This is a genomic window from Pedobacter sp. D749, assembly GCF_019317285.1.
Lineage (GTDB): Bacteria > Bacteroidota > Bacteroidia > Sphingobacteriales > Sphingobacteriaceae > Pedobacter.
The window spans coordinates 3517950-3575620 of the sequence record NZ_CP079218.1; the positions used below are offsets into that span (position 1 = coordinate 3517950).

Sequence of the window (57671 nt, forward strand, 5' to 3'; positions counted from 1 at the left end):
AGTAATTTACCTGATCTCGGTAATTTAATGGTATACCGCCCCTGATCATCTGTGGATATTCCACGAACTGTTCCGGATACCTTAACGTTTACCCCAGGTAAACCGCCTACAGTATCCTTCACTACCCCCTTAACAGTTACTTCACTTTGTGCAGAAGCAGAAAAACAAAAGCCCATGAACATCATTATGCCCACAAGCGTTCGGAATACACTCCCACGGAAAAATAAACAGCCCGAATTTTGAGCCTTCTTTTTGTAGATTTTTCTCATTGTTTGATTTTAGTTTGATTAGTTTGTTGATTAGTTTATTCATGAGCCTACCAATCATCATATGGTCATTTCCTTATGATGGCAGATATGTTTACTTTGCAAAACTCAGTTGAAAGCTTTTCTAGTCAGTGAAGAGCTTAATGATATTTAGGCAAAATCATCTATTATAGAGATAACTATAAATAGGTGTTATTCGAATGTTTAGGATAGTTTGGTTTTCTTCATATCGTCATTATTATATTTGGTTATAACAAATTAACTATTAAAATCCCTACCCGAGTGAGGGGCAATATGGTAAATTATAGGGGCCAAATTAATACAAAAGGGCTATCACATGCCTTATCAGGCGAATATCACCAAATTAAAACGTCAGAGTGACGCTTAATTTTTTCGCAAAAGAATAAAATTACAACTGACGAATGAGGTTTTGAAGGATACAGAAATTGATTTGATCTGTTGCTAAAACCGGTTCCGCAAAATCAGTAGCTACAGGTCTTTCAGATGTTACCTTTAAATTTAGCAAACTTGTAATTAAAGAAACTACACATATACCAGTTCTTCGATATTACAAAATGTGATCCATCGATCATCAAATTTAGGATATACTTAACAAACCATTTTGTAATGGGCTTGTTGTTTCTATCTTTGTATCCGGTTTTGGCGTTGCCACTTTCGGGACTTGGGGCGAATTTTAAAAAGCACATTTTTTTTATAAAATTCCCCGTTTCGAAAAAATGCCTTTAAACATTCTAAAATAAAAAGCTAACATGTCTGACGAGAAAATAATCTTTTCAATGGCAGGAGTAAATAAAATTTACCCTCCACAAAAACAGGTTTTAAAAAATATTTACCTTTCTTTCTTTTACGGAGCCAAAATCGGAGTTATCGGTTTAAATGGTTCTGGTAAGTCATCTCTTTTAAAAATTATTGCCGGCTTAGATAAATCTTACCAGGGCGAGGTCGTTTTCTCACCTGGTTATTCGGTGGGTTATTTAGCGCAGGAGCCGATCTTAGACCCCGAAAAAACCGTTCGCGAGGTGGTTGAAGAAGGCGTTGCCGAAGTTACTGCCATTTTAAAAGAATACGAAGAAGTGAATGAGGCCTTTGGTTTGGAAGAAAACTATTCTGATCCGGATAAAATGGATAAGTTAATGGCCAGACAGGGTGAACTTCAGGATAAAATCGATTCCCTAGGTGCCTGGGAAATTGATTCGAAATTAGAAAGGGCCATGGATGCCTTACGTTGTCCTGATCCGGATACTAAAATTGGTGTATTATCAGGTGGGGAGCGCCGCCGGGTGGCCATGTGCCGTTTATTGCTTCAACATCCTGACGTATTATTATTGGATGAGCCAACCAACCACTTGGATGCTGAAAGTATCGATTGGTTAGAACAATTCTTACAAAATTACGAAGGAACCGTTATTGCTGTTACCCACGATAGGTACTTCCTGGATAACGTTGCCGGATGGATTTTAGAGTTAGACCGCGGCGAAGGCATTCCCTGGAAAGGAAATTACAGCAGCTGGTTAGATCAGAAAGCAAAACGTTTATCGCAGGAAGAGAAAACAGAAAGCAAACGCCAGAAAACATTAGAACGTGAGTTGGAATGGGTACGCATGGCTCCAAAAGCACGTCATGCAAAATCTAAAGCCCGTTTAGCCAACTATGATAAATTAGCTTCAGAAGATGGCAAAGAAAGAGAAGATAAATTAGAGCTGTTCATTCCTGCAGGCCCGCGTTTGGGGAATGTAGTGATTGAAGCCACAAACGTTACCAAAGCTTATGGCGACAAAATATTGTTCGATAATTTAAACTTCTCCCTTCCTCCAGCAGGTATTGTAGGGATTATTGGCCCCAATGGTGCAGGTAAAACCACTTTATTCCGTTTAATTACCGGACAGGAAGAAGCAGACGCCGGTACTTTCCGCGTAGGCGAAACGGTTGAACTGGGTTATGTAGATCAGATGCATAATGATTTAGATGCAGATAAAACGGTATACGAAAACATTACCGATGGATTAGACAATATACAATTGGGCACTAAAGCCGTAAACGGACGTGCTTATGTTTCAAAGTTCAACTTTAATGGTGGCGATCAACAGAAAAAAGTTGGTATTCTATCAGGTGGTGAGCGTAACCGTGTACACCTGGCCATTACCTTGAAAAAAGGAGCCAATGTTTTGCTACTGGATGAGCCAACCAACGATATCGATGTAAATACATTACGTGCACTGGAAGAAGCTTTAGAAAACTTTGGTGGTTGTGCCGTGGTGATCAGTCACGACAGGTGGTTCCTGGATAGGATCTGTACACACATCCTTGCTTTCGAAGGTAACTCTGAAGTTTATTTCTTTGAAGGTAACTACTCAGATTACGAAGAAAATCGCAAGAAACGCCTGGGTGATGTTACCCCAAAACGCATCAGATATAAAAAATTAGATTAATATTAAGTCCCGATTTTATCGGGACTTTTTTGTTTGAGATGATTGCGTTAATAAAAAATTATTAATTGTTTTTACTGGAAATATTCTTAGAGATTGAAAATAAATTAGCATAGATATAACTTAATCGCATTTGAAGTTTCAATTATTTAAATGTGTTACTGTTCTAAAAGAAGTCAAGTTTTTAAAACTTGACTTCTTTTATGCATACCATTATATAGATGGCTGAAAAGGATTTGGCCTTTGGTTTTCTTTTGCTTTGCGTTTGCCCCTGAAAAAGAAATACAGATTAATGAACAGCATAATACCAAGATAAATGGCAAAACCACCTATTTTAGAACTTAGCGCTTCAACCAAACTGCGGTAATCGTTTGCACTAATGGTAATTTTCATAATCAACAATGCAAAACCAACATTGAGCAGGTAAAAGCCTGTTTCGAAAAGTTTGTTCGTTGCGTTGGCAATCTCTTCCCTTCCCTTAAAAATGTCCAGCATATATATTTTACTGTTTTTGAACAGCGTTTTTGAAACATAAAAAGTCAAAAAAAGTGCAATTGGTAAATAAACTGCATAGCCGATTAAAATTTTTGTCGTTTCCATAATGAAAAGTTTAAGTTGTTATTTTATTAATTTATGAATGGTTTTGGTAAGCAAATAGATATTTAAATAATGAAGAATAGATAGGATACAAACAATGGTGGCCACTTTTACCGCCATCACTTCTACAAGCTGCCGCGATGAAAAGATCGTTTCCCACCCTACCAATGTCATGGCGCAATAGCCAATATTGACCAGGTAATAAGAGACCAACAGTGACTTATTAATCTGTTGACAGAGATCCAGGTGATCGGGAATGAGTTCGGCTACGAAGATATTTCCATTGCGGTAACATACCTTCCCTACCACTACGATGATGAATACGATAACCGTTATAAAGATGGCATATCCGAGTATATTGTAATCCATAACCAAAAATTTAACTTACTTAACTTTCAGTAAAAAATGAAAATATAGATTAAAAAAATAAGCCTCTTTTAAGGCATTTGTAAATCTTTTTTATCTCATTTTCTCTTTCACGATGTAAAAGTAAACTAAATTTATTAAACTTTCAAATATTACTGAAAATTAATTATTACCACATATCATTACGAACGGCAATGAAGGATTTTATTAGTTTCCGATTTATTAAAGATTCTTCACTGCATTTAAAATGACAGCAAAGGAAAGGTAGTTTTTATTTATGCAGTTGCTCCATCAAGCTATCGTCATTTCGAGCGGAGTGTAACGGAGTCGAGAACCACGATTGCTCAGCGAAGCTAAATCTATCCATGCAGATCTCTCCGTTTCGCTGCGCTTCAGTCGAGATGACGACGTTTCTATTTGAATCTAAATATATAGTCACAGAAAACATGGAATACCCCACGCGGTTATCACCCTGAGGGTTTAATTTACTATTAAATAATATGAATAACAGATTTTTTAGCGGGTTATAGGCTCCGAGGAATCGTCATTCCCAACTTGATTGGGAACCACGGAGTGCTCATGAATACCTTTGAAACAAGGGAAACTTATGAATAATCGTAATGCAAGCGCTTTAAGATTCCCGCCTGCGCGAGAATGACGACCGTACTGATAGATTCTGCCAATGGTAGCGGAGTCGAAGGGGATTTATAGATTTAGTGTCTATTTTTCAAAGCTTTTTTGATCACCATATCAGTTACCCCTTCCATTATTTTATAACCGGCAAGGTTAGGATGAACCCCATCAACCGTTAATTCGGCACGCTGCCCTTTTCTTTCATCTACCAATGGTGTCCAATAATCCAAAATGGTATAATTTCTCTCTTTGGCATAGGTCTCAATTTTTTCGTTTAAATCAACAATGATATCGGCTGCCTTAATCTGCTTATTCCATGGATATTCATAAACAGGCAAATATTTACAAAGTATTACCTTAATACGGTGTAACCTCGCCAGTTCTGCCATCGATTTAATATTATCCATAATCTTATCTATCGTCACATGGCCTGTATTGCCTGCAATGTCATTACTACCTGCCAAAATAATCACTGCTTTTGGCTTAAGGTTAATCACATCCTGCCGAAAACGGATCAGCAGCTGCGGCGATATCTGTCCGCTTATTCCCCTATCCACATAAGTATTCCGGCTAAAATATTCAGGATCTTTCTGTTTCCAGAATTCGAATATCGAACTTCCTAAAAAAACAACCCTTTTTTCTTTTTTGGTTGGTGGCGGTAAAAGCTCATTTTCTTTCTGATACTTCGTTAACGCGGCCCAATCGTCGGCAAAATTTTCTTTCTTGGGTTTATTGTTTAACGAATCTACTTTCTGATCCTGCGCGAATAGAGCACTGCCAGAAATCAATAAAATAAAAAGCAGGATTTTATTCATAAGGTAAATTGCATAATATAATGAAACACTAAAACTAAATAATCTGGATTTAACTATTTATTCTTCAGCATTAATGTTACTGTTAAATCTGCCTTTTTTACCCCCGAACTGGCTAAGGTTATAACTTAATGTTGCCTGTATAAAACGGCTGATAAACCTTGTTCTGTTCTCAGAAATAGAATTGTTGGTAATGCTTGTGCTGAATAGTGCACCCTGATTAAACAAATCGTTCGCCTGGACAGAGAAAAGTAAATTATTCCCTTTCAGGAAAGAAGTATTCAATCCCATATTTACCAATAAAGGATTTCCGGCATATAAACTATATCCAAAATTTAAACTTTTTGAAGCCGATGCATTTACCCTAAAGCGTTTATTTGGGATCCAGCTTGCACTTCCACTCAAGGCCACAACCTGCACATTTTTGATGTTCTGGTTCATTACCGAATAGGTATTGGAACTGAAACTATAAGATGCACTCGTATTGAAAGCATATTTTTTCTGGTTGAGGTTAAATTTAAAACCATTAGAAACATTGATGCCACTACTGCGGTTCAGTACATTATCGGTGTAAAAAACATTGTGGCTGTAGGCAATATTCCCGTTTATGGATAGGGAAAGTTTATTATCCAGCATCCTTTTGTTTATGGAGTAATTAGTGCCGATATTATAAATGCCATTCACATTCTCATAAGTGGTTTGTTGTTTCAAGCTGTTTAGCGTATCCCGAAGAAAAACCGTATTGCTCACCACACTATTGATAGCAAAGCTACCTGATAAACCTGCCATAATGCTCAAGCCCGATTTAAGCCCAAATTTATTATAGCTAAAATCAGCCGTATGACTCGTTGTTGCTTTAAGATCCGGGTTACCGATAATCAGGTTCTGCACATCATTATTATTCCTTATAGGTTGCAGTTTATTAAAATCAGGTGAGCTGGTATAGCCATTGTAACCAAAACTCAGGTTTCCGTTATCTTTAATCTGATAGCTTAAATTGGCCGAAGGAGAAAAATTTAACTGATAGTTTTTAAGTTCCTGCCCTGTATTCTGGTACTTTCCAATAATGATACTCGGCGAAAAATTCAGCCCAAAATTATAGCTGATCCTGTTGCTGTTGGTATTGTAACCGATGCTGAAGTTCTGGTTAATAAAATTGGATACGTAATCCTGTCCCAAGGAATCGACCACAAATCGATTTCCTAAAGGATTGGTCACCGTAGTAGTTTGCAGATTGCGGCTTCTGCTTACTGAAAAGCGGTAGGAAAAGTTGATAAAACTATATCCACTGGTATCATTTGCCCTTTTTAAGGAGTTTGAAAACTGGATATTTCCGCCGAAGTTCGAATTTGCAGTATTGTTATCCACCAAACGGTTCAATAATGAATCTTTAACCAGTACATTGGTCGTTTCGTTGTAATAACGGATGATATCATTAATGGTACTGTTGCTATTTCCGGCACTGCTGCCAAAATTGAAACCCATAGAAAGCGAACGCTTGTTATTAGCCAAACGCCGCGACCAGTTGATGCTTCCGTTAAGATCTGGATTGCTATTGCGGGAACCTGAATTGGAAATAAGGTCCTGCTTGATATAACCTGTTTTATTAGAGGTAGAAAAAGCATCGTTCCTGGTATCGGCCAAAGAGCCAGCCAGGGAAGCATTGAAATAATTCTTTTTTGTAGCACCATTTAAACCCAGGTTAATGTTATTGGTCAGCGATTTGGAATTATTGGCACTTTCCCTTAAGTCGTTGATGGTTCCCTGCGGATTAAATGTCTCAAGGTAATTACTCTGAATAGATTTACTGGTTCCGTTACTGAAATCATAACTGCCATTAACACTAAATTCTTTCGATATTTTATCTCTGATATTACCTTTTAAGGCTCCATTATTCAATTTGGCAAACTCATTATTGGTAATGCCGTAGCGACCGCCAAAACCAATCTGTTTTGTTTTTTTCCAGATACTGCCGTTGGTTCCCAGGTTATGCGCATTATTGGTAGCAGAATTCACACTCATTCCCCCAAAAACGCCCTTATCCATACCAGGCTTGGTAACCAGGTTCAGCATTTTTTGAGGAGTACCGGTTTTAATCCCGGTAAAATTCGCTTCATCACCATAATCATCAATCACCTGTAGCTTGGCAATGATATCTGCCGGTAACTGCCTGATGTAATCTTCTACATTGCTGGTAAAAAAATCTTCGCCGTTAACCCGCAGCTTGGTCATTTTTTTCCCCATCGCCGTAACAGCGCCTTTATCATCAACCTCGATGCCCTGTAACTGCTTTAAAAGATCTTCAACCTTATCGTTTTCCCTAATGGTATAGGCTCCTGCATTGTATTCTATAGTATCTTTTTTAATTTTGATAGGGTCTACTTTTACTTTAACCTCCACATCATCAAGGCGGATACTTTCCATTTTGAGCATAATCGGATCCAGATCAGCTTTTTTTTTGGAAGATTCGATTTCGTAGAGTGATGTATAAGGTTTGTAGCCTAATGCAGTAACGGAAAGATAGAACTTATTTCGGGTTACTTTTGCAAATGTAAAGTTTCCCTTCGCATCAGAATTTGAGCGAAGGGTATCCTGATCAGTAATCAATCGGATATTTACGCCTTCGATAGGCTTCTTTAAAGAATCGATTACATTACCACTTATTTTAAACTGAGACTGAGAGAGAGCGTTAAAGGAAAATGTGATCAGTATAAAAAATAATAAAAAGCATAAATTATTGCTTTTTCTCATCCCTCGGACCTCTTTTATAAATTACAAGACCATTTAAAAAATTGCGCAGAATCTGATCGCCGCAAGGTTTAAAATTCTCGTGGTCTTCGTTTCTGAAAATATCACCCAGCTCTGCCTTTGTCACTTTAAAACCCACCAAATCGCAGATGGTAATAATATCTTCTGTTTTAAGTGATAAGGCTACTCTAAGTTTTTTTAATATATCGTTATTGCTCATTGCTAATGATAATGTTTTAATGTTGCAAAATGCTTAAAATTTTTGATCTAGCTATCCAGACTTACGGCTGCTGACTTATCTTCTAACTTGCTATCTCTAATTTAAGTTTCTTTCCTTTAATTTTTTCGCCGTTTAGTTTTTTTAACAATTGGGTTATTTTACTTCGTTTTACAGCTACATAACTGGTTGTATCTTTAACTTCTATTAGTCCTAAATCTTCTTTTACCAGATCTCCTTTTTGTAAAAACAGGCCCACAATGTCAATTTTATTAATTTTATCTTTCTTACCATGAGCCAGGTATAAGGTAACCCAATCGCTCTCTTGTGGTAAAACATACCGGTCTTCTAAAACTTCCTCCTCAATATCATCAGGCAGGTATTTGTAGTTTTCTTCACTCGTTAAAATGGCGTAGGCTGTTCCTTTTGCATGCATGCGCGCCGTGCGACCATTGCGGTGAATATAGGCATCTTCGGTATAGGGCAATTGATAGTGTACAATATGTTCCACTTCCGGGATATCGAGGCCACGTGCTGCCAGATCTGTTGTAATTAAAATCCGATGGCTACCATTTCTAAATTTAAGTAGTGCCTTTTCTCGATCAAATTGCTCCATTCCGCCATGAAAAACATCATGCCCTAAACCATTTTCGAACAGTAAGTCACTTATCCGGTCTACCGTTTCCCTGTGGTTACAGAATACCAATGTATTTTTGCTGCCTATTTTACTCAGTAATCTGAATAGGTAATCTAACTTATCGGCTGCAGGTACTGTTATTTTTTTGAGCTTTAGATCTGGTTTTGCTTCTATATTTTTTGAATAATCAACTTCAACAGGTGCATTTAACTTTACAAAAGCCGGAATTTCTTCCATTTTAGTCGCAGAAGTAAGTATACGCTGTTTTAAAGAAAGCAGCGAGCCAATGATATAAGACATATCATTTTCAAAGCCAAACTCCAGTGCTTTATCAAATTCATCTAAAACTAAGGTCTCTATAAAAGATTCGTCAAAGTTCTGATGCTCCAAATGGTAAGCGATCCTGCCAGGTGTTCCAATCAGGACAGCTGGTGGGTGTGCGAGGTTATTTTTTTCGATCCTTACCGCATGCCCTCCGTAACAGCAATTTACCTTAAACGAAGTGCCCATTTGTTTAAAAACCTGCTCAATTTGAAGTGCAAGTTCTCTTGAAGGAACAAGAACCAAAGCCTGTACGCCTTTAACTCCCGTTTTTAAATTGGAAAGCAAGGGCAATAAAAAGGCCAACGTTTTCCCCGAACCCGTTGGCGCTATTAATATTACATCTTTACCAGTCTTAGCTGCTTTTACAGAAGACTCCTGCATCTCATTAAGTGCAGAAATGTTTAATTTTTTTAAGGCATTTTCCATCATTCCGCCATAAAGGTAATCATTTCTCTTCAGGGCGAAAAAGGTAGCCTTAGTTAGGATTTTAAAAATCTGCTCCGCAGCTTCCTAAGGGTAGAGAAGTTGAGTCTTTTATCAAGCAACATTAACATGCTACCGCGTTTAGACATAGAAGATATTACCTTTTCATTAACGGCATCAACCGAAGATAAGATTTTGTCTGCCAGTTCATCTACAAATTTATTCGCTCTGCTATTTTGTAATAACTGGAGCTCTTGAATTAATTCTGCTCTCATAATTAAGAATTTTAATGAATGTATAAATATTAACGGACCGAATAATAATTTGTTTCAACAAATTAGAAGTTCATCCAAACTATTATGACTAACTTGTTGATAACTAACTTTTTGTTAGCAAATAAACAATCCTGGCTTAACATATATTTAATTTTTAGCGCTTATTTTTATAAAAACCTGATTACCATTCGTTAACCTCAAAAAATACAATGTATGACGTGGAAAAAATTTAGTGGTGAAATTATTCAATCTTCAATCCTGGAAGAAGTAGAAAATGCGATTATCAGAGAAAGTGAAAATGGCTTTAAACTTAAAGTCTGCATCGGTACCGATTCGCAGGTAAAAGGTGCAGTAACTGATTTTGCAACTGTGATTGTGCTCTTAAGAGAACATCATGGCGGTTTTATGTACATCCATCAGGAAAAGAGTACGCAGCAGGTAAGCATCAAAGAAAGAATGTTAATGGAAGTACAGAAATCTATCGAAACCGCTTATTCTATTTGCGATTTACTTGACATTTATGATGTGGCTTTAGAAGTACATGCAGATATCAATACCAGTCCGTTATTTAAATCCAACAAAGCGCTAAATGATGCCATGGGGTATATTTTAAGCATGGGCTTTATTTTTAAAGCTAAACCGGAAGCATTTGCAAGCTCCACCTGCGCAGATAAGATGGTGCATTAGGATGGAAGATGTGGGATGGAAGAGGGATGATGGTTTAGTCTGGGAGTCCGGGGTCGGAGGTCCGAGGCCTAAGCCATCCTTTCGAATAATCGTCATTTCGAGCGATTGCAATGCAGTCGAGAAATCTTTGAATTAGGTTGATAATCGATGCGCCTGACAGATCGTTTTTAGGGCAGTTCTTTTTTATTTCACACAGAGAAATCCCGTCATTGCGAGGTACGAAGCAATCCTAATGCTTTCGCTAATTTTAATGTTTATTAATATACCCATAGTAATAAGATTGCTTCGCACCTTATAATGAGGAATAAAACTTACTCTTTATCTTTGTGGCCTTCGTGGTAAAAAAGATGAAAATGTAAAATAGATCTAGCACATCCAACTCTGAGATCTCTGCGCCTTCACTCTGCGAACTTTGCGGTTAAACCTAAAATATCCCCAACAAAACCGCATCTTTGTTGTTATCCTTTAAACAAATACTTGAAAACATATAGATTAGAATTTACGCAGAAACTTCCAATAGATTTAGATACTGCATGGGACTTTTTCTCTTCCCCCTTAAACCTGGCAGAGATTACTCCAAAAGACATGACTTTTGATGTTACCTCGCCAAATATGGCCAACACTAAAATGTATCCGGGTTTAATTATTACCTACAAGGTTTCTCCTTTATTTGGAATTAAATTGAGCTGGGTCACCGAAATTACACATGTAAAGGATAAAGAATATTTTATAGACGAACAGCGTTTCGGCCCATTTGCTTTCTGGCACCATCAACACCATTTCGAAAAAATAGAGGGAGGTGTTTTAATGCACGATACGTTACACTATAGCATAGGTTGGGGACCGATTGGCAGCATCGCAAATGCGGTAATTGTGAATAATAAAATTAATGAGATTTTTAAGTTCCGTTATCAGAAAGTTGAAGAACTCTTTGGTAAGTTTTAACTTAAAGCTTTTACCATTTCTTGGTAGAAATGGTTTCAGTTTTCTTCTTGGCCTTTTCGACCCTATTGGTCGCTAAATACTTTTTAAAGTCATCGCCAAATTTTTCTATTTTGTTATAGGCGCTATTTAAAATATCTTTCCATGCACCAGCGCTAAGTTTACCTGGTGTACGCTCTAAAGGCACTCCAATTTTAGTTGCGGCAACAAAATTTCCATAACGGTCGCGCTGGTATGCGATATATAGCAGATCAGTTATCCAGAACCGGTATTTTCCATTACGTGCCTCAAAAACAAAATTAAAACTTACTTCTCCGCTTGGATGGCCCGCCACTAAAATTGTTTTATCGATCACCATAGTTCCTTTCGCCAGCACAGAAGAATCGGTAACAGTTTCTTGTGTCATCGATTTTTTATACGCCACATTAACAAAAGATTTAGCCCTTTGCAGTAAAGTATCTTTGTTTACCAATTGCGAATCTACCACCTTATAATAGATAAATTTACCGTTATCATCTTTAGAAAACTGTTTCTGTTGTGCGGATAATTGAATGGAAAGAAAAGCAAGAGTAATAAAAAGAAGGTGTTTCATCTGAAATCGGTTAATAGAAAAATCTAAATATTTAAAGGTAAGAAAAAGCCGTTCCGATTTTACATCAGAACGGCCTTATATTCACATTTTATTTCTTAAAAGGCGTAAACCGCTGCCAAAGAGAACTGACCAGCATTTGGAACTACTGCACCACCTTCTTTAAAGAATGGCTTATCTCCGCTATGATCTAATCTAACCTCAGGAATAAAGGTTAAACCGCCAGATTTAATATTTGCAGTAAAAGTTACTGAAGTATATTTTGTACCCTGAATACCACCTGCATCTTTGTACTTGAAATATTCACCTCTTAAACCTAGCGTTACCGCATCTGCAACAGCGAACTGAGGATAAAGAGCCGCACCTGCATAACCACCACCATCATTATCGATATCATAATTAGCCGCATTTAAGCCTAATTTGAACTTTTCAGTAATCTGATATGAAGTCGTTAAATCTTCAATCGTGCCATAGCCACCAGCACCTGCGCCAGACAATACGTTAATATAAGCTGTCCAGCCTTCTACTGGCGCAACCATTAACTGACCGCCAACTGCAGATACACCACGTGTTGCAGAATAAAGATTCCAATCGTTAAATACACCAGCCATCAAACTCACTTTATCAGAGAATTTATAAGTGGCTTTAATACCCGCATTCTGGAATGGGCCATTGGTAAACAGGTACGATGTAGAGTAGTTGAAGTTACCAACCGGCGAAATTACCTCATATCCGATAAAAGTACCCATATAACCAGCAGTCATGCTAAACTGATCTGTAAAATCATAGTTTACATACAAGTTCTGAATGTGAAATGATGAACCACCTGCATCCGCATCAGGAATTGATTGCGTTTGTCCTCTCGGGCCAAAAGAAAGCTCTCCAACAAATGAAGCTTTACCTGTTTTTTTCTTCAGGGCAATATCAATCATACCTAATGATACCGAGTTGTGATCACTGGCAAATGATGTTTTAATATTATCACCACGTTTGGCAAAGTCATATTTAAAATACGTATCTACCGATCCTGAAATTTCAAGTGGTGATGTTGTGGTCTCTTGCGCCAGGGCACACGTAGTGCTGGCCATTGCAAAAATAGCGGTTAAAAGTTTCTTCATGTTTGAGCTTGATTTGAGTTTAGATATATAAAATCCTTAAGAAATTGGTTCTGTTAATGGACTGTTTTTTTCGATATAGATCGCTCTCTCCTCTACTAATAAAGTACCTTGAGAGTATTTCTCATCATGTTGAGAAGCATCCAGACCTAGTTCTTCTTCTTCTTCAGAAACCCTGATTGGATTGATCAGATTTACCAGTTTGAAAATTACAAATGATACAACAAAACTGAATATGATTACAATCACCGCACCTTTTAATTGTGTGATAAAGAAAGTCGGATTGCCATAAAATAAGCCATCAGCACCCGCAGCATTTACCGTTTTTGTAGCAAAAACACCAGTTAACAACATCCCAACGATACCACCTACACCGTGGCAAGGAAAAACATCCAATGTATCATCTAAACTGGTTTTTTGTTTCCATGAAACCACAAGATTGGAGATCACTGCGGCAATAGCACCAATAAATATACTTGATGAGATGCTTACAAAACCTGCACCTGGTGTAATGGCTACTAAACCAACTACCGCACCGATACAAAAACCCAATACTGAAGGTTTTTTACCTCTTGCTACATCGAAGAACATCCACGATAAACCAGCAGCACCAGCAGCGGTATTTGTAGTTAAAAATGCAGAAACAGCTAAACTACCTGCGCTTAATGCAGAACCGGCGTTAAAACCGAACCAACCGAACCATAATAAACCTGTACCAATTAATACATAAGGGATATTAGCTGGCGGAACTTCTTTATGCTCTAAGTGAGATTTTCTACGTTTTAAAACCAATGCACCAGCTAAAGCGGCCATACCTGCAGAAATGTGCACTACAGTACCACCAGCAAAATCAAGCACGCCCATTTTAAACAAGAAACCTTGTGGATGCCATGTCCAGTGTGCTAACGGTGAGTAAACAAATATGGCGAATAAAACAATAAACAAAATATAAGAAGTAAAACGGATACGCTCAGCAACCGCCCCAACAACCAAACCTGGTGTAATGATGGCAAACATTAATTGAAATACAGCGAACAAAGAAAGCGGAATAGTTAAGTCTGCTCCTCCCTGAAGATGTGGTGCACCGGAATTTACACCTTTAAAGAATAGGAATGTGGAAGGGTTTCCAATAAAACCGCCAATGGTATCACCAAAAGCTAAACTAAAACCTACAACTGTCCATAAAACCGTGATTACTCCTGCCGCTACCACACTTTTAATCATGGTAGACAATACATTTTTACGGTGAACCATTCCACCATAAAAGAATGCAAGGCCTGGAGTCATTAAAAACACTAGTGCAGCTGCTATTAGTATAAATGCAATGTCTGGTCCACTATACTTACCTTCATCAAAATTAGGAAGAAGTGGAATAAATAGAGCGAAAATTGCGACAATCATCAATATCGCAAAAGGCGCGAACTGTTTAAAGGAGAATTTACCCATAGTTTTTTAACTTAATTTGTTTGAAACGTTTAAATAATTTAAATATGCTTGATTTATTTTTATAAAAATACAACATATTGCATTTTTTACACCATTTAATCTAAATATTTTAATAAAAACGATTAATTTTTGCAAAACAAGCCAAAATCAAACCGTAAAAATAAAAATAACAAAAAATACAGGTTATTTTAATACAAGTTTTTGATAAAAACAAAATCACATATTAACTACTATTTACACTATTTTAGCTAAAATTTTAAAAAAACAGATCAAAAAAAATGATAAAAACACAAAAACCCATGAAAATTCATGGGTTTTTAAAAAAAATAATAGAATAATTTAAATTTCTAAGAAAAATAAGCAGAACCCTGCACAACTCCTCTTTTTTCAATCTCTTTATCCATATAGGTCTGAATTGCCGATTTATTAAGTCCCCAGTTAGGCGCAATCAACAAATCCCAATCTGAAATACCAAAAAGCCGCTGAATCACAATATCCGGACGCAATAAAGGAATTAACTCACAAAGTAAATCAGTATATTCTTCGAGGGAAAACAATTTAAAAGGATCTTTTTTATATTTAGCGCCCATTATCGAGCCCTCCACCACATGGAGGTGGTGAAATTTCACAAACTTAATTTGCGGGAAACGGTTAATTTCGTGGATATAACCATGCATCTGCTCTCTGGTTTCCCATGGAAAGCCAAAAATGGTATGCACACAGAGATCGAGCTTACTATCTTTTAAAAGTTCTACTGCAGCAACAAATTCACCATGACTGCAACCTCTGTTAATCTGATCAAGGGTTTCATCATAAATGGATTCCATCCCCATCTCTAAATCTACATCAAAACGATCGGTATAACTTTCCAGTAGCGCAACCTTTTCCGCATCAATACAATCAGGACGTGTACCTACCGCAAAACCAACAATATCTTCTGTATTAACCGATAGCGCTTCGTCGTACATCATTTTTAAATAATGTACCGGCGCATAAGTATTGGTATTGGGCTGAAAGTACACAATATACTTATCAGCCTTATAAGATGTTTTTGCCCTCAACATGCCCTCTTCGAGCTGATCTTTAATATTTGGATTTTTACGCGATGGTTCGGGTGTAAAAGAATCTACATTACAATACGTACATCCACCAAAACCTTTGCTCCCATCCCGGTTTGGACAGGTAAATCCACCATCTACAATTACTTTAAATACACGTTGCCCCTTATACTTTTCGCGCAAATGCGTTCCGTAATTTTTATATCCCTTTATACCTGAATCTACGAGTGTTCCCATTTGCTGCAAAAATACGGAATTAGTTTTATAATGATGATTTAGAGAAAGAAGATGTGAAAGGGATGAATAACGAATTTATTTTACACCAAGCTTTTTCCGCCTTCTGTCCTTAATTTCAAACCATAAGACCAAACCATAGGAAACTGACAATATGATAAAATAAATATACAATGGAATTAACCAGCCAAAATTGTTAAAATAGCTGACACACAAAAGCGAATTATATTTTGAATTAATTTTTTCACCATTTACAGTAATGCCATAAACTCTCACACAATCTTTATGGTCTGGAAATTCCCTGCCTTTGATAGATGATGATGGGGTGTTTATAAATAAACGCTTAAAGTCATTCTTTACAATGGTGGTTTCTATTCTATTGCCTTTTGTAAATATCCCTCTGTATATCATTCCCTCTCCCAGAAATGAACCTTTATTACTAATTAGAAAAGTACATTTATAACCACTCAACCTAAAATAATAATATTCAGTATTACCACTGAATCTTATATTTCCGCTCCCCGTAACACCTACCTGTAAAGAGCTTATTGTACCGGTAATTTTTTTATTCAAAAAATCTCTTGAAATAGGGATATAGGTAAGTAAATAAACACCAATAATTGCAAAAAGAACAAAAAACCATCTTACTACACCACCAATTAAACTTCTGGGAATAAAAACAAAAGCAATCGCCTGATGAAGTGGAGGCTTGATTAAATTTTCGATTTTATCTACGAAATCATCAATTTTATATAAGATTTTTTTCAAATTATAATATGTTAGTTAGTTTTAAATACATACTTAGTTTCTTTCTGATTTTTACAAAAAGTTAGGGTATTCCATTTCATCATATGTTCTTAATTCTGTTCGGAATATTTATGTTATTAGAGTTTCATATGTTTTATAAATGCGTGTAACTTCTTTAAGTACAACAAAATATCTTCATTTGAATATTCTGGCCCGCTCATAAGTGTTTTAAAATCAAATTCAGAGCCCTATGCGATGACATATTCTAATTCCGGGAGGATTTTTTATCTCTTTTCAAGAGAAAAGCTATCTCTGAATCGTTCAACATCCTCTTCATTAAAAATTGATGCATCTATATCCTCAATATAATGCAATGAATAAAGCAATAAGGGTATTGTTTCTGTTTTCATATTTTTACCAACCTATTTTTTACATATAGTCATATCAACACCTTGTTCTGAAAGCTGTTTACTATGATTCCTTTTCTCCTTTTACTATAGAAGCCTACCTCCAAAGCTGTTTAAAAAATTTATGTATTTAGGGAAACCATAGCCAAACAACAAAAACAAGTATTATCAAAAACAAAACCCTAAATACTCCTTTGCTGTGAACAGTGTAAAAAAAGCTGTAGAGGAGCGTGGATAAAATGGAAATATAGAATAGAAAATTTATTAAATTAAGACTATAAAAATTAAATAGCAAAACATCAACTATTGATTTAGAGGTATTGATATTAAAAACAGGATAATAATAATACCCCGTATGTTGTCCATCATTCCATAAAGGTGGAGCTGAATATAAACGATTATTGGAAGTATAAAAATTTATCTTTTGCCCATTATTTAATACCAGCACTTTCTTGTCAAAAAACCTTTTTTTATATCTCTGATAGTAAATATTACTATCATTACGAAGACTCAGAGTTAAATATGTTTTTGATCCGTCCTTTGATAAATCCATCTTTTGTATGGTACCACTGACATTATGCAGGTTACTGAACATGTAAACAGAACTAAAAATAATTCGAATTAACAATAAAGAAAAAACCAATAAACTTATTAATAATGGCTTGTTACTAAACCACATTTTTTTGATCGCATTCATATATCGTATTTAAATTTTTATCGCAAATACGCCTAATTTTTCTTTTGCCATTGCCTCTGGATTAATGGAATTCGCAAGTATAAGTATACAGGCAATGAGAACGACATGAAAACGCCAACTATCTATCCTAAAATTTGTTCGCTTATATTTATAGTATAGTAACTATTTACCACCTTCGAAACGTTGCTTAAATTCTTCTTTAGGCATAATGTAAGTTAAATAAGTAAGAACATTGTGCTTGTACTGTTCAGCTGTGGGCTCAAGATATTTGTACCCATTTATAGAGCCTGCATTATCTGAGGAATATCTTACAGGCTCATTGACCCCTTTAAAATTAAAAACAGGTATTGGCTTTTCTTTTGTACCATATGATGGATTATTCAGGTCATCCTTATTTACCCATGCATTTATCTGAGTTCCGTACATAACAGATGCTAATGGAGAATATAACTGATCATTAACATCATAAACACTTACTATAAAATACTTTTTAAGAAGGGAATCCCTAAATCTAACAGAAATAATATTACCACTTACACCTTTAAAACCAATAGCGCTAGCTCCTTGTCGATAGTGATCAAATCCTACATAATCTTTTGACAGATAATATGGATCGTCTTTAGGTATTGATAATTTGACTGTAGCTATTGCATCAAAAAAATTCTTATAATACTTTTCGCCATCATTTTTACGTACCGTGATTTTATTGTACAGAAATACAAATAAGGGGAATAAGACAAATACACCGACTATCCACCCTAAAGCTTGCTTACTCATTTGCTTTTTCAAAGCGCTTTTTAAACTCATCTTTTGGCATAATGTAGGTTAAATAAGTTAGAACATTGTGCTTGTACTGTTCAGTTGTGGGCTCAAGATATTTGTACCCATTTATAGAGCCTGCATTATTTGAGTAATATCTTATAGGTTCATCTACCCCTTTAAAATTAAAAACAGGAATTGGTTTTTCTTTTGTACCATATAATGTATTATTGAGATCATCCTGGTTGAGGTATGCAAAAAGTTTCTTTTTTCTTAAATTTGTTCTCATGTTAGCGTATTTTTGATAATCGACATCTAACAAGTAAATAATAAAGAATTTTTTAAAGCCGACATCATAAAAAGTAACAGTCTGTATATCTCCCATTAAGCCTTTGAAACCAATGGGACTTGCTCCTTTTCTATAACTATCATAATTAGCTTCTACATTAGGCAAATTATCATTCTCATTACTTGGTACACTAAGTACAAATGGTTTAATCTTTGAAAAATAATCATTAAAATACTTTTTCCCATCATTTTTACGCACCGTGATTTTATTATATAGAAATACAAATAAGGGGAATAATACGAAAACGCCAACTATCCACACTAAAGCTTGCTTACTCATTTGCTTTTTCAAAGCGCTTTTTAAACTCATCTTTTGGCATAATGTAGGTTAAGTACTGTTCAACATTATATTTGAATTGATTTTCAGTAATATCAACATTCCATCATCTGTTCACTAGCTGTTAAATATTTAACTTTATCTGGCGCACACCAACCATTCCCTGTTTCTTCATTTAAATATGTTCATCCATAGGTGTAGTTTTATGTTTAACCTTCTCATGCGCTCCGTTACCTTCTGTCTTGCTTTTAGCAGACTTCCAAATCAATTATCTAATACCACCATGATTTTCGATACAAAATTAAAATTCGCGGACACCTATTAGAGTAATATGAACATGCTCTAATACATCTAATTTAATATTTATGGTTTCTTGTTGTATTGCTTCTGCTTTAGTGATTCTATTATCTGAGTCTAATTTATAACTTGTATTCTGTTTATAATAGTAAGAAGTTAAATCCTCGTCAAATCCTAAACGATCATATTGTTTATTTATATCATCAATTAACTCAACCATAAAATAAGTGGTTACAAAAAAATCAGAATCGCTACTCCCTTCGATTGCTTCATAAAATACCTCCACAGGTATCGTTATATCTTTATTAAATGCCGATTTAATCTCCTCCTCTCTTAGAAAAATATCTTTTTCCAATTCATTATTATAAATAGGAGGAAATAATGCTCTATAAAAAGAAGAATCAATTATCTGTTGCTCTAAACTAAAGTTTTCGCCATACAACGAATCGCCATCTTTAATCATGTCATCTAAGTCTGGGTTATTTAACGCTTTATTGCTTAATATTTCTCTTAGAATTAACCACTTCTCTTGTATTTCTTCTTTGTTTTCAATAATCTTGATACTCCCATTATTATCTAACCTCAAGTATAGATGGCTTGCAACCTTATGGAAATCATATATATATAACTGTATGATTACAGGCAATGAATAAAAATCATCATCGGCAATTTTTATAACACCATAAATAACTTCATAACTTGTCTCATTTGGTGTTAATAAGTATTCCGCTCTTAACCGGACAGTAAAACTAGACTGAATTGGATGTTCAGAAATCAGTTTGTCAGCAATATTATCAACGAACTTTAAATCATGAACAGCTTTATATTCATATATTTTTTTTGATAAATAATTTTTATAGTAGTTTGTAGGCATTATATTATTTACTTTTATTTATATTTTTTCCGCTTTTTTATCAAAATATCTGGATCTTATTATTATTAACCCTCCTACGCTGAGTCCAATAAAATATATCCACAAAGGAATTAACCAACCAAAATTATTAAAATAACTGACACACAAAAGCGAATTATATTTTGAATTAATTTTTTCACCATTTACAGTAATGCCATAAACTCTCACACAATCTTTATGGTCTGGGAATTCCCTGCCTTTTATAGATGATGATGGGGCATTTATAAATAGACGTTTAATATCATTCTCTACAATGGTTGTTTCTATTCTGTTGCCTTTTGTAAATATCCCGCTGTATATCATTCCCTCTCCCAAAAATGAACCTTTATTACTAATTAGAAAAGTACATTTATAACCATCCAACCTAAAATAATAATATTCAGCATTACCACTAAATCTTATATTTCCGCTCCCGGTAACACCTACCTGTAAAGAGCTTATTGTACCGGTAATTTTTTTATTCAAAAAATCTCTTGAAATAGGGATATAGGTAAGTAAATAAACACCAATAATTGCAAAAAGTAAAATAAACCATCTTATTGCAAAGTCGAATCCACTTTTAGGAACAAAAATGAAAATAAGCAGCCTATGCATTGGTGGTTTTACTTTATGTTCTATTTTATCTATAAAATCATCAAATTTAAGTAATAGCTTATTCATATATTTTATTTATTAACAGCAACTGCATTAATACCTAAAGCTTTAACATTTTCATCATTAAAACCTTTTTCCCAACCATCTATCCATTGATTGGCATTATGTGCATTTACATTACTTAAAATTCCTAAAGCTGTCATACCAGCCCAATTCAGACCAAAATTACCAATAGTAGATGCAACTTTACCAACCTTTTTAGGAAAAGTTGACTTATTAAGTTCTCCATTTCTAGCTACCGAAGCGGCATTCGCTCTTTCAGCCTCTAAAGCTGCTCTTTTATTTTCGGCACTAATGCGTACTTCTTCTTTTCTGAGTGCTGCATCTCTGACTGCTGATTGTCTTGCCTGGCGAGTTATATCGCCTTTAACATCACGACCTCTTATTCCTTCTTCTCTGGCCTGTGCTTCATATAGTTTCCGATAGTCCTTTACTGCCTGAGTTTTATCTTGATTGATTTGTGTGTTTTTTACCCTCACATCTTCATCAATTGCCTGACCTCTTTCTCCAAAAACTGGATTATTCCTAGCTACTGAAGCGGCCTGGTCAGCACTTTGTTGTTGCTCGGCATTAATAGTTGAATTTACCCTGTACAAGTCATTATAAGATTTGGCAGCGCCTGCATCATCATCCAATGGATATCCGGTTATATCTTTTGTTTTACTTGCAAGGTCGTCAGGACTTTTTTCGCCAGTTAATGATTCTGAAATTGGTTGTACAACATATTCATTTGTCGCATAATTTACCAAAACAGTTATCGCCGTAAAACTTAGCCCCATCTTCAAACTATAAGTTGCAAATACTTTCTGTAGTCCTACAGCTCCCGATCTCAATAAAAATGCATCAAGAGAAGTTTGTAGCAATACTACTCCGGAATGGGCCAATGCAGCAGAGTAACTATACGTTGGGGTTATTTTCCCTCCCATTATTGGGCAAGAAATAAATGATGTATTTGTTATTGCATTTTTTCCATCGATTAATACTTTGGGATGAAAATTTTGCCATTTACTAAACCATGTAAATACCGTACAAATACCATATCCAATAATTATTCCTAATAAAACAACACCTAAAAATCCTCCAGTAAATGTCGCCACTGCAGCAATGGTTGCAGCTAATAATGCCGCGATCAATATTCCATATTTACATGAAAATGGAAAAAATCTAGAATCAGTATTTAAAAATAAAGAGCCTTTATTTTTAACAGTTTTATTACTTACCGAAACTAAAGTTGAAGGAACTACTCCATTAGAACAATAAGCATAAACTTTTTCATTCAAATAATACTCCTTTGCCATTTTCTAATTAATTTTTGTAATAGTACAACTTTGATTTATTTCTACATTATCATTAACCTTCTCAAAAACACGACTCTGTGCTTCACAAAGAATCTGACTAGATTCGTCTATTAAATATTCGGAAGAATAATCATTAATATAAGTCGTTAAATTTTTTTGACCAGAACCCCAACTTAAAATAACATCTCTTATTTTCCCCTTATTAAGTCTTGAATTATCAACACTTCTTGTTAAAATATACTTTATTAAGCTTGGGTCTTTTTCATAAGGACTCCAAAAACTACTTTGGATTAGCGGTATTTGAAGAGCTTTGTCTTTTTCAATTAGAACATTTGAATATTGTTCAATTCTTGTTATAGAATCTTCATTTGAGGAAGTTTGTTTTGTTGTATTTTGAAAAAAAAATGTCGAGTACAACTGATCTTTATTTAGAGATTCTTCTATCGGGAAGTTGGAAGAGAACTCTTTATCTCCCTCTTCGAAAAATTGAGTTCTATAACTATCTGCAATGGGTAAAATCTCTGGGTCATTTAATATTTTACGCTTTAAATCGAGCCACTTAGCTTTTAATTCATCGCGATTTAATACATCTATTATTTTACCTTTATTATCTACCTTCAGGATTAGATGGTCTTTTATACCAGCTAGCTTCTCTAAAATTTTAACATTTTCTCCTAAATAATCCATCCCTTTAAATAGTCTCTTATAAGTAAATTCCCATTCAAAAATATAGGTCAATTCTTCTTTTGCTATGACCTTAACTTCGAATAAAAATTCATTCTCACATTCATTAATGCTCATTGCATTTACTTTCATATTATTAAAAGTTTCTGCCTTAAAAGGATAGCTCTTATTTGCATCCACTAAATATTCAATTTCATTTCCAGTTGAACCTAATAGCCATTTAAACATAATTTTTTAATTTATTTTAACTTCACCACCCTCACTAATTACTGCACCGCCACCACCATTTGTATCTATTTTAGTCTTCCCCTTAACACTAACTGTATCAGCCTCAATTTTCACTGTTGCTGTTTCAGTTTCAGATAATGTACCAATATTAACCGCTGTGCCTGGCATTTCACATGCATTGGCATTGATGGCATCAGTACCCTGAATATTAATCACCTTACCAACAATATCAATAGTCCCATTACTATTCAGCGTAATGCTACTTCCATCCTTGCCGCCTGTACTTAATGTTATTTTGTTGTCAGCCTGCTCAGTAATAAATCCTGGACCATTTTCAATCCTCACGAAATTGTTCTTGTTAGTTCCTAGCTCAAGATGATGCCCTAAATCATCAAAGGTAAGTGCACTTCCCTTTCTTGAAGTCATGCCCTTAATGTTGCTATTCTTGAATCCACTGCTATCGCCACTTTTGCCATGGTATACGCTGCCCATTACTACAGGCCTGGCCACGTTGCCCTCTTCAAAAGCAACGACCACCTGATCGCCCTTTTCAGGGATGACATGGAAACCGCGGTTTTTACCTGTATCGCCGCTACCTGCATTCGGACTTACCACCCTTAACCACTCGGTCGCATCGTTGGTTTGGCATTCCCATTTAAACTTTACTTTAATTCTACCTTGCCCTTGTGGGTCGTCGTTATCCAGCACATCGGCCAATTGCATATCCGGATTTGGTTTTTCGTAGTTCCTTACCCTTAACCGCTCGGTAGTAGCCACTACACCTTCAAAGGTATTGTGGTATTTGCCGGTTCCATCTATATCATGTTTGATTTTGGTGATCAGGAATTTACCCAGACTTTCTGTAGAGAAGCTAAGTTCTTTACGCAGGCTCATCATAATTTCGGCAAGGGTACCAATGCCAAGTTCGGCATTGTCACCACTGGCATTAACTTTAAGCAATTCGCTGATGTGGGCCTTTTCTTCGTTTTCTACATGGCTTTTAATGTCGCTACTATTGTCAACCCTGATTAATGAAGGCTGGTTAAAGGTTTTGCTGTACATCGAATTGGAGGCGTTAATGGCATGCGCCAAATCTGGATTTCCGTCTGCTTTCCCTGTACTCTCGCTCTGCAGCATTTCATCCTGTTTAGGGTTATAAGCAAAACGTTTATATTTTATCGGCGAAACTTCCATGGCGTATTGCAAGTTTTGCACATCGCGGCCATAAAATAAGGCCACTTCTTTTTGCTCATCGGGTTTACCAAAGTTGAGTTGTTTACCATCGTAAAAAAACCATTCGTGGTACTCGCCAGATAAACGGTTGAGAAAATCGAAATCGCTTTCGCGGTACTGGATCAGATAATCGATGGGCGATTTTCTTGAGGCATTGGCTACTATAGTCAGGTCATTTGCCGGGGTATCTTTGGTAGCCAGTTTTACTATGGTATCTAAATCTTTATCCAAATAGGATCCTAAATCGGGTCCACGGTCTATCAATACAGTCGGACTATAGCCACTTACAATTAAAACACCGTGATAGCCGTGGCTTTGTGCCAATTCAACCCGGGTAACCAGGCCGGCAAAGTGCTGCATTTTTTCTGGCGTGTAGCCAAAAGAAGCGGTTAAGGTTTTACCTACAAAATCTCGACTGTCGTCTAAACTGACCAATCCGGGTGCACCCATTTGATCGTGATTAAACCGCAGCTCGAAATAATGGTGATCATTAAAAGCTTGCTGTAGGGAAAAGGAGGCAAAATGAAGAATGGCTTTGTCTTCTATATTGATTTCGGAGATTAATTTATTTTCCATAGTAGTTATTTTAATATTGCATTAACATTCCCAAAGGTATATTTCTGAGGTCCGGGGGTCCAGAAAATAATCCTGATACAAACATTTATAACCATCCCATAAGGTAAAGTGGCCTGTTGCATCACTAAATTTGGTTTTAAAACATATAATGCCGGTTTTGTTGCTAATCTTATCTGTAAAATCGCGTATCTCTGACTGCGCAAAAAATTTGCCTGATTTTAAAATAAGTGAGTGGTTACTTTTATTGTATTTATGGTTCAGATAATCGAAAAATTCGGACACACGGAAGCAATAGCGTTTTTGATCGGCGCCTGCAATAGTTTCGAATTTCTTGGTAAACGCATACCGTTTAGGAATTACATGTACCTTTACTTTTTCCTGGGCCTGAAATGCTTGTTTTGTGGTATATTTCCAGCTTGGGGTATTTAGGGTAAAAATATTATTATCAACACCCAAATAATTAAATGCCCTGCTCATTCTAACCACACAGGTATTGGTAATGTAGGCTGCATTAACAGCACCACCAATAGTTGCTTTAACCAGGTCGCTACTTGTTGTAGGGTAATTGGTTCTTAAATCGTTAAAAGCTGGCAAAGAAAGTGGCATATTATTTTCTGGTCAAAAGTGAATCAAGGTATTTGTTGCCAATGAATGATGCATTTTCCAATGCGTAGAGAAACACATCTTTATCTCCTGATGAAACAGGTGATTTAGATTTGTCAAGAAAAACTATCAAGGTATCGTTTGGGTGTTTAACGTATTTCATATCGTTCATGGCCATATATTTTAGGCTATCTCCGGCTTTTAGCCTGCCTTTAAAAGATTTCAATATTTTAGCGCTAAAAATCTTTTCCGAATTGTAAACAGAATCGACGGTGGTTACATTTACCAAAACGATGTGCAAGGCTTGCTGTTTAAGATTCTGTATTAATGATTTTGGTGGATCCTGATATTTTTCTTCTGCCAACGGCAGATTTTTATCTACTATTGACGATGAATCTTTAGTAGCAACGGTAGATGAAAGATTTTTGCTTTTATTTTGCTTACATGCCGCAAAAGCAATACATAAAAATGTTAATAGTATGATACAGGCATATTTTCTGCTATATGCCGATTCAACTTTACCTGTTCCAGAAAGTCTGTTTTGCATGAAGAGGTTATTTAAAAATTTCTAATGGTTAAGAAGGTGTTTTGGTTTTATTTCCCTTCTTCTTGTGAGCGTAGTATAAAATCAGGCTGGGCATTAGCTTGTTAGCTATTGCCCAACCTATACAAATACTATGCTTTTGGCCAATCGTTTTCGTGTTCTGCATTGCCCAGTTTTAATTTACGGGCAGATACTACGAAACTTAAAGTCATCGGGGTATTGTCGTTTACCGCAATACCTTCGTTATACTGGATGATGTAACCATCTTCGAAAGACAATTCTTTCATTTTTGAATCCTCTTCGCCTTTTTTAAAAACCAGTGTTCCGGAAAGTGGCTTGTATTGGTTGTTAACCATTGATTCGATTACTGAAGTATCTTCAGTTGATTCGATTTCGATGTGGATGGTACCACCATAAACACCTGATGATGGACGGCCTTTTGCGTCAACATCTCTATTTAATGAAAAGTTGCACTGTAGTACATCAAATTCTTTTGATCCTAAGTTTAAACGGGTTTTGAATGCCATTGTTGTAAAGTTTTAATGTTTTTGAAAAATGAATGAATTGCGGTTGCGGTTCAGGGGGCTTGGCGCATGGCGGTTGGCGTTTAAATGCCTTAAACCCTAAACCTTACACCTTCTACCTAACTAAGCATTGGGCTTGGCGTGTGAAAGTTGGCGTTTTAAACCCTACACCTTCAACCTTTCTACCCTCAACCTTAGACTAAGCTTTTGGCCAATCGTTAACGTGCTCGGCGCTTCCTAATTTAAGCTTGCGGGCAGAAATCTGGAACTTAAGTGTCATCGGGTGATCGCCAACAATGTTGATTCCTTCGGAATATTTAACAATGTAACCGTCTTCGAAGTTAACTTCTTTCATTTTGGCATCTTCCTCGGATTTTTTGATCAGAAGGGTTCCTGTAATAGGTTTGTACTGGTTGTTTACCATCGCCTCAATTATTGAGGTGTCTTCGGTTGATTCGATCTCAATGTCGATGGTACCGCCGTAAACTCCGGAAGAAGGTCTTCCTTTAGCATCTACATCACGGTTTAACGCATAGGCACAGTGAAGCACATCGTACTCCTTGCCTGAAAAGTTTAATCTAGCTTTGAAAGCCATAAGTTTAAAATTTAAAAGGTTAAAAATTTGGTTAAGGTTGCTGCAGCTACCGCTTTTCCTAAACCAAATATCAGGCCAACAAATGCACTATACCGTTGATTAACAACCAATAACTCTTAAATAAAAGGACGAAAATCGCACTAAAATCAGCTTAAAACCATGCTGGAACTAACATTTTAGGTTTTTAATAAATGTGGAAAAATTATCTGCCATGAAGTTACAGGCATACAATTAGGTAAGAAATAAGTATAAAAATACATACAAAATTTAGGCGGCAGGTGTTAACTAAATCCCATAGCCGCGAACATGCTTCGATTTTTTCTAAGCCTTTGAAAATTTAGTTCATTCATCTTTTTAGAAAAGCAAAGCCTCTGGCTCTTTTTTATGTCAGTCCCGCCACATGCTCATACGCCTGCAGGCTTTAGGCGCATGGCCGGTATCCGCTGTGTCGGGTTTGAAATTGAGTTTAATGCACAGCTTTAAGTTAGCTAAACCCGGTAGCAGCGAACACGAAGCCGATTTTTTCTATCGGGTGAGTAAAGCGGATAACGGGACTTTTGGAACCAATTGAAACAGAACCCTGATTTTCAAAGTGTAAAAATGAATCTGGATCTTGAGCGGTAAGATATCAATTTTGAAACCTATAAGCCGGTTGACAGCCATTATCCTTTAATGTAAAGAGGCTGTATCATAAATTTTATTCAATCGAATTGTTATGTTGAGCCCAGCCTGTACTGAGCGACGAAGTATCGAAACGCCTTGTAAAACATTTAAAACAGGTCCTTCGACAAGCTACCATTGACAGACTCCAATAGAAAAATCGTCATTCCCGCGCAGGCGGGAATCTTAAAGCGTATTGCATTACGATTCCCAATCAAGTTGGGAATGACGATTCCACGCAATATATTAATTCATTAAAATCCACTGTCATTCATATTGATTTTTATACAATAAATTACCCCTCAGGATGACAATTCTATATTGATGAGACAACTACTCTTCTTGCTCTTTTTTATTAATCAAAAAGTATACAGGCACCCCCAGCAAAACAATTATTAGCCCTGGCCAGGTATATTGTTGTTTATAAATTAAAAGCAAAATGCAAAATGCTGCACCGATTAATAAATAAATAATTGGCGTAACCGGATATAACCAGGTTTTGTAAGGTCTTTCTAAACCAGGTTGTTTTATTCTTAAATAAATCACACCGAAAACAGTAATCATATAAAAGAGCACAATAACAAAGGAGATCATATCTAAAAGATTACCATATTGCCCACTCAAACATAAGGCAGATGCCCAAATGCCTTGCATCCAAAGTGATCTTTCAGGAACGCCGTTTTTATTGTTTTTAAGCGCTGCTTTAAAAAACATTCCGTCCTTTGCCATGGTTTGAAACACCCTTGCCCCTGCCAATACAATTCCATTAACACAACCGAAAGTAGAAATCATTACCAGCAAAGCAATGATGATTGTGCCAGCCCCACTACCAAAAATTTGCTCTGAGGCTGCAACAGCAACCCGATCATTTAAGGCAAAAGCAATACTTTCCCGGTTTAGGGTATTGAGATAAATAAAATTAACCAATAAATAAAGGATCATTACCGCTGAGGTACCTAAAACCATAGAACGCACAACATTCCTTTTAGGGTTTTCGATTTCACCTGAAACAAAAGTTACGTTTTCCCAGGCAACGCTCGAAAATACAGAGCCTACCATTGCAGCTGCAATTCCGCCCATTATAGTCATTCCGGAGATAGATTCCCATCCCGATTTCAGGAAATTGCTGCTAGGATCTGTTTTAAGATTATTGAAAGCGCTCCAGCCAAAGCTCATGTTTCCTGTCCAAAAACTGTTTTTCACCAAAAGAAAGCCCAAAATAATCAAGCCAATTAAAGCGACAATTTTAGAGCCTGTAAAAATATTCTGCAAAATTTTGCCTCCCTCAACACCTTTTGTATTGATATAAGTTAAAAGCAGAATTACTCCGATAGCCAAAATCTGAATCCAGGTAATTTTATAACCACCGCTTTGGAAAATTGGAGCAGCATCGTTTAATGCAGGGATGAGGTAAGCCGTAAATTTACCAAAAGCAACAGCAACAGCCGCTATAGTTCCGGTTTGAATTACAGTAAACAAGCCCCAGCCATAAAGAAACCCCATCATTTTACCAAAAATTTCTTTCAGATAGGTGTATTGCCCACCCGCCTTTGGAAACATGGAAGAAAGTTCTCCATAAGAAATTGCAGCTGCAACGGTCATTACGCCCGTGATGATCCACACTACAATTAGCCAATAACCAGAGCCTAAATTCCTCATGATATCGGCACTAACAATAAAGATACCGCTTCCTATCATTGAACCCATTACCAACATGGTGGCATCAAAAAGGCTTAATTTTCTTTTAGAAGGCTCACCTTCTTTTTCAATTTTCATTTTTTAGTCTGGTTTAGTTTGTCGCTAATTTATTTAAAAAAAAGAAATTGTAGGATATTATTTTATGATGACAAAATTTTATTCACAGGTGCTGTAAAATTTTAACCACAAAAATATTTTGTTATCTTGCTAGAGTGTTGCTAGCGAAGAGTTTGGAGCAGAGCGTTTAGCGCGAGGCGTTTGAAGACAATTAACCGATTTAAACAATTAACCAGTTAACCCGGTTACAAAATGACCAGGTATCAATAACCAATCAGCAATGACCATTGAACTAATGACTAATGAACCATTGAACTAAATAAACAACTAACCAAACATAAAAACCAATTATTAACTATGGAATTTTTACAAAACAATTTAATTTACTGTATCCCGGCGCTGGGCCTTGTTGGGATTATAGTTATGATGATTAAAAGCGCCTGGGTAAACAAGCAGGATGCAGGTGATCAAAACATGCAGGAACTTGCTGGCTACATAGCTGATGGCGCTATGGCCTTTTTAAAAGCCGAATGGAGGGTATTGAGCATTTTCGCTGTTTTTACCGCTGCACTCCTGGCCTATTCAGGAACCATTACTGAAATAAATGGTATTCCGATGCATTCGAGCTGGATTATCTCCATTTCTTTCCTAATTGGAGCAGTATTTTCTGCAACTGCAGGTTATATCGGTATGAAATCGGCCACTAAAGCCAATGTACGAACCACGCAGGCCGCCAGAACGAGTTTAAAACAAGCCTTAAAAGTATCTTTTACCGGAGGTACGGTAATGGGTTTGGGTGTTGCCGGACTGGCCGTTTTAGGTTTAGGTGGCTTGTTTATTATATTCCTTAAGCATTTCAACGTTGTTTCGGTTAACAGTACTGAAATGAAAACTGCAATAGAAGTTTTAACCGGTTTCTCTTTGGGTGCCGAATCTATAGCCTTATTTGCCCGTGTTGGCGGTGGTATCTATACCAAAGCTGCTGATGTTGGTGCAGATTTAGTGGGAAAAGTGGAGGCGGGGATTCCTGAAGATGATGTGCGCAACCCTGCTACCATTGCCGATAACGTCGGTGATAACGTGGGTGATGTTGCGGGTATGGGTGCCGATTTATTCGGCTCGTACGTAGCCACTATTCTGGCTACGATGGTTTTAGGGCAGGAGATTGATGTAAAAGATAATTTTGGAGGAATGTCTCCTATCCTTCTACCTATGGTAATCTGTGGAATGGGCATTATATTTTCGATTATCGGAACCTGGTTCGTCACCATTAAAGATGATAAATCAAATGTTCAGAATGCGTTGAACCTGGGTAACTGGTCGTCCATTGTGATTACAGCCGTAGCTTCGTTCTTTATTGTGAAATGGATGCTGCCTGAAACGCTTAAACTTCGTGGATATGAATTCTCGAGCATCAATGTATTTTATGCCATTATGGTGGGTTTGGTAGTGGGTACGATTATGAGTATCGTAACCGAATATTTCACCGCAATGGGCAAAGGACCTGTAAATTCGATTATTCAACAATCGTCAACCGGGCATGCTACCAATATTATTGCAGGTTTAGCAGTTGGGATGAAATCTACCGTAATCCCTATTCTCGTATTGGCAGGTGGAATTATGGCTTCCTATCATTTCGCCGGTTTGTATGGTGTTGCTATTGCCGCAGCCGGAATGATGGCAACCACAGCCATGCAGCTGGCAATAGATGCTTTCGGACCGATTGCGGATAATGCCGGAGGCATTGCCGAAATGAGCCAGTTACCTCCAGAAGTGCGTGAACGTACCGATAATTTAGACGCCGTGGGTAACACTACCGCCGCAACAGGTAAAGGTTTTGCCATTGCATCAGCTGCTTTAACCTCTCTGGCTTTATTTGCTGCCTTTGTTGGCATTGCAGGCATTTCTGCAATTGATATCTATAAAGCACCTGTTCTGGCTGGTTTATTTGTTGGCGGAATGATCCCTTTTATTTTCTCTGCTTTATGTATTCAGGCGGTTGGTAAAGCCGCGATGGATATGGTGCAGGAAGTGCGTCGCCAGTTTAGGGAAATCCCCGGTATTATGGAATATAAAGCTAAACCTGAATATGAAAAGTGCGTGGCCATTTCTACCAAAGCCTCTATCCGTGAAATGATGATGCCTGGCGCGATTGCTTTAATCACCCCCGTAATTGTGGGCTTTACCTTTGGACCAGAAGTTTTAGGCGGTTTATTGGCCGGTGTTACCGTAACTGGTGTATTGATGGGAATTTTCCAGAGCAATGCCGGTGGTGCATGGGATAATGCTAAAAAATCTTTCGAACAAGGTGTAATGATTAATGGCGAGATGCACTATAAAAAATCAGAACCACATAAAGCTTCTGTAACCGGAGATACTGTTGGTGATCCTTTTAAAGATACTTCAGGCCCTTCAATGAACATTTTGATCAAATTAATGTCTATCGTTTCACTAGTTATTGCTCCTTACATCGCAGTTAAGGCAATTGCAGGCGAACACCGTACAGAAGTTCGTAAAGAAATCAGAATTGAGCAAAAAACCGATGGTTTGGGCAACACAAAAACCGATACTTTAATCAATACAACCGATACTTTAGCGCATTAGTTGTAAAAACCTGGATAGAAAAAGCATAAAAGGGATTTTTAACTTAAATCCCTTTTACATTTTCGTAATTTTTATTTAGGTTTGGAGCTGAAATAATCTAAACAAAAACTAAAATATGGGTTTATTTACTAAGAAGCCAATGCATTTGCTGCTAGAAGAAGCAGGAGATTCAGCCAAAGGCTTAAAGCGTACACTTAGCGCTGGTGCATTAGTGGCACTAGGTGTGGGCGCAATTATTGGTGCTGGTTTATTTGTTAGAACAGCTGCTGCTGCTGCACAAAACGCCGGACCATCTGTTACTATCGGCTTTATTATTGCTGCAATTGGTTGTGCATTAGCTGGTTTGTGCTACGCAGAATTATCATCATCTATTCCGATTTCAGGTAGTGCTTACACTTACACTTATGCCACCATGGGCGAGCTTATGGCCTGGGTAATTGGCTGGGATTTAGTACTCGAATATGCTGTTGGAGCTGCAACAGTAGGTATCGCATGGAGCGAATACTTAAATAAACTTTTGGTAGAGGTGTTACACATTTCTCCCATACCCTACGAATGGTGCCACTCACCTTTCCAATCGCATCCTGATGGCACAGTAAACGGAATCATCAATCTTCCGGCTTTATTTATTGTAGCTTTATTAAGCTTGCTTTTAATTAAAGGAACTTCAGAATCTGCATTTGTAAACGGAATTATCGTAATCGCAAAAGTAGGTATCGTTATTTTAATCATTATTTTAGGTTGGGGCTTTATCCATGAAGCTAATCACCATCCGTATATTCCAAAAGCGACAACTTACGTAGATCATGCAGGTATCAGTCATAATTTTGGTGGTTTCTGGGGCGTTATTGGTGCTGCAGGAACAGTATTTTTCGCGTTTATTGGCTTTGATGCCGTGAGTACCGCAGCACAAGAGACTAAAAATCCTAAAACTGCTATGCCAATCGGTATCTTAGGTTCATTAGCAGTATGTACTGTTTTATACATCTTATTTGCTCACGTTTTAACAGGTATTGCTCCGGTTGAGTTCTTCAGAACCAAAGGTGGTGAGGCATCAGTTGTAGCTGCAATCAGTGAATATATGACAGGTTATAGCTGGTTAGCCAAATTGGTTACGGTAGCTATCTTAGCAGGTTTCTCTTCTGTAATCCTGGTGATGTTATTGGGCCAGAGCCGTGTATTTTATTCCATGAGTAAAGATGGTTTATTGCCAAAAATGTTCAGCGATTTACACCCAAAATTCAAAACACCTTACAAAGCCAACTTAGTAATTTTAGTAATTGTAGGTCTATTTGCAGCATTCATTCCTGGTGATGTGGTAGGCGATATGACCAGTATCGGTACTTTATTTGCCTTTATGTTGGTTTGTATAGCGGTAATTATCTTAAGAAAAACTGATCCAGATCTTCCACGTCAGTTTAAAACACCTTGGGTACCATTAATTCCAATTCTTGGTGTGGTTGCCTGTGGCTTAATGATTCTTGGTTTAGGCTGGACAAACTGGTTAAGATTATTTGGCTGGTTAGCTTTAGGCTTTATCATTTACTTTGGATACAGTAAAAAGAATTCACATTTGAAAGACGCTAAATAAGCTATATTTTTCAAAAAAATTAAAGCCCCGATTTAAAGTCGGGGCTTTTTTTTATGTTAAATAATTGTTAATAAAACTACCTTTGCAGAAAATTGATAAGATGTACCGCAATTCTGCTAAAATTAAGAGCGTTTATTTCTCTTTAACTGTTGTTTTACTATTCATATCCACATTAGGCTATGCACAAAGAACAATTAACGATGTAATGGATTCTACAACGGTAAACCATTTGCTTATTATTTCAAAGAAATATGGCTCATTATCGTTTAGTGGATATTTACAGCCACAATTTCAGGTTGCGCAATCAAACGGCACACAGGCAGAATACCAGGGAGGGAATTTTGGTGAATTTACCAATAACCGGTTCAGATTGAGAAGAGGTCGATTAAGAGCCGATTACATGATGCTTACAGAAGATGGGAGCCCTTCTACCTATTTTGTACTTCAGTTTGACGGCACAGAACAAGGTGTGGCCATCCGCGATTTTTGGGGACGTTATTACGAAAACAAATGGAAGATACTGGCAGTAACGCTGGGTCTTTCGGGCCGTCCGTTTGGAAATGAACTACAGCTATCTTCTTCTGTCAGGGAAGCACCGGAGCGTGGACGGATGTCGCAAATTTTAATGAAAACAGAACGCGATCTTGGGGTTACTTTTACCCTAAATCCACGTTGGAAAGATGCTACACTTAAAAACTTTGTATTCGATGCAGGCATTTACAATGGGCAGGGTTTGGCCGGGGCAGGAGAATTTGATAACAGCAAAGATTTTATCTTCCGGTTAAGCCATAAGACTTATGCATTTAATAAATTCACCATTGCAGGCGGTATCAGCACCTTACAAGGTGGTTTAAACCACCGTTTACCCCTTAGCTATAAAATGGACAGAAGTAGTGATCAATGGCAAATGGTTAAGGATTCATCCGCTTCAACAATTAATAAGGTAGCGCCAAGGAGATATTATGGTGCCGATATTCAGCTGGCTACAAAAACCAAAAGCTGGAAATCAGAATTAAGGGCCGAAGTGGTATCAGGACTACAAACAGGCACTTCAACAACCTCAACCACACCAGGCTCCTATCCTGTTGATAATAAATCGGTAGCCTTGCCTTATTACACCAGAACTTTTAATGGTGCATACCTTACCTTTGTACAAACCTTAAACAGTACGGACAACCAGCTTATTTTAAAGTATGATTGGTATGATCCGAATGCAAAGGTGAAAGGACTTGACATTTCAAGTGACAGAGGACTCTCTGCTGCAGACGTTCGCTTTGATACTTTTGGTTTTGGCTTTTTACATCACTTTAATCCACACTTTAAGGCGGTAATTTATTACGATATTATTAAAAATGAATCGACTCAGATAAAAGATTATACGGCTGACAGAAAGGACAATGTACTTACTTTAAGAACACAGTTCTATTTCTAATAAATAATCGCACAATTGAGGAATTGATACAAATTCCGCTACCTTTGCTTAAAATTGTCCAGCTATGAAATTCGATTTTATGACGTTCAACTTAAGCGAGATCATATCAACAACGATGGTGCTCTTTGCCATTATCGATATTTTAGGCGCCATTCCGGTTGTAATCGAATTACGTAGAAAAGCAGGACATATCGAATCGGAAAAAGCATCGCTGGTGGCAGCAGGTTTAATGATCCTTTTTTTGTTCGTTGGCGAATCGCTATTAAAAGTAATCGGATTAGATGTAGAATCTTTCGCTATTGCAGGCTCATTCGTAATCTTTTTTATCGCCATGGAAATGGTATTGGGATTAACCATTTTTAAAGAAGAAGCACCCGAAACGGTATCTATCGTTCCATTGGCTTTCCCTTTAATTGCCGGAGCCGGAACAATGACTACCTTACTTTCGTTAAAAACAGAATACCATACCCAGAATATTTTAGTGGGCATTATACTCAACATGTTGTTTGTTTATTTCGTGCTGAAGAACACCAACAGACTGGAAAAACTTTTCGGAAAATCAGGCTTAAACATCTTACGTAAAGCCTTTGGCGTAATTTTACTGGCTATAGCGATTAAGTTGTTCAGAAATAATACAGGGCTTTAGGGGGATGGAAGAGGTGAGACGGAAAATGGATGATGTACTTAGGGCAGGACCGTCATTTCGACTGTAGCGCAGCGGAATGGGGAAATCTAATTAATAAAGTCGTTATGCTTGTCTATTGCGGACATAATGACGATAGTACTATAAATGACAATCCTTTCACCAAACTGTAACAATAATTGCGTATATTCATCTAAACATAAAAGCTCACATCATGAAAAGCTTTGAAGAATATACCTTAATTATCGGAGCCATCGCTGTATTAATAGAAGCAGTGAAATACTTCAAAAAGAATTTCAAATCCTGGTTTGAGCATACTTAGTATGCATGCATTTAATCGTAATTTAAGCTTATTGCATTACGATTCCCAATCAAGTTGGGAATGACGATCAACTGAATAATCTTTCTAAAAAATAAGCCTATTGATCTTGAAATCCTAAAATCCTGATTAATCCTGGCTTCTCTTAATCAACCTTGCCACAAACATCGTATCCGCATTATTTTCATAACCTTTTATCAGTTCCATCTTTTCCAATTCTACTGGAAGTGTATCGAGCATATGCTGCACAACAGCTTCATTCTCTTGTGCAAAAGCAGAACAGGTAATGTAAATTAAAGGTTTACCTGGCTTTAAGTATTTTACCACGTTCTGTACAATGCCTTTTTGGATGGTTGCAAACTGATTGATTTTACGTTCTTCAAAAAAGGTAAGCATTTCTGGTGTTCTTCCCCAGGTGCCCGAACCTGTACAAGGTGCATCTAAAATAATTCCGTCAAACTGATAATGGTGTAAAACCTGATCATTATTTTGCAAAAGATCCAGTTCTTTTTTATGGTATTTTTTAATCCCTGACAAGCGAAAACGTTCATCCAGGTTTAATAATACACTTTCACGCAGATCAGAAACCAAAAGCTCGATCACAGGCTCAAAACTATGCAAAAGCAGGGTTTTGCCACCCGATGCGGCGCAGCAGTCCCACCATTTATCCCATTTATCAGGCTTAAAATATAAGCCAGTGTGTTGTGAGGATAAATCCTGAACCTGGTAACTTCCCTCATTTAAAATGGTTTCAAGTTTGGTTCCATTGGGTAAAGCCAGGGCAGTATCAGTAATTGCTTTAACTACAATATTTTCAGCTTCTAATTTAGAGCTAATTGCCGCAGCATCTTCAGCTTTCACCCGGATAAACAGATCGGGCTGTTTAAAAAAAGAGGTAAAAAATGCTTCTTTATCAATACCGACAGAAAGTGCTGCATGGAAAGGATAAACGTCTTCCAGATTAAAATCGGGGTATTTAACTTTAATCAGTGCTAATTTTTCCTCAAGCGGTGAATTAATGCTTTCCTTTAAATCTGGTAAATTCTTCTCCACAAGCAAGCTTAAAGTATCATGACATAGAAAATCTGCAATACTCAAACGGACTTCATGATGAAGCGTTGGTAAAGCTTTTCCTAATCTGAAAAAGCTATATATATGACGGGTAGCCCACCTCCTGTCTGACGAGCCCATTTGCTTATGCTGTTTAAAATAAGCGGGCAGAAAGCGATGTAAAGGCAAACTTCCATCATAACTATTTAAAATCTGTTCAAAGGCTCTTAACTGATGATCTGCTCTCATGCAATAATTAAAATGGAAGAAAATGATAGATTACTCAACTGGGCTTAAAGCAAAGTTTTTAAACTTCAACAGCATTAAACTGGTGTTAATATAGCCTAATTTTTCATCATGGATAAATGAAAAATTATTATGCAGCCCTTTATACTTATCCTTTACAATATAATCTTTATAATCTTCTCCGTAAGTTACCAGTAGTTTGCCAAAATAATAGCCAATATCGAATCCTTTAAAAGCATATTCGCCAGGCTCGAAACCATATTTATAACGGTATTTTTTAATAAAAGTGACCACTGCACTATTTTTATAGTCAATTTTATAAGATGAACTGATGATAGTATTCAGATCCTGCAGTTTATCAGTAGGGTAATTCTGTTTAACCCAGTTCGGGTGCCCAAAAAGCGAGATGTTATATCCACCTGCCGGAAGATGTTTTAATTTATACAGTTTTTCGATAGTAGGGAGCACAAAAGCACGGTCGGAAGAGGTAAGCACCACCGCATATTGTTTGCCTTTGATCATCCTTGTTTCAAAGGTATATACCGAAGCATACTCCTGCACAATAAATTTGGTATTGGCTTGAAGATCGTTCCTTATTGGTGCTGCAAATTGCTCGTCTTCAGTTTTTTTAGGATTAATCAATACCACTATTGTATTAGTGGGATTGTAATTTTTAGCCAGATAGGTTGCGATCTTTTTACCATGTAAGCCAATATTATTTACAACCGACACCAGGTTTGGATTGTTAAATTCAGTAGGTTCGGAGGCGGCCAATGGAGATACAATGATTGCATTATTTTCCTTGGCATAATTGGAGATAAACTTTAACCCCTCAGGAAAAACCGGGCCAATGATTAAATTGCTTTGTTTAAAACGCTCATTCCTGTACAAGAGCGATATATGTGCATTGTCATCCTCTGTATCGAAAACATTTAGTTTAAAATTTAAACCCAGGGCCGCGGCAGAATCCAACCCCAGTTTAAAGCCCTGATAAAAATCGATAGGCATCGCGTATTTCTCGATATCGGCTTTTGTGGCTGTTTTTAATTTCAGCTCGTTCAATTTAAAGGGAACAAGCAGGGAAACACTTGCCTGCGAAAACTTTTTGACAGGCTTTTTATCTGCAGGTTTCTCTTTTTCATCCGGTTTACTCTTTTCGGGCTTGGGTGTCCTGATTTTAGGCGAACAAGCACCCAAAACTATCGTAAACAAAACCAGCAATCCATAAACCTTCTTGAAATTCATACCTATCGTTTTTAACAAAATATGCTAGCAAAGTTTATTCCACCTTGCTAGCATCACATTTATTTTATGCAGTTTGGACTCCAAACTGAAAGCTCACAATTGAATTATTCCCACTCGATCGTTGCAGGTGGTTTAGAGCTGATATCATATACCACTCTATTGATCCCTTTAACTTTATTGATAATTTCGTTAGAAATTTTAGCCAGTACCGGGTAAGGTAAATGACACCAGTCTGCAGTCATACCATCCAATGATTCTACCGCTCTCAATGCAATTACATTTTCGTAGGTACGTTCATCGCCCATCACCCCTACCGATCTTACCGGTAAAAAGATGGCTCCGGCCTGCCATACCTGATCGTATAAACCTGCTTCTTTTAAATTGTCGATATAAATTTTATCGGCATCTTGCAAAATGGCTACTTTTTCAGGAGTAACCTCGCCAATAATGCGGATACCTAAGCCTGGTCCTGGAAACGGGTGACGACCCAGGATAAACGATTCTAAGCCTAAAGCAGTACCTACTCTTCTCACTTCATCTTTAAATAAAGTTTTAAGGGGCTCAACTACTTTTAATTTCATAAAATCCGGCAAACCGCCTACATTGTGGTGCGATTTAATGGTTGCTGATGGACCTTTAACCGAAACTGACTCAATAATGTCCGGGTAAATTGTACCTTGTGCTAACCACTTCACATCCTGAATAAGGTGAGATTCTTCATCGAAAACTTCGATAAACACACGACCAATAATTTTACGTTTTGTTTCCGGATCTTCTACTCCAGCCAACTGGCTTAAGAATTTATCTTTAGCATCAACGCCTTTAATGTTTAAGCCAAAATCTTTATACTGCTCTAAAACACTTTCATATTCGTTTTTACGCAATAAACCATTATCAACAAATATACAGTGTAGGTTTGTACCAATGGCTTTATGTAAAAGTACCGCAGCAACACTGCTATCAACACCACCTGAAAGCGCCAGAACAACTTTATCATTACCTACAGTCGCTTTAATATCGGCAATTGTGGTTTCAACAAAAGCAGCAGAAGTCCAGTCCTGGCTACATCCGCAAATATCAACCAGGAAGTTTTCTAAAAGGATTTTCCCATCAATACTATGGGTTACCTCAGGGTGAAACTGGATGGCATAAGTATCAGAATCTTTAATATGATAAGCCGCTACTTTTACACTATCTGTACTGGCAATCAGTTCAAAGTTTTCAGGAATATCGGTAATGGTATCGCCATGGCTCATCCAAACTTGCGAATCGATGTTGATGCCTTTGAATAGTTTATTCTCCTGGTTTACAAAATTCAGGTTAGCACGGCCATATTCGCGTGTTGAAGATGGCTGAACTGCACCGCCAGAATGTTGGGCAATATATTGTGCACCATAACAAACAGCCAGTAAAGGAAATTTTAAATGGTATTTTGATAAATCGATTTGAGGCGCATCTTCCTGGCGAACAGAGTATGGGCTACCCGAAAAGATAACACCTTTTACGTCCTCGGTAATCTCAGGAAGATTGTTGTATGGATATATTTCACAGTAAATATTTAGTTCGCGAACCCTACGAGCGATGAGTTGTGTAAATTGCGAACCAAAATCGACGATAATGATTTTTTCTTGCATCCGCAAAGGTACCAATTAGATATGAGATTTGAGAGGGGAGATTTGAGATTTTTGAAGGAAAAAGTCCGGAGTCGCTAGTCCGGAGTCCGAAGTAAATTAAGTGATTTAAACAATTAACCGGTTAACCTGTATACAACTTGCAGGTACTAATGAACCAATGACAAATGAACCAGTTAACCGCTAAGATTCGATCAAAATTACCTCTACTCCAAACTTCCTTAAAAAATCTACACCTTCATCGCTTGGCAAGCCTTTGTAAGCCGCATATGATTTAGAATAATACACCAGTTTAATTCCTGAAGATAAAATTAACCGGGCACAGGCAATACAGGGAGACAAAGTAGTGTATAAAGTACATCCTTCTATTTTCGAACCATTTTTTGAGGCATAAAGTATCGCATTTTCTTCTGCATGCAGGGCTAAAGAGCAGCTCCCCTTACTATCGCGTGCGCAACCATGCTCTGGCCATTCCTCATCACAATTGTGCGTACCGGCTGGTGGCCCATTGTAGCCAATAGAAATAATGCGGGTATCTTTTGTTAATACTGCACCAACATGCGCACGTACACAATGCGAACGGGCTGCCAAATCGGTGGCAAGGTTCATAAATATCGAATCGAAACTTGGTTTATCTGCCATATAGAAATCAAAAAAGCCACAAAGAAATAAATCTCTGTGGCTGCAAAATTACTTTATTAAAAATTAATGTCCGCCAGAAATTTTCTGGTCGAAGTTAATCCCTTGTGATCTTAATATCGATGCCACTTTCCAGGCATAAAATGCCAGGTAAGCAAAACAGATGATCCCTACGATATAACTGTGTTGAATACCTGTAAATTCTGATACTGCACCCTGTGCCCAGCTAATGATACCACCGCCCATAATCATCATAATTAGGAAGCTACTTCCCTGACTGGTGTGCTTACCTAAACCACTTACAGCTAAAGTAAAAATACATGGCCATAAAGTGCTACAGAATAAACCTACACTGGTAATTGCATAAACACTTACCATTCCTTTAGTAAACATTCCGATTAATAACGCAGTAATACCTATTGCCGAAAAGATGAGTAACATACGTGCCGGATTACCCTTACTTGCCATATCCGCAGCAATTAATACTAAGATAATTAAGCCATATATATAAAAAGGAGCCAGATCATGTTTCGCAATAGCATTTACGGCTAAAAAGATACCAAATGCCAAATAAGGCGCAATAAACCTTAACACTTTTTGCGTGCTCACGTTATCGGTAAAAGCCTCAACAGCACCTGTCCAACGTCCAATCATCATACTTGCCCAATATAAAGAGATATAAGGGGCAATATCTTTAATGGCAAAACCAAGATCTTTTTCCATGTAAGCAGGCAAATTACTTGCGGTTGATACCTCTACACCTACATAAACAAATATGGCAATCATGCCCAAAACCAATTGTGGATATTGCAAAGCTGATCCCTTAATCGATTTAGTATCATCTGCTGACGCTTCAACCAAAGCAGGTCTATCAGGTAAAGATGACATTTTTAAGAAAATTGCCACTGCAATAAAAGCTACTCCCAATATTAAATAAGGAATTTTAACGCTTTCTACGCTGATGTTCGTATTTGCATTTGCAGCAGAACCAAAAATGGCGAAACTTACAATCAGTGGTCCAATGGTTGTACCAAAGTTATTAATACCACCGGCAAGCGTTAAACGTTGCGAGCCTGTTTTAATTGGCCCTAATGCAATAGCTAACGGATTTGCAACAGTTTGCTGTAAGGAGAAACCTAATGCTACAATAAATAAACCAGAAAGCATTAAAGGAAATGAATGCAGGTTTGCTGCAGGATAAAATAATAAGGTTCCAAGTGCAGAAATAACCAAACCTAGTGCCAGCGAATTTTTGTAGCCCAATTTGTTTACTATATCTTGCCCCATGATAACAGAAATACCATTATATATTAAGGCGCCCACGGTATAGGCAATGTAAAATGCCAGTGAAACCAATTGGCTTTCGGCCTGCGATAAATCAAAAGCCTTTTTAAATACCGGGATGAGAATGTCATTACTGGCGGCAACAAAGCCCCAAAAGAAGAATACAGTGACCAGTGGGATAAATTGCGCCCACTTGGTTTGTGTTTGTTCTGAATTCATATTATAAATCTAGTTTTAATGGGGCTAAACATAAATAAAAAAAACTAATAACCAGTATTTTTTATGCAACCTATGCAACAAAAATAAATGTTAAATGTTTAGGTATAAAGTTGCATATTCGCATATTCTAAACAACACAATGCATGTTTGAAGCCATATTACTAGGTATAGGAGCAGGGATTATTTCGTCGTTTTTAACAGGGCCGGTTTTTTTTGCAATGATTAAAACCAGCATAGAAAGGGGCTTCAAAGCTGGTTTCTCTTTAGCCGTTGGTGTAATTATTAGCGATGTGGTCTTAATCGGCCTGGTTCTTTTTGGTAGCCAGTTTGTTGATTATAAAGCCGAATTTGACAAATACGTTGGCAGTATCGGGGGTATATTTTTACTTGCAGTTGGTATTTATTACCTGGTTTCTAAGATCACCGTAAATTACGATAGCACCACACTACAAAAAGTGAGTAAAAGGGGTTATGTGCTCAAAGGTTTTTTAATGTGTATCCTCACGCCTTCCACCCTCATGTTCTGGATTATTGTGAGTGGTATTATTTCAGTTAAGCTCAACAACATGCTTAACGAAAAACTAGTATGCTTTTTTATTGCCATGGCTACCCAATTGGGCATAGATGGCGCAAAGAGCTTCTACTCTAGTAAACTCCGTTATAAAATCAAAGAAGATGCATTAAAAAAATTAAATAAAATTGCAGGCGTAGTCATTATCTTCTTTGCCTTCTGGCTGATCATTAAAACTTATCTGAAGTTTTACGCATAATATATTGTATTCCAAGTTAAGGTCTGCTTAGGTGGTCAAATATTTTTAGAAAAGCAGGTGCAGTACAACTATTATTGTTAGTCCTGCCAATGCTGCAAGTCCTCAGCAAATGAAGAATTTGCCTCCGGGCTTTCCGGTAATGTCAGGTTTAGGTAGGGAAATGCAGTAGTAAAAATCTAAATAGCGAAGTATCGTCATCTCGACCGTAGTGGAGAGATCTTTTAATAAAGTCTAAAGATCTCTCCACTACGCGTTGCTTCTGTCGAGATGACGATTTCCTCCCGCCGTGGTTCGTATCCTCACGAACCGCTAAAAGCATCAACCTTCACCTCTAACATCAGCGATTGTGCCTTATGGTTAAAAGTTTTGAAAAGCAGTTGTATTGCTACTATTAAGCGTCACTCCTGCCAATGCTGCAAGTCCTCAGCAAATGAAGAATTTGCCTCCGGGCTTTCCGCGAATGTCAGGTTTAGGTAGGGAAATGCAGTGGTATTAATAGAAATGAGAACCTTCTTTGTGCCTCCGTGCCTTAGTGGTAAAAAAAATACCCTTGGTTTATCACCATGATCGGAGCCTAAAGGCTTTTCTTTCTCTGTGCAAACTCAGTGCACTCGGTGGTAAAATAATAATGAGCGCAAAAAAATAGCCCATATTACTATGAGCTATTTGTTATTCTTGTCCCCTTTAGGAGATTTAGGGGCTAGTATGCCCTTTGATTATTTCCTTCTTTCCAGTTCACAAAAGCTTTATTAACCACTTTATTACCACCTGGTGTAGGGTAATTTCCTGAGAAATACCAATCACCTTTGTTTTTCGGACAAGCCTCATGCAGGTTCTCTAAACTTTGGTAAATTACTTCAACCTCAGCAACAGTACCTTTTGGGGTAATAATCTGTGCAATTTTAGCTGAGATTTCTTCAGGAGTAAAGGGTTTATAAATTTCCTTAACGTGGTTTACAATTTCCTCCTTAGGTAAAAGTAACGAAGCTTTACACTTGGTGTAAACATCTTCAATCACCTGCCACATCCCACGCTCGGTTAGCAACTGGATTGCAGCATCGAAAGCCACAAACTGCCCCATTCTGCTCATATCGATACCATAACAATCAGGGTAACGGATCTGAGGTGCAGAAGAAACAATAATGATTTTCTTAGGGTGTAAACGGTCCACAATTTTAATGATACTCTGCTTTAAAGTAGTACCACGAACGATCGAATCATCCAATGCGACTAAAGTATCCTGGTGGTTGTTGATAATACCATAGGTAGTATCGTAAACGTGTGCCACCATTTCGCTCCGGTCTGCGTCCTGGGTAATGAAAGTTCTTAATTTTACATCCTTAACGGCCAGTTTTTCTACACGTGGCGCTAAAGACAACAGGTCTTCAAGCTGCTGATCTGTAAGTGTTTCTTTTTTATGTAACAGGATATCTTTCTGGTGCCTGCGTACATATTGCTGTACACCATCAACCATTCCGAAAAACGCCACTTCTGCCGTATTTGGAATAAATGAGAATACTGTATTTTTTAAATCGTAGTTAACGGCCTGAAGGATTTTATCGCTTAGTAAACGACCTAACTGTTTACGCTCACGGTAAATTTCAACATCACTTCCTTTTGAGAAATAGATACGCTCGAAAGAGCAGGATAACCTTTCAGTAGGCTCACGGAATTGCTCCATGCTTACCTCACCGTTTTTCTTAATGATTAAAGCATGACCCGGATCGATCTCTTTAACATCTTTAAACTGGATATTGAATGCAGTTTGTAAAGCTGGTCTTTCCGAAGCCGCTACCACAATCTCATCGTCATAATAATAATATGCCGGACGGATACCTGCAGGGTCGCGCATAATGAACGAATCGCCATTACCCACCATACCACAGATAGAATAACCTCCATCCCATGTTTTGGCTGAGCGGCGAAGAATATTCGCGATATCTAAATTATCAGATATTTTGTGTGTAATTGCAACGTTATCATGCCCTTCTTTTTTATACTGATCGAAAAGCTCCTGATTTTCATCATCTAAAAAGTGACCGATTTTTTCTAATACCGTTACGGTATCTGCTTTTTCTTTTGGATGCTGACCTAACTCGTACAATTGCTCCAATAACTCATCAACATTCGTCATGTTGAAGTTACCTGCAATGACCAGGTTACGTGTCATCCAGTTGTTTTGCCTTAAAAAAGGGTGGCAATTTTCGATGCTGTTTTTACCATGCGTACCATAACGCAAATGGCCCATTAACACCTCGCCAATAAAGCTTACGTTGTTTTTGAGCCATTCTGTATCCTGCATTAATTCAGGGGTGTTTTCCTGGATATCGACAAATTTGTTCTGTACATATTCGAAGATATCTGCTACCGCATTAGATGCCATGCTCCGGTATCGGCTAATGTACCTACTGCCCGGTTTCATATCCAGCTTAATGGTGGCAATACCTGCGCCATCCTGGCCCCGGTTATGCTGTTTCTCCATTAAAAGGTATAATTTGTTAAGGCCGTAAAGTGCTGTACCGTACTTTTGCTGGTAGTAAGAAAGTGGTTTTAACAGGCGAATAAAAGCGATTCCGCATTCGTGTTTTATCTGATCACTCATTGTGTGGGTTTGAAGCCGCAAAGTTATCCTTTTAAACCATTACAACCTAAACAAAAATGTTTTCTTTTGTCACAACGGGGTTAATTTGGAATCATACAACTTAACGTTATTTAGCAGTATTAAAATAATTTAAAACAACAAGTTATTAAAAGAGTTAAAATTAAGTATTGCAGAAAAAGATGCAGTTGTTGCCTTTTTAGAAGTATTATCCTATCCTACAGTGATACCAGGGTAGCGCAATTGCCACAGCAATTTAGATTGGAATATTGGGTTGGGAGTTTGGAATTTATGGACAAAAATTTGTTTACCCTTTCTTTACCAGTTGTTTACCCTTTCTGTACACCAAGTTAACCCCAGGGTTACCCCTTGGTTACCTATTCTTTACCTTTTGGTTACCTAAAAGGTAAAGCCAGGGTCTGCTTTAGGTCTTTATTTGGTAAGCCAGAGCCGATGCTGCCCGCCAGCAGCTACGAAGCACACCCGTTCAAGGATGGTCTTAAAAACATATTCTTGCCTGTTTCCAAAGCGCATAGGGCTGCCAAAGAATATCCTCAATCCGTTAATATTTCTCTTAGTGAACAGTGCTGACCAGACATAGGTTACCATTTAACAATTTGTATTTGACAGTTAACCGATTCCAGCTGGCGATTGGACGTCAACAATCAAACAATCTGGCAATTCAACAATCCATATCCATCACATCTTATTTGATTTCAGCGCTTCTCCAAAAAAAACAGAGGCGTGTTCATCAAAAGCTGCAGGATCACCACTGGTATAGAAATCTCTTTCGCCCTGTTTAGCTAGTTTTTCTTCGATTTCAGGATGTCGCTTTAAGTAATCAACTAAACTACTAGCTACAATCTCACCCTGCGTTAAAACGCTTATATGATCCGGAAATACTTTCTTCAGTTTAGGCATTAATAAAGGATAGTGTGTACAAGCCAATAACACACAATCAATAGCTGCCGATTGGCTAAATAACTGACCGCAATATTCATTGATAAAAAAATCTGCTCCCGACTCAAGGTGTTCGTTGTTTTCGATCAGCGGAACCCACATTGGACAGCTTTGCTGGTAAACCTTAATCTCAGGAAAAAATTTATTGATCTCCAAAAGATAAGATTGAGAATTGACCGTTCCCCTGGTTCCCATTACCCCAACTTGTTTCGTGGTCGTATATCCATCAATAACCTCTGCCGTAGGCCTGATTACGCCCAATACCCTTCTATCTGGATACTTAGCAGGAAGATCGATCTGCTGGATGGTTCTGAGCGCTTTTGCCGATGCCGTATTACAAGCCAGGATAACCAAATGGCATCCTTTAGCAAAAAGCCATTCTACGCATTCTAAGGTATATTTATAAATGGTCTCGAAAGAATGATCGCCATAGGGCGAACGGGCATTATCACCCAAATAGATGTAATTATAATCGGGCAATTTATCGGCAATAGAACGAAAAACTGTTAAGCCACCGTAACCTGAATCGAAAATACCTATTGGCGAAGCCTGCATTGTGTTGGAAGTTGAAATATTAGAAAGTTGTAAAGTTAGTTGAAAATTGGAATGTTAGTGTTATTAGTGGCGTATAACTGATTTTTTTGACATATGCTAGGGTCTTGCCTCGGCTCGCCGCCGCCGAAGGGCTCTTTCTTTTTGGCATCAAAAAGAAACAAAAAATGCCGGCTGAAAATTTATTCATTTGTTGTTTATAAATTCAGTTGCATTCATGAGGGCTTCGCCGTTTTCTTTTGAAGCCAGTTGTGCGGCCAGAGCAGTGCAGCCCGAAAAATTTGTTAGGCCGGATTTAAGTAGAACGGGGATACCGTGCTATGGCCTAGCTGGATGGAAATGCGAAAGTAGTTAAATGATGTGGTGGCTTGTTTCGGGATCTTACTTAAGTGAACATCAAGGATGCTGAAATGAATCCGATAGTTATTGGATCAGCATGACGAAAATCCTAAAAACAAAAAAGCGGAACTAAGTTAAACTTAATTCCGCCTTATATCTTGAACTGGTAGGGAGACTCTCGACTCCGAACTCACGACTCATGACTATTTTTTAGGTGCCGCTGGTTTTGCTGCAGTTGCAGTGATTCCTAATTTAGTTTTTACTGAAGCTGTAATATCATCACCACCTTCCCAGAAAACTAAATTGTTACCACCTTGTCCGTTTGCGATATCGAAAACGTAAGCTAACCCTTTTTCTTTAGCTACAGCAGAAATTGCAGTTGCAACTTTAGCCTGGATAGGTTGGAATAATTCACCTTGTTTAGTACCTATATCTTGTGAAGCTTTAGTACGCGCATCAGTAATGCGTTTTTCTAAATCCTGTAATTCCTGACCTGCAGCTTGTAATTCTTTACCTACTGATTCTTTGTTAGCTTCACTTAAAGTTTTTTGTTTAGCTTCTGCAGCAGACATTTTGCTTTGATATTCTTTGATCATTGCATCGATATCGGCTTGCTTTTGTTTACCTAAGGTTTCTAAAGTAGTTTGAGCTGCTTTAGCTTCAGGTAAATTTGCAAAAACCTCCTCTGAATTAATGTGACCCAATTTTTGTTGTGCACTTGCCATATTCGCTGTAAACAATAACCCTGCTGCTACAAAGAATACGTTAATTAACTTTCTCATCGTTTTATTTTACTTTTTTATTTTTTTTCTAATTGTTTTCCTTCAAAAATCAGGGGCGAATATACTAATTATTTACAGTCCCTGGTTTATAACCTAACTTTACAATTACATCATTACTAACGTCGTAACTGCTACTTGCATAAATCATCATTGTTGCTTCACTGCTCTTGTCGAAAATGAAGTCTAAATATTTGGATTTTGCAATCTGTTTAATAGCCTCGGCTACTTTATCCTGAATAGGCTTAATTAATTTTACCCTGCTTTGAAAAAGATCTCCATCGGGCCCAAACTTAGAACGTTGAAATTCTTTAGCCTGTTTTTCTTTTTCTATGATTTCGTTTTCACGTCTTTTGCGCATATCATCAGTTAACAAAACCTGATCTGCCTGATAAGCCTTGTACATCCTGTCAATTTCAGAAAAATTCTGATCAACCTGTTGTTGCCATTGTTTAGATGCTACATCTAACTGACTGAGTGCCGATTTATATTCTGGTAAATGTTTCAAAATATACTCCGTGTCTACGTAAGCAAACTTCTGTGCAAAAGCACCAAAAGAAGTGCAAAGCAGGAATGCGATAAAAAGATACTTCTTCATTTGTGTGTGTGTTAATGATATAATAATAACCTAAGCTTTCTTTAAACTCCCATTGCAATGATTTATTGCATAATTAGTTAAATTTTTACGCTTTATCAATTAAAATCCACCTAATTGTTGTGCGATACTGAAAGTGAAGTTTTGCTTACCACCATCAGCTACTCCCGGGATTCTGTCAAATGCATGTCCGTAATCAATACCCAATAAACCAAATATAGGTAAGAAGATACGTGCACCTACACCAACTGATCTTCTCACGTTGAAAGGATTAAAATCGCCAAACCTGTTCCAGGTATTACCGGCTTCTGCAAAGGCTAAAACAAAGGCTGTAGCTTGCTGACTTGCTATAACCGGATAACGCGCCTCCAGTACATATTTAGTATAAATAGGGCTACCAGATTGTTGCGCAATTCTTGGATCAGAACCATTTGGAATAACGGTATTGTTTGCATAACCACGCATGGCGATTAGTTCAGATCCCTGTAAGAAATCGAATCCCTGCATACCATCACCACCCAGTTTGAAACGCTCAAATGCGGATTGACCTACTGCTTTGCTATATTGACCTAAGAAACCGAATTGTGCCTGCGCCTTAATTACTAAGTTACCTGCAACACGTTGGTACCATTGCGAATCGAATTTCCATTTATGGTATTCGGTAAAACGGTATTTTTCTTTATCAGATGCCGTTGCATAATTCACTTTGTTGAACAGTGAATATGGTGGCGTTGCCTGAACAGTGAAACGGATAAATGATCCCGATTTAGGGAAGATTGGCGAATCTCTTGAATCGCGGCTAATTTCTTGTGATAAACTTAAGTTATAAGATGTACCTGAGCTAAATAAATAACCTGTATAGTTATTTAAGATATACTGTTGTAAACTCACTGCGTGGGTTAACTGGAAGTAGTTATCCGGCCAGTTTAATCTTCTACCTAAACTAACGGTTACCCCGTTTAAACGGATTTTTTGAAATAGCGGATCACTGCTGCTGATACCGTTAGATTGCAATGAGGTAAATGCACTCACTCCAAAGCTTACCGGTTTCTCGCCACCAAACCAGGGTTGTGAGAATGAGAAACTATACGATTGGTAATATTTACCGTTGGTTTGTCCACGTAAGCTTAATTTCTGTCCATCACCTTTTGGCAATGGTTTATAAGCTTTTAAATTAAATAAGTTGCGTAATGAAAAGTTATTGAAGGTTAAACCCAATGTACCAATAACACGACCACCACCAAAACCACCTGATAATTCGATCTGATCTGAAGGTTTCTCTTCTACTGCATATTCAATATCTACAGTACCATCTGCCGGGTTAGGGCGAGGTGTAGGTACCGTTTTAGACTCATCAAAGTTACCTAACTGACCAATTTCGCGAATGGTACGGATTAAATCACTTTTGTTAAATTTCTGTCCCGGTTTGGTACGGATCTCACGTAAAACAACCTTATCATTGGTAATGGTGTTACCTTTTATAGTAATGCGGTTGTTGGTATATTGCGGTCCTTCGTACATGCGTAATTCCACATCAACAGTATCGCCATAAATTTTGGTTTGTACCGGATCGATATTAAAAGTTAAATATCCATTGTCGGTATACATACTATTAATGTCGCCACCGTTTTCGCCACCGCCATTTAATTTTTTATTTAATTTTTCTTCGCTAAAAACATCACCTTTTTCAATGGTTAATACTTTTTTCAAAATGCTATCCGGATAAATGGCATTACCTGCCCAGGTTATATTACCGAAATAATACTTTTTACCTTCGTAAAGGTCCATTCTGATATTAACTTTTTTCTTGTTATACTGGTAAATGGTATCTTTTAATAATTCCGCATCACGATAACCTTTCTCGTGCATTTTACCAATCATTTTAACTTTGTTCTCTTCGTATTTTTCTTTTGCGAATTTTCCAGAGCCCCAAAAACGCCACCAGGCAAACTGCTTAGGGCTTTTAAGGTATTTTCTCAGTTTTGCTGATTTGAAATCTTTATTCCCAGTAAAATCGATATGTTGTACTTTAACACGATGACCTTTATCAATATATGCTTCTAATACCACACTATTTTCTGCATTCGGATCTTTACGCGTTTTGTAATCGATCTTGGTAAAGAAGAAGCCTTTATCTAATAAATATTTTTTAACAATGGCCGATGTGGTATTGTATAGGTTATCGTTTACGATTTTTCCCGTTTTATCATTTAACTTTTCCTGAATGGCCGTTTTTTCAGATTTACGGATACCTTTTAAATCTATCGAACTTAAACGCGGACGTTCTACTACTTCAATTTCAAAATAAACAGAATCCTGAACAAATTTTTCGATGTTAAGTTTAACATCATCAAACAAGCCCTGTGCCCACAACGTTTTAATGGCATCAGAAGTTGCTTCCCCAGGAAGAACGATTTTATCGCCTTTAGTTAATTTAGACAAAGTGATTAATACTTCTTTATCTAAATATTGGGTTCCGGTTACGGTTGTACCTCCAATGATATATTCTTTTGGACTAAAATAATCGAGATCTAAGCCACCGACCTTTAAAGAAGGGGTTACCGGAGCCTGACCTTGTGGACGTACTTGAGCGAAGGCCGGAGCGGCTAAAACTAGTAGGATTAAAACCTGAAATATTCTTTTCATTAAAATTATTTGTTCAGTAATGACCAAAAGGTAACGGTGTTTTATAAAGCAGAATTTCTTTACGTTGTTCCCTTATTATGGTTTCATTTATCGTATAAAAGTGGTGCTAAGTTAGCTTAAACGCTTGTTAAAAAGTGTTAAAAGAAAAATTAGTTTAATTGCTCGCTAATTTTACCAAAACGGCGTTCGCGTTTTTGATAGTCTACAATGGCCTCGAAAAGATCTTCACTTCTGAAATCCGGCCATAAAACATCAGTAAAATAAAACTCAGTATAAGCCATTTGCCAAAGCAGGTAATTGCTGATACGGTGTTCGCCACTGGTCCTGATCATGAGTTCAGGATCGGGCATATTTACAGTTGTTAGTTTCGATGAAAACAGTTCTTCATTAATATCATCCAAAGAAATGGCATTGTCTTTTACAGCTGATGCAATTTTTTTAGCGGCCTCTAAAATCTCCCATTTCGCACTATAACTTAGTGCCAGTGTTAAGGTACATTTTTCGTTATGGGCTGTTTTTTCCATGGCTTCCTTTAAATCATCTATACACTCCTGTGGTAAAGATTCAATATTGCCAATGGCATTCAGCTTAATATTGTTTTTATTAAGTGTTTCGGTTTCTTTATTGATAGTAGAAATCAGAATCTGCATCAAAGCATCTACTTCTTCTTTAGGTCTATTCCAGTTTTCAGTAGAAAAAGCATATAAAGTAAGGTATTCAATACCCACCTCAACACAACCTTCTACAATATCTTTTACAGAAAGTACACCTTGTTCATGTCCGAAAACCCGGATTTTGCCCTGGCCTTTTGCCCATCTTCCATTACCATCCATGATTACGGCAATGTGCTTTGGCAGGCGGCTATAGTCTATTTGTTCTTTAAATCCCATTAATTATGTCAAAATCAGCTTAAAAGGAATAGCATTTTGAGGATACAAAGGTAAAAGATATGCCAACACTAACAAATAGATAAGTGTCCCTTTTTCGAAAATCGCCTCTTTGGGTTCCCGGCTGTCCAATTTGAAAGCGTGAAGGATCGGATAAATTAACCTGGTTTGAGCCACTTTCAACAAGCACCGGGTTAACCGGATAACGTCCACTTACATCATCAATATAATCGGTAGCCGGTGTTCTATAACCCAATTCGGTAAAAACGCTCCAGGTATCTTTGTAATTGTATCTCAATCCCAGGCCATAAGGAATGGTTAAAACTAAGTTATTATAGGCATTTTCCTGGCCTTCAGTTTTCAGTTTATCTAATCTGTACCTTTCGCCATTAACTTTTACAGTCGGTTTAAACATCAGTAAACCCACTCCCGTAAAAAGGTACGGCGTAAATTGACGTGTTCCGCCCCCAAGGCTAAAATTAAAAAAATTAAAATCAATCAGGCCGCTAAGTTCGTTCAGTGATGTTTTAAAACGCAGATTTCTTTCGCGGAACTGCTCGTTGTTAGAATAGGCATCATCAGCTTTTATCTGCCCGAAAGTATAGTTTAAACGAACACCCAGGTATTGGTTAAAATTGCGCTTTACATAAAGTCCGCCAGACAAACCATTAATATATAATGGATTGTTCTGATTAAGATCGCCCATATAACCGGCACCACCAGCCATGCCCCCAACTTCCCAGGAAGGTTGACCGATCACTTCACGCTGTGCATGAACGAACTCCCAGCTAAAGATGAGAAAGAGGATAATTAATAGCTGTTTGCCTGGCGCCATACTTAGTAGTTACGGGTATCAATGCCCCATAATAATTTATTCCTTAACGTGTTTAAGTAGGTTTCATTATTAAGGCGGATAAGATTTATGCAAAAATCTGCCTTTTTTATACTAATTTTTACTGAACGCTCTACGGTAACGGTTCGGCTATCGCACGAAACCAAAAATTTTGATTCTCTGGCTTCAACTTCAAAAGAGAGTTTATTATCATCTGGTACAACCACTGGCCTTACATTTAAGTTATGCGGTGCAATGGGTGTAATTACAAAATTTTCAGAATCCGGATAAATGATTGGGCCACCGCAGCTTAAAGAGTATGCTGTAGAGCCGGTTGGGGTAGCTATAATTAATCCGTCGGCCCAATAAGAGTTGATAAACTCGTTGTTCATTGAAGCGTGGATAATCATCATAGCGGAATTATCGCGACGGTGAATCGTAATATCGTTTAACGCAAAGTTTTCTTCACCAAATAAACGATTATCGGATTCTAAGGTTAAAAGTGACCTGGAATCTAAGGTATATTCCTTATTGATCAGTGCATTGAGTGCTGATCCAATTTCGTTTTTATTGATACTGGCTAGAAAGCCCAGGCGGCCAAAGTTAATCCCGATTACGGGTATGCCAGAATTGCGGATCAACGATAAGGTATCAAGTAAAGTACCATCTCCACCCAGGCTTAACAATACATCAGCATGGTCTTTGAGTTCGGCATGGTTATGAAAAATGATTGTATTGGAAGGCAGTTTTATTTTACCATGAAGGGATGTTTTAAATTTGGAATATAAAACAGGCTGAATATGGTGTTCTGCTAAATGATTAAAAACCTCTTGTACATAGGGCAAAACCGTATCATTAAAATCTCTGCCGTAAATTGCAATCCTCATAAAGTAGGTTTATACATTTAAATAGTTCATGAAAGAATCGTAACGCTCCTGCGATCCATCATCAATCTGGGTATTATTGTAAACCTCTTTAACCAGATAATCATATCTTTCGAAAGAGGCTACCAATGAAGTGATTTCTGTTTTATTAACTTTGAGCGTTACTTCCAGACGTGTTGAATCTTCGAAAGAATTTACATAAGAAGAGAGTACCTGTGCATTATCGGCTTCAACAATCTGCGCAATATGGGCCAGAGAATTATCACGGTTACTAATCTCCAGAACGATAATTCCGCCAGGTTCATTTACGGCATACTGTTCGGCAACAGCATTTACCATATTACTAATAGGAATTAAACCAGCATAATTTTTCTGTTGATCCAGAACAGGAATAACTGTTAATTTTAGCTGGCTAAATAACCTGATTACATCATAGGTATGCGCATTATTCAACACAAAAACATTAAGCGTATTTACCGCGCTATCGCTTAAAAGTGTATCGTGATTATCAATATTTAATAAATCATCTTCAGAAACCAAACCCAATAAAGTTGCCTCATTAACAACCGGCAAATGCTTCAGTTTAAAATCGTTCATGCGATCTAAAGCTTTCTGCACCGTATCATCGGTTCTTAGTGATGGGATTGAATCTGATATGATTTCTGCTGCAAACATTTATTTCAACAATATTCTATCTAAAAATTTTTCTAAGTAAGCGTTAAATACCTGTGGGTGTTCCATCATAGGTGCATGCCCGCATTTATCAACCCAGTTTAATTCTGAGTTTGGCAATAACTGGTGGAATTCTTCTGCCACTTCCGGCGGAGTAACCTTATCGTTTTTACCCCATATTAAGGAAACCGGTATGGTAATCTTCGAAAGATCTTTAGACATATTGTGGCGAATTGCCGATTTTGCCATGGTTAAAATACGAATAACCCTTGATCTATCGTTAACCGTTTTAAAAACATCATCTACCAGTTCTTTAGTTGCCGTTGCCGGATCGTAAAAAGTAAATTCTACCTTTTCTTTAATATAATCGTAGCTCTCTCTACGTGGGAAAGACCCTCCAAAAGCATTTTCGTATAAACCAGAACTACCTGTAAGTACCAACGCTTTAACAAATTCCTGATGGGCAACGGTAAATACCAGACCAACATGGCCACCAAGCGAATTACCAACAAGCACTACCTGGTTTAAATTTTTATATTTTAAAAAACGATGAAGATACCTCGACAATGCTTTTACACCCAATGTTAAAATAGGGAGATCGTAAATTGGTAAAATTGGAATAATTACACGATAGCGATCTTTAAACTGTTCGATAACCAGTTCCCAATTGCTTAGTTCGCCCATTAGGCCGTGTAACAATACCAGTGTCTCGCCTGTTCCGGCTTCAATGTATTTAAATCCGTCTTCTTCTATTATCGGGTAAGTCATATCTATTTTAGATGGTATTGTGCTACTAAGTTAGTAGAGTAAAATTAAATTTATGCATTTATATGCCATTTTTCTGAAATAAAATCGAAAACGGTATAAAAACCTATTTTTAGGTATCGAGAAACAAGTATTAAGTATCAAGATACATATTTTATAATAAGCTTTCAGCTTTAGTCTTTCTGCTTTTAGCTTTAAATTAAGCTAGTTTTTCTTTAACAATTTCCGCAATTAATTTACCGTCAGCCTTACCTGCAAGTTCTTTGTTTGCCATGCCCATTACCTTCCCCATATCCTTAACCGATGTAGCACCAGATTGTTTTATTACTGTTTCGATAATTACAGCAACCTCAGCCTTATCCAACTGTTTTGGCAAAAACTGGTTAATCACTTCAATTTCTTCTTCTTCTACCTGATACAAATCTTCGCGATTTTGTTGCTTATAAATATCAGCAGATTCACGGCGTTGTTTAATCAGTTTCTGAAGAATTTTTAGTTCAGTTTCTTCTGTAATTTCTTCTGAAGATCCTTTCTCTGTTTTAGCCAAAAGTAAGGCTGCTTTTATTGCTCTTAAACCTCTTAACTGTGCATTGTTTTTAGCCAACATGGCTTTTTTTATTTCCTGATCTATTGTAGTTGATATCATTTCTTTTAATTGTTTAATTGCAGGATTGCTAAATTGTTAACTGCAAATTGCCAACTGAAAACTTATACTCTATTTATAATTGTTGCGGTAGCCTGTGCGGTTGGCATAATCAGCATATCGTTAATGTTAACATGTTTTGGCCGGCTCACAACATACCAAATGGCATCGGCAATATCGCCGGCAATTAGCGGCTCCAGGTTTTCGTACACCTTTTTCGCCCGGTCTTCATCTCCTTTAAAACGTACCACCGAAAATTCTGTTTCTACCATGCCCGGATTAATTTCGGTAACCTTAATGCCATGAGGTAATAAATCGATGCGCATGCCTTTACTCAAAGCATCTACAGCATGTTTACTTGCACAATATACGTTTCCATTTGGATAAACTTCTTTCCCGGCGATAGAACCGATATTAATAATATGACCCGATTGATTTGGGATCATCCAGTTGGAAACAATTTTGGTTACATAAAGCAAGCCTTTTACATTGGTATCAATCATGGTGTCCCAATCGTTGGTATCACCTTTATCAATGGGGTCTAAACCCTGACTTAAACCTGCATTGTTGATCAAAACATCAACCTTTTTCCATTCTGCCGGCAAAACTTCTAAAGCAGCGGTAAGACTTTCTTTATCGCGAACATCTGCCAAAACCTGTTTAATCGTAATGGCATATTTGTCTTCTAAATGATGTGCAATTTTAGCCAGGCGATCTTCTCTGCGGGCCAATAATACCAGGTTATAACCTTGTTGAGCAAATATATGTGCGCAAGCTTCGCCAATACCAGAAGTTGCACCTGTAATTAATGCGATTTTAGACATTTTTATGAATTTTAAGTCTGGGTAATCCTTTAAGATAAAGTTCTTGATTTACCTGTAACAGCAAAGGTAAGTTTTTTTGGATTGCAGGGCTATTGAAAAATCAAACTGAATGTTAATTGACGTAATTTCAACTTATCTATCGGGTTGGCATAAACGGTATTGTCGTGCTGAAGCAAATCGTTGGCCGAATACGACAGTTTTATTTCGGGCGACATTTTAAAATACTCGAAATAAATATCGAAACCAATACCTGTTTCGTACGACAGGTAATTTCTATTATTTTTTAAAAACTTATTTACAGCGGTTTCGCCTTCATCGAAAGTTTTCTTTTTCGAAGCTATATCTATAGAATATTTCGCACCACCCAACCAGTAGACCCTTAAATTGTTCAGCCGGTTCGATTTTA

Annotated in this window: 52 protein-coding genes (2 of these 52 cut by a window edge); 8 read left to right on the forward strand and 44 right to left on the reverse strand. The window is 37.3% G+C overall.

The genetic code is table 11. The annotated features are described in order from the left end of the window. A protein-coding gene (locus KYH19_RS14100; RefSeq protein ID WP_219075587.1) for a TonB-dependent receptor crosses the window boundary here: on the reverse strand, positions 1-269 show its beginning. The gene continues 2983 nt to the left of window position 1, outside the view; 269 of the gene's 3252 nt are visible here — the first part of the coding sequence; its start codon is at positions 267-269; its stop codon lies beyond the left edge, outside the window. A gap of 767 nt (positions 270-1036) precedes the next feature. On the opposite strand from KYH19_RS14100, the gene ettA reads away from it, so the two are divergent. Continuing rightward, a complete protein-coding gene (gene ettA / locus KYH19_RS14105) occupies positions 1037-2716 on the forward strand; it encodes an energy-dependent translational throttle protein EttA (RefSeq protein WP_132402379.1) in 1680 nt (559 codons plus the stop codon). A gap of 210 nt (positions 2717-2926) precedes the next feature. Here the strand turns inward: ettA and KYH19_RS14110 are convergent, their stop codons facing one another. The 7 genes from KYH19_RS14110 to KYH19_RS14140 form a co-directional block, all read right to left on the reverse strand. Next, positions 2927-3313, reverse strand: coding sequence for a hypothetical protein (locus tag KYH19_RS14110; RefSeq protein WP_132402382.1), 387 nt, complete (start codon positions 3311-3313; stop codon positions 2927-2929). 18 nt (positions 3314-3331) lie between these two features. Beyond that, positions 3332-3679: a hypothetical protein gene (locus tag KYH19_RS14115; RefSeq protein ID WP_219075588.1), complete on the reverse strand. Its 348-nt coding sequence runs from the start codon at positions 3677-3679 to the stop codon at positions 3332-3334. A 710-nt stretch (positions 3680-4389) separates the two neighbouring features. Next, the gene (locus tag KYH19_RS14120) at positions 4390-5124 is read right to left on the reverse strand and encodes a GDSL-type esterase/lipase family protein (protein WP_132402388.1); all 735 of its coding nucleotides are present in this window, start codon (positions 5122-5124) and stop codon (positions 4390-4392) included. A 57-nt stretch (positions 5125-5181) separates the two neighbouring features. Next, positions 5182-7872: a TonB-dependent receptor gene (locus tag KYH19_RS14125; RefSeq protein ID WP_219075589.1), complete on the reverse strand. Its 2691-nt coding sequence runs from the start codon at positions 7870-7872 to the stop codon at positions 5182-5184. Continuing rightward, entirely contained in the window at positions 7856-8089 is a 234-nt protein-coding gene (locus KYH19_RS14130; RefSeq protein ID WP_029274124.1) for a DUF1456 family protein, read from the reverse strand. Before KYH19_RS14130 ends, KYH19_RS14125 begins: the two co-directional genes overlap by 17 nt. A gap of 82 nt (positions 8090-8171) precedes the next feature. Next, positions 8172-9476, reverse strand: a complete 1305-nt coding sequence (locus tag KYH19_RS14135; protein ID WP_193424739.1) for a DEAD/DEAH box helicase — start codon at positions 9474-9476, stop codon at positions 8172-8174. 50 nt (positions 9477-9526) lie between these two features. After that, a complete protein-coding gene (locus KYH19_RS14140) occupies positions 9527-9745 on the reverse strand; it encodes a hypothetical protein (protein WP_219075590.1) in 219 nt (72 codons plus the stop codon). Positions 9746-9958: 213 nt separating this feature from the next. On the opposite strand from KYH19_RS14140, the gene KYH19_RS14145 reads away from it, so the two are divergent. Both KYH19_RS14145 and KYH19_RS14150 read left to right on the forward strand, forming a co-directional pair. Next, positions 9959-10432 carry a ribonuclease H-like YkuK family protein gene (locus tag KYH19_RS14145; RefSeq protein ID WP_121283513.1) on the forward strand — a complete coding sequence of 158 codons (474 nt, stop codon included), beginning with the start codon at positions 9959-9961 and terminating at the stop codon, positions 10430-10432. Between the two features lie 477 nt (positions 10433-10909). Then, positions 10910-11377 carry an SRPBCC family protein gene (locus tag KYH19_RS14150; protein WP_219075591.1) on the forward strand — a complete coding sequence of 156 codons (468 nt, stop codon included), beginning with the start codon at positions 10910-10912 and terminating at the stop codon, positions 11375-11377. Positions 11378-11387: 10 nt separating this feature from the next. Here the strand turns inward: KYH19_RS14150 and KYH19_RS14155 are convergent, their stop codons facing one another. From KYH19_RS14155 to KYH19_RS14235, 18 genes are all read right to left on the reverse strand, one after another. Then, entirely contained in the window at positions 11388-11966 is a 579-nt protein-coding gene (locus KYH19_RS14155) for a DUF4468 domain-containing protein (RefSeq protein ID WP_219075592.1), read from the reverse strand. 95 nt (positions 11967-12061) lie between these two features. After that, complete coding sequence (locus KYH19_RS14160; RefSeq protein ID WP_132402403.1) at positions 12062-13081, reverse strand: porin; 1020 nt, start codon at positions 13079-13081, stop codon at positions 12062-12064. A gap of 36 nt (positions 13082-13117) precedes the next feature. After that, on the reverse strand, positions 13118-14524 hold the full coding sequence (locus tag KYH19_RS14165; RefSeq protein ID WP_132402406.1) for an ammonium transporter: 1407 nt from the start codon (positions 14522-14524) through the stop codon (positions 13118-13120). Between the two features lie 347 nt (positions 14525-14871). Next, complete coding sequence (locus KYH19_RS14170) at positions 14872-15819, reverse strand: TIGR01212 family radical SAM protein (protein ID WP_219075593.1); 948 nt, start codon at positions 15817-15819, stop codon at positions 14872-14874. A 75-nt stretch (positions 15820-15894) separates the two neighbouring features. Then, entirely contained in the window at positions 15895-16584 is a 690-nt protein-coding gene (locus KYH19_RS14175; protein ID WP_219075594.1) for a hypothetical protein, read from the reverse strand. Between the two features lie 263 nt (positions 16585-16847). Next, a complete protein-coding gene (locus KYH19_RS24220) occupies positions 16848-16973 on the reverse strand; it encodes a hypothetical protein (RefSeq protein WP_255562426.1) in 126 nt (41 codons plus the stop codon). 856 nt (positions 16974-17829) lie between these two features. Further along, the gene (locus tag KYH19_RS14180; protein ID WP_219075595.1) at positions 17830-18474 is read right to left on the reverse strand and encodes a hypothetical protein; all 645 of its coding nucleotides are present in this window, start codon (positions 18472-18474) and stop codon (positions 17830-17832) included. After that, entirely contained in the window at positions 18437-19084 is a 648-nt protein-coding gene (locus KYH19_RS14185) for a hypothetical protein (protein WP_219075596.1), read from the reverse strand. The genes KYH19_RS14180 and KYH19_RS14185 overlap by 38 nt, the downstream gene beginning before the upstream one ends. A gap of 268 nt (positions 19085-19352) precedes the next feature. Further along, positions 19353-20222 carry a hypothetical protein gene (locus KYH19_RS14190; RefSeq protein WP_219075597.1) on the reverse strand — a complete coding sequence of 290 codons (870 nt, stop codon included), beginning with the start codon at positions 20220-20222 and terminating at the stop codon, positions 19353-19355. Between the two features lie 18 nt (positions 20223-20240). Next, a complete protein-coding gene (locus KYH19_RS14195; RefSeq protein ID WP_219075598.1) occupies positions 20241-20921 on the reverse strand; it encodes a hypothetical protein in 681 nt (226 codons plus the stop codon). Positions 20922-20926: 5 nt separating this feature from the next. Next, positions 20927-22213, reverse strand: coding sequence for a PAAR-like protein (locus KYH19_RS14200; RefSeq protein ID WP_219075599.1), 1287 nt, complete (start codon positions 22211-22213; stop codon positions 20927-20929). A gap of 3 nt (positions 22214-22216) precedes the next feature. Further along, entirely contained in the window at positions 22217-23125 is a 909-nt protein-coding gene (locus tag KYH19_RS14205; RefSeq protein ID WP_219075600.1) for a hypothetical protein, read from the reverse strand. A 6-nt stretch (positions 23126-23131) separates the two neighbouring features. Further along, positions 23132-24934 carry a type VI secretion system Vgr family protein gene (locus KYH19_RS14210; protein WP_219075601.1) on the reverse strand — a complete coding sequence of 601 codons (1803 nt, stop codon included), beginning with the start codon at positions 24932-24934 and terminating at the stop codon, positions 23132-23134. Positions 24935-24955: 21 nt separating this feature from the next. Then, positions 24956-25540, reverse strand: a complete 585-nt coding sequence (locus tag KYH19_RS14215; protein ID WP_193424768.1) for a T6SS effector amidase Tae4 family protein — start codon at positions 25538-25540, stop codon at positions 24956-24958. Position 25541: 1 nt separating this feature from the next. Then, on the reverse strand, positions 25542-26084 hold the full coding sequence (locus KYH19_RS14220; protein WP_132402433.1) for a hypothetical protein: 543 nt from the start codon (positions 26082-26084) through the stop codon (positions 25542-25544). 128 nt (positions 26085-26212) lie between these two features. After that, entirely contained in the window at positions 26213-26608 is a 396-nt protein-coding gene (gene tssD, locus KYH19_RS14225; protein ID WP_132402436.1) for a type VI secretion system tube protein TssD, read from the reverse strand. Positions 26609-26804: 196 nt separating this feature from the next. Next, positions 26805-27200: a type VI secretion system tube protein TssD gene (gene tssD / locus KYH19_RS14230; RefSeq protein ID WP_025141870.1), complete on the reverse strand. Its 396-nt coding sequence runs from the start codon at positions 27198-27200 to the stop codon at positions 26805-26807. 993 nt (positions 27201-28193) lie between these two features. Continuing rightward, positions 28194-29636 carry an APC family permease gene (locus tag KYH19_RS14235; protein ID WP_219075602.1) on the reverse strand — a complete coding sequence of 481 codons (1443 nt, stop codon included), beginning with the start codon at positions 29634-29636 and terminating at the stop codon, positions 28194-28196. 336 nt (positions 29637-29972) lie between these two features. Here KYH19_RS14235 and KYH19_RS14240 point away from each other — a divergent pair, with 336 nt between their 5' ends. The 4 genes from KYH19_RS14240 (at position 29973) to KYH19_RS14255 (ending at position 35888) form a co-directional block, all read left to right on the forward strand. After that, positions 29973-32219: a sodium-translocating pyrophosphatase gene (locus tag KYH19_RS14240; protein ID WP_219075603.1), complete on the forward strand. Its 2247-nt coding sequence runs from the start codon at positions 29973-29975 to the stop codon at positions 32217-32219. A gap of 115 nt (positions 32220-32334) precedes the next feature. Beyond that, a complete protein-coding gene (locus KYH19_RS14245) occupies positions 32335-33810 on the forward strand; it encodes an amino acid permease (protein WP_219075604.1) in 1476 nt (491 codons plus the stop codon). Between the two features lie 82 nt (positions 33811-33892). Continuing rightward, positions 33893-35242, forward strand: a complete 1350-nt coding sequence (locus KYH19_RS14250; RefSeq protein WP_255562427.1) for a porin — start codon at positions 33893-33895, stop codon at positions 35240-35242. 79 nt (positions 35243-35321) lie between these two features. Beyond that, complete coding sequence (locus KYH19_RS14255) at positions 35322-35888, forward strand: MarC family protein (protein ID WP_132402614.1); 567 nt, start codon at positions 35322-35324, stop codon at positions 35886-35888. Between the two features lie 445 nt (positions 35889-36333). Here KYH19_RS14255 and KYH19_RS14260 read toward each other — a convergent pair whose 3' ends face one another. The 5 genes from KYH19_RS14260 to KYH19_RS14280 form a co-directional block, all read right to left on the reverse strand. After that, on the reverse strand, positions 36334-37503 hold the full coding sequence (locus tag KYH19_RS14260; protein ID WP_219075605.1) for an RsmB/NOP family class I SAM-dependent RNA methyltransferase: 1170 nt from the start codon (positions 37501-37503) through the stop codon (positions 36334-36336). 30 nt (positions 37504-37533) lie between these two features. Then, positions 37534-38745 carry an ABC transporter substrate-binding protein gene (locus KYH19_RS14265; protein WP_219075606.1) on the reverse strand — a complete coding sequence of 404 codons (1212 nt, stop codon included), beginning with the start codon at positions 38743-38745 and terminating at the stop codon, positions 37534-37536. A gap of 104 nt (positions 38746-38849) precedes the next feature. Further along, positions 38850-40379 (reverse strand): glutamine-hydrolyzing GMP synthase, encoded by a 1530-nt coding sequence (guaA, locus tag KYH19_RS14270; protein ID WP_132402454.1) that lies wholly within the window; start codon positions 40377-40379, stop codon positions 38850-38852. Between the two features lie 180 nt (positions 40380-40559). After that, entirely contained in the window at positions 40560-41018 is a 459-nt protein-coding gene (locus KYH19_RS14275; RefSeq protein ID WP_121283536.1) for a dCMP deaminase family protein, read from the reverse strand. A gap of 63 nt (positions 41019-41081) precedes the next feature. Continuing rightward, positions 41082-42518 (reverse strand): MFS transporter, encoded by a 1437-nt coding sequence (locus KYH19_RS14280; protein WP_132402457.1) that lies wholly within the window; start codon positions 42516-42518, stop codon positions 41082-41084. Between the two features lie 143 nt (positions 42519-42661). On the opposite strand from KYH19_RS14280, the gene KYH19_RS14285 reads away from it, so the two are divergent. Next, a complete protein-coding gene (locus tag KYH19_RS14285) occupies positions 42662-43288 on the forward strand; it encodes a LysE family translocator (protein ID WP_132402460.1) in 627 nt (208 codons plus the stop codon). A 700-nt stretch (positions 43289-43988) separates the two neighbouring features. Here the strand turns inward: KYH19_RS14285 and KYH19_RS14290 are convergent. The 13 genes from KYH19_RS14290 to KYH19_RS14350 form a co-directional block, all read right to left on the reverse strand. Next, positions 43989-45890, reverse strand: coding sequence for a class II glutamine amidotransferase (locus tag KYH19_RS14290; protein WP_057932784.1), 1902 nt, complete (start codon positions 45888-45890; stop codon positions 43989-43991). 696 nt (positions 45891-46586) lie between these two features. After that, positions 46587-47402 (reverse strand): glutamate racemase, encoded by an 816-nt coding sequence (murI, locus tag KYH19_RS14295; protein WP_219075607.1) that lies wholly within the window; start codon positions 47400-47402, stop codon positions 46587-46589. Positions 47403-47941: 539 nt separating this feature from the next. After that, positions 47942-48520: an OmpH family outer membrane protein gene (locus tag KYH19_RS14300; RefSeq protein ID WP_121283541.1), complete on the reverse strand. Its 579-nt coding sequence runs from the start codon at positions 48518-48520 to the stop codon at positions 47942-47944. Positions 48521-48584: 64 nt separating this feature from the next. Beyond that, positions 48585-49115: an OmpH family outer membrane protein gene (locus KYH19_RS14305; RefSeq protein ID WP_121283542.1), complete on the reverse strand. Its 531-nt coding sequence runs from the start codon at positions 49113-49115 to the stop codon at positions 48585-48587. Positions 49116-49214: 99 nt separating this feature from the next. Continuing rightward, positions 49215-51758, reverse strand: coding sequence for an outer membrane protein assembly factor BamA (gene bamA / locus KYH19_RS14310; RefSeq protein ID WP_132402466.1), 2544 nt, complete (start codon positions 51756-51758; stop codon positions 49215-49217). 149 nt (positions 51759-51907) lie between these two features. Then, positions 51908-52648: an isoprenyl transferase gene (locus KYH19_RS14315; protein ID WP_132402469.1), complete on the reverse strand. Its 741-nt coding sequence runs from the start codon at positions 52646-52648 to the stop codon at positions 51908-51910. Between the two features lie 19 nt (positions 52649-52667). After that, complete coding sequence (locus KYH19_RS14320) at positions 52668-53480, reverse strand: DUF6089 family protein (protein ID WP_132402472.1); 813 nt, start codon at positions 53478-53480, stop codon at positions 52668-52670. 2 nt (positions 53481-53482) lie between these two features. Beyond that, the gene (locus KYH19_RS14325) at positions 53483-54364 is read right to left on the reverse strand and encodes an NAD kinase (protein WP_132402475.1); all 882 of its coding nucleotides are present in this window, start codon (positions 54362-54364) and stop codon (positions 53483-53485) included. Positions 54365-54373: 9 nt separating this feature from the next. Next, positions 54374-55036, reverse strand: a complete 663-nt coding sequence (locus KYH19_RS14330) for a CBS domain-containing protein (RefSeq protein WP_132402478.1) — start codon at positions 55034-55036, stop codon at positions 54374-54376. Beyond that, positions 55037-55801: an alpha/beta fold hydrolase gene (locus KYH19_RS14335; protein WP_132402481.1), complete on the reverse strand. Its 765-nt coding sequence runs from the start codon at positions 55799-55801 to the stop codon at positions 55037-55039. Positions 55802-55997: 196 nt separating this feature from the next. After that, complete coding sequence (locus tag KYH19_RS14340; RefSeq protein WP_219075608.1) at positions 55998-56444, reverse strand: GatB/YqeY domain-containing protein; 447 nt, start codon at positions 56442-56444, stop codon at positions 55998-56000. 62 nt (positions 56445-56506) lie between these two features. After that, entirely contained in the window at positions 56507-57265 is a 759-nt protein-coding gene (locus KYH19_RS14345) for an SDR family oxidoreductase (protein WP_219075609.1), read from the reverse strand. 89 nt (positions 57266-57354) lie between these two features. Continuing rightward, on the reverse strand, positions 57355-57671 hold the 3' end of the coding sequence (locus tag KYH19_RS14350) for an outer membrane beta-barrel protein (RefSeq protein ID WP_219075610.1). The gene runs 475 nt beyond the window's last position; the window shows 317 of its 792 coding nt (coding positions 476-792); its start codon lies beyond the right edge, outside the window; it ends in the stop codon at positions 57355-57357.

Bases quoted from the DNA above. Each gene is read 5' to 3' on its own strand.
- KYH19_RS14245 (WP_219075604.1), top strand. From the start codon at position 32,335: ATGGGTTTATTTACTAAGAAGCCAATGCATTTGCTGCTAGAAGAAGCA.
- KYH19_RS14125 (WP_219075589.1), bottom strand. From the start codon at position 7,872: ATGAGAAAAAGCAATAATTTATGCTTTTTATTATTTTTTATACTGATC.
- KYH19_RS14255 (WP_132402614.1), top strand. From the start codon at position 35,322: ATGACGTTCAACTTAAGCGAGATCATATCAACAACGATGGTGCTCTTT.
- KYH19_RS14240 (WP_219075603.1), top strand. From the start codon at position 29,973: ATGGAATTTTTACAAAACAATTTAATTTACTGTATCCCGGCGCTGGGC.
- KYH19_RS14145 (WP_121283513.1), top strand. From the start codon at position 9,959: ATGACGTGGAAAAAATTTAGTGGTGAAATTATTCAATCTTCAATCCTG.
- KYH19_RS14320 (WP_132402472.1), bottom strand. From the start codon at position 53,480: ATGGCGCCAGGCAAACAGCTATTAATTATCCTCTTTCTCATCTTTAGC.
- KYH19_RS14165 (WP_132402406.1), bottom strand. From the start codon at position 14,524: ATGGGTAAATTCTCCTTTAAACAGTTCGCGCCTTTTGCGATATTGATG.
- KYH19_RS14315 (WP_132402469.1), bottom strand. From the start codon at position 52,648: ATGGGATTTAAAGAACAAATAGACTATAGCCGCCTGCCAAAGCACATT.
- KYH19_RS14345 (WP_219075609.1), bottom strand. From the start codon at position 57,265: ATGTCTAAAATCGCATTAATTACAGGTGCAACTTCTGGTATTGGCGAA.
- KYH19_RS14330 (WP_132402478.1), bottom strand. From the start codon at position 55,036: ATGTTTGCAGCAGAAATCATATCAGATTCAATCCCATCACTAAGAACC.
- KYH19_RS14305 (WP_121283542.1), bottom strand. From the start codon at position 49,115: ATGAAGAAGTATCTTTTTATCGCATTCCTGCTTTGCACTTCTTTTGGT.
- KYH19_RS24220 (WP_255562426.1), bottom strand. From the start codon at position 16,973: ATGAAAACAGAAACAATACCCTTATTGCTTTATTCATTGCATTATATT.
- KYH19_RS14120 (WP_132402388.1), bottom strand. From the start codon at position 5,124: ATGAATAAAATCCTGCTTTTTATTTTATTGATTTCTGGCAGTGCTCTA.
- KYH19_RS14290 (WP_057932784.1), bottom strand. From the start codon at position 45,890: ATGAGTGATCAGATAAAACACGAATGCGGAATCGCTTTTATTCGCCTG.
- KYH19_RS14195 (WP_219075598.1), bottom strand. From the start codon at position 20,921: ATGAATAAGCTATTACTTAAATTTGATGATTTTATAGATAAAATAGAA.
- KYH19_RS14170 (WP_219075593.1), bottom strand. From the start codon at position 15,819: ATGGGAACACTCGTAGATTCAGGTATAAAGGGATATAAAAATTACGGA.
- KYH19_RS14275 (WP_121283536.1), bottom strand. From the start codon at position 41,018: ATGGCAGATAAACCAAGTTTCGATTCGATATTTATGAACCTTGCCACC.
- KYH19_RS14285 (WP_132402460.1), top strand. From the start codon at position 42,662: ATGTTTGAAGCCATATTACTAGGTATAGGAGCAGGGATTATTTCGTCG.
- KYH19_RS14215 (WP_193424768.1), bottom strand. From the start codon at position 25,540: ATGCCACTTTCTTTGCCAGCTTTTAACGATTTAAGAACCAATTACCCT.
- KYH19_RS14335 (WP_132402481.1), bottom strand. From the start codon at position 55,801: ATGACTTACCCGATAATAGAAGAAGACGGATTTAAATACATTGAAGCC.
- KYH19_RS14220 (WP_132402433.1), bottom strand. From the start codon at position 26,084: ATGCAAAACAGACTTTCTGGAACAGGTAAAGTTGAATCGGCATATAGC.
- KYH19_RS14185 (WP_219075596.1), bottom strand. From the start codon at position 19,084: ATGAGTTTAAAAAGCGCTTTGAAAAAGCAAATGAGTAAGCAAGCTTTA.
- guaA (WP_132402454.1), bottom strand. From the start codon at position 40,379: ATGCAAGAAAAAATCATTATCGTCGATTTTGGTTCGCAATTTACACAA.
- tssD (WP_025141870.1), bottom strand. From the start codon at position 27,200: ATGGCTTTCAAAGCTAGATTAAACTTTTCAGGCAAGGAGTACGATGTG.
- KYH19_RS14325 (WP_132402475.1), bottom strand. From the start codon at position 54,364: ATGAGGATTGCAATTTACGGCAGAGATTTTAATGATACGGTTTTGCCC.
- ettA (WP_132402379.1), top strand. From the start codon at position 1,037: ATGTCTGACGAGAAAATAATCTTTTCAATGGCAGGAGTAAATAAAATT.
- KYH19_RS14340 (WP_219075608.1), bottom strand. From the start codon at position 56,444: ATGATATCAACTACAATAGATCAGGAAATAAAAAAAGCCATGTTGGCT.
- KYH19_RS14115 (WP_219075588.1), bottom strand. From the start codon at position 3,679: ATGGATTACAATATACTCGGATATGCCATCTTTATAACGGTTATCGTA.
- bamA (WP_132402466.1), bottom strand. From the start codon at position 51,758: ATGAAAAGAATATTTCAGGTTTTAATCCTACTAGTTTTAGCCGCTCCG.
- KYH19_RS14190 (WP_219075597.1), bottom strand. From the start codon at position 20,222: ATGCCTACAAACTACTATAAAAATTATTTATCAAAAAAAATATATGAA.
- murI (WP_219075607.1), bottom strand. From the start codon at position 47,402: ATGCAGGCTTCGCCAATAGGTATTTTCGATTCAGGTTACGGTGGCTTA.
- KYH19_RS14235 (WP_219075602.1), bottom strand. From the start codon at position 29,636: ATGAAAATTGAAAAAGAAGGTGAGCCTTCTAAAAGAAAATTAAGCCTT.
- KYH19_RS14180 (WP_219075595.1), bottom strand. From the start codon at position 18,474: ATGAGTTTAAAAAGCGCTTTGAAAAAGCAAATGAGTAAGCAAGCTTTA.
- KYH19_RS14210 (WP_219075601.1), bottom strand. From the start codon at position 24,934: ATGGAAAATAAATTAATCTCCGAAATCAATATAGAAGACAAAGCCATT.
- KYH19_RS14130 (WP_029274124.1), bottom strand. From the start codon at position 8,089: ATGAGCAATAACGATATATTAAAAAAACTTAGAGTAGCCTTATCACTT.
- KYH19_RS14265 (WP_219075606.1), bottom strand. From the start codon at position 38,745: ATGAATTTCAAGAAGGTTTATGGATTGCTGGTTTTGTTTACGATAGTT.
- KYH19_RS14155 (WP_219075592.1), bottom strand. From the start codon at position 11,966: ATGAAACACCTTCTTTTTATTACTCTTGCTTTTCTTTCCATTCAATTA.
- KYH19_RS14200 (WP_219075599.1), bottom strand. From the start codon at position 22,213: ATGGCAAAGGAGTATTATTTGAATGAAAAAGTTTATGCTTATTGTTCT.
- KYH19_RS14160 (WP_132402403.1), bottom strand. From the start codon at position 13,081: ATGAAGAAACTTTTAACCGCTATTTTTGCAATGGCCAGCACTACGTGT.
- KYH19_RS14110 (WP_132402382.1), bottom strand. From the start codon at position 3,313: ATGGAAACGACAAAAATTTTAATCGGCTATGCAGTTTATTTACCAATT.
- KYH19_RS14280 (WP_132402457.1), bottom strand. From the start codon at position 42,518: ATGAATTCAGAACAAACACAAACCAAGTGGGCGCAATTTATCCCACTG.
- KYH19_RS14140 (WP_219075590.1), bottom strand. From the start codon at position 9,745: ATGAGAGCAGAATTAATTCAAGAGCTCCAGTTATTACAAAATAGCAGA.
- KYH19_RS14260 (WP_219075605.1), bottom strand. From the start codon at position 37,503: ATGAGAGCAGATCATCAGTTAAGAGCCTTTGAACAGATTTTAAATAGT.
- tssD (WP_132402436.1), bottom strand. From the start codon at position 26,608: ATGGCATTCAAAACCCGTTTAAACTTAGGATCAAAAGAATTTGATGTA.
- KYH19_RS14135 (WP_193424739.1), bottom strand. From the start codon at position 9,476: ATGATGGAAAATGCCTTAAAAAAATTAAACATTTCTGCACTTAATGAG.
- KYH19_RS14205 (WP_219075600.1), bottom strand. From the start codon at position 23,125: ATGTTTAAATGGCTATTAGGTTCAACTGGAAATGAAATTGAATATTTA.
- KYH19_RS14300 (WP_121283541.1), bottom strand. From the start codon at position 48,520: ATGAGAAAGTTAATTAACGTATTCTTTGTAGCAGCAGGGTTATTGTTT.